Consider the following 57,671-nt stretch of genomic DNA (forward strand, 5'->3'; position numbering starts at 1 on the left):
ATGGCAATACAAAAGTATGAAGACTGTAAAATCTGGTTAAAGTGGACTGTCCCACACTTTCTCCACCTCTGAGTAGTTCAACCATGAAGTCACCAATTATTGGTATTGCAGCTGGGACACCTGAAACGATCTTAACTGCCCAATAACCTACCTGGTCCCAAGGCAGGGAGTATCCTGTCACTCCAAAAGCAACAGTTATAACTGCCATTACAACGCCTGTAACCCAAGTCAATTCTCTTGGCCTTTTAAAACCTCCTGTAAGATAAACCCTAAAGACATGAAGGATTAACATCAAAACCATCATTGATGCACTCCATCTATGCACAGATCTTATTAACCATCCAAAACTTACATCGGTCATTAAATAACTGACTGAACTATAAGCTTGTGTAACTGTTGGCTTATAGTAAAAAGTCATTGCAAAACCTGTTGCAAATTGAATTAGGAAGCATACTAAAGTTATGCCTCCTAAACAATAAAAAATATTTACGTGAGGGGGTACGTACTTGGAAGTTACGTCGTCAGTTATGTCTTGAATTTCAAGTCTTTCTTGAAACCAGTCATAAACAGATGAAGAATTCGCCATCCAAAAAAAAATTAGCTTTGATATAAAGAGCTTACTTAAAATTCTTATACTTGGTGTTAACACTTAACCCAATGAATTCATCTTTTAACAAACTTTTAACATTCAAAACTGTGATCACTGCATCAATGATCATCGTTTTTTCTATCAATATTTTATTGATGGAAAGAGTGGATGCTCTCAGTGATAGCAGGCAATTAGTACTTGACGCTTGGACCTTGGTAAACGAAGGTTTTTATGATCCAGAAAAGTTTGATGAAATCCAATGGAAAAGAATTAGACAAAAAACATTACAGAAACAAATTGAAACAAGTGAAGAGGCTTATTCTGCAATCGAAGACATGTTAAGACCTCTAGATGATCCTTACACAAGAATTTTACGCCCAAAAGATTATGAACTACTGAAGTCAAGTAATTTTGGTAGTGAAATTAATGGTGTTGGGCTTCAATTAGGCGAAGATGATGACAATAAAATTAGAGTTATATCTACTATTGGGGGTTCGCCTGCTGAAGAAGCTGGTATAGTTAGCGGGGACTTGATAGAGACAGTGGACGGGATATCATCAGAAAAATTAGGGCTTGCAAGTACTGCCTCTAAGTTAAGAGGCGAATCAGGGACAAAAGTTTTAGTAGAAATATCTACGGAATCGGGAGAAATTAGGGAAGTCGATCTAGAAAGGAGATCAGTAGATCTGAGACCAGTGAGAACAAAAAGGTTAAGAGACGATTCTCACACAATAGGATATTTAAGGATAACTCAATTCAGTGAAAGCGTACCCAAAAAAGTTGAAGAGGCACTCCAAGAGTTAAAAGAGAAAGAGGTTGAGGGCTTGATCTTGGATCTTAGAAATAATTCAGGGGGACTAGTAAGCTCAGGTATAGCAGTTGCAGATTCATTATTAAGTGAAAAACCTGTGGTCGAGACAAAAGACAGAAATGGAATTAAAGATGCAATTCTATCTCAAAAAGAGACATCTTTTGATGGACCAATGGTGACTTTAGTAAATAAAGGGACTGCAAGCGCTAGCGAAATACTTGCTGGTTCACTACAAGATAATGAAAGATCAATTCTTATGGGAGAACAAACCTATGGGAAAGGTTTAATTCAATCTCTAAAAAGTTTGGGAGAGGATAGTGGTATTGCGATAACAGTGGCTAGTTACTTAACCCCCAAAGGAAATAATATTCAAGGCCAAGGTATGACGCCTGACAAATTACTTGATCTCCCAGATGCAAGTGAATATGGAAGTGCTGAAGATAAATGGGTGAGGAATGCAGAGTTATTTCTGGGGTCGCTTCTAGAAAAAGAAAAAGTTTCAGTTCAAACTATTGAATTAAATAATGGTGAAATTCAATCTTGAAATAACAAAAGTATTTTTAATCAAAAGTTTTTAAAAATATGACTATTAAAAGAATTTTTCATGACCCAATTCATAAAGAAATAGTATTTGATGCAGGAAAGCCAGAAGAATTAATGATTATGGAATTAATTGATACAGCTGCCTTTCAAAGACTAAGAAGAATAAAACAACTAGGAGCTGCATCATTACTTTTTCATGGTGCAGAATCAAGTCGTTTTACCCACTCAATCGGCGTATTTTGTATAGCTAGAAAAATTTATAAGAGATTAATTGAAAATAAATCTTCATTTTGTGATAATAAATTTGTTCTTTATGGAGCAGCTCTACTGCATGATTTAGGTCATGGACCTTTAAGCCATACAAGTGAAACAATTTTCGAGCATGACCACGAACAATGGTCTGCAAACTTAGTGATAAATTATTCTCCAATAAATTCAATTCTCAAAAAATATGACAACGAATTACCTAGACAAATTGGAGAATTATTTCAATCAAAACAACTATTTTCAAAGCCTTTAAAAACATTGATAAGCAGTGAAATAGATTGCGATCGTCTCGATTATCTTTTACGCGATAGTTACAACACAGGTACTAATTATGGCTTAGTAGATTTAGAGAGAATAATTTCAGCTCTTACCTTTTCACCTGATGGAAATATCGGAATCAAACCAAAGGGAGTTATCGCTATTGAGCATTTCCTTGTTCTAAGAAACTTGATGTATAGAACAATCTACAATCACAGAATTAACGAAATATCAACATGGATTCTGGAAAAAATATTACACACAATAAAACATAATTTCGAAAAGAAAATTTGGTTAGATAATTCACTATATAAATGGATTTTTTCTCCTACAAAGTTAGATTTTGATGATTTCATTAGAAATGATGATATAACCTTTTATTATCATTTGATTAGGTGGAAAGATGATTCTTTCGAGCCACTTTCCACACTATGCAAAATGTTTATTGATAGAGATTTATTAAAAGCATCAGACATAAGTTTTTTAAGTAAGATTGATAGGCTAAAAATCCTTGCATTTGCAAGAAAATTGTGTGAATCAAAAGGTTATGATTCAGAATTATTTTGCGGGATTAAGGAGAGGTCTTTCAAAGGTTTTGAATCTAATAATGCACTAAAAATATGGGACGGAGCCTATCAAAGCTCATTAGAAAATAGTTCTGCATTAATAAAAACATTAATGCGATCTGAAGAAAGCTCTTTCATTATTTATCCACACATGATAAAAAATGAAATTAAAACTCAGATTTCGTTCATAAAAAATAATTCCTAAATTTTATTCAGTGGAAATCGTTTTAAATCAAATTAAAAGTAAATATTTAGAAATTTTTTCTTTATTGGATATAGATAATATCGAAAAAACTTTCCAAAAAGTTGCTTCCATAAAAGGACCTCTGGAAGCAAAAGTTTTCATAATTAATGAGTCGATAAGTTGTCATCAATTATCAAAATTAAAAAATCATTTTGACAAACTTTATATTTGTTCCTTATGCATTTACTCAAATAATAGAGAAACGATATTAAGTGGAAAGTCTTTGAAAATAGATTCAACTTTTATTAAAGGGCAAGAAATTAAAAACAAGTTACTCCTACTCAATTCAAAAAATAAAGACGATATTCTTCACAAAGGAACATTAAGATCGGGTGACAGAATATCTTCAAATGGAAACCTTTGCATTATTGGTGACGTTAATCCAGGAGCCATAGTTTCCGCTAAAAAAAATATTTACGTCTGGGGCAAATTACTGGGGATCGCATTCGCAGGGAAAAGTGGAAATATAAATGCCTCTATTACATCACTTTATTTAAATCCTTTACAATTACGAATTGCAGATGTAATAGCTATTGGACCAAAGGATAAGCCCAAAAATTGTTATCCAGAAATTGCTGTAATAGATAAACGAACGATAATCATCAGACCGCACATAATCCAAAACTAAAAATTAATCAATAATTTGCAATAAATTAATTAAAAATTGACAAATTTAAGAATTACTTAATATTTAAAATATTTAACTTTCTACAAGTGGCTTTATTATTTGAAAAATTATTAAAATCTTGGCGGAAAATACTCGCACAATTCTAATTTGTTCAGGTAAAGGTGGAGTTGGCAAAACCACTTTAACCGCAAACCTAGGCATAGCACTTGCTAACACTGGTGCAACTACTGCTGTATTAGATGCCGATTTTGGTTTAAGAAATTTAGATCTACTTCTAGGATTAGAAAATCGCATTATCTATACAGCACAAGATGTTCTAGACAAGAATTGTCGTCTCGACCAAGCATTAGTCAGGCATAAAAAGGAACCTAATCTTGCTCTTCTACCAGCTGGGGATCCTAGGATGTTGGATTGGATGAAGCCCGAAGATATGAAAAAAATTAGTGAGCTACTTAGTGAGAAATTTGATTTTGTCTTAGTAGATTGTCCTGCTGGTGTAGAAGATGGATTCAAAAATGCTCTAGCATCCTGTAAAGAAGCGATTGTTGTTACTAACCCAGAATTATCTGCAGTGCGTGATGCAGATAGAGTAATAGGGATTCTAAATTCTTCAGATATTGAGCCTATCCAACTTGTAATAAATAGAGTTCGCCCTAACATGATGGCTAGTCAAGAAATGTTATCTATAGAAGATGTTCAAGGCATCCTTTCTTTGCCTTTGCTAGGTATTGTTTTAGAAGATGAACAAGTAATAATAAGTACAAATAGAGGCGAGCCACTTACACTTTCAGATGGCAGATCTCCTGCAAAAAAATGTTATTTAAATGTTTCTCAAAGACTAACAAATAAAGACGTACCTATTATCGACCCCAAAAAAGAAGGTAAAAGTCTTAAAGATAAATTCATGAGATTAATGCAAACAAAGGTTTTTTAAAATGATGACTCTCAGAGATCTTATTAATAAATTACTAGGCAGAGAAACGTCTAGTGCAAATACAGCTAGAGAAAGATTACAACTTGTACTAGCTCATGACAGGGTTGATATGAGTTCATTAACAACTGATCTTTTGGATAAAATGAGGAAAGAGATTCTAGATGTTGTTGCCAAATATGTAGAAATTGATTTCAAAGAGGTAGCAGTAAGTTTAGAAACTGAGGATAGAATGACTGCATTAGTTGCCAATTTACCAATCAAAAGAACTATTTCAGGAGAAATAAAATTTAAGAAAACTGATAAAACTGTCAAAGCTAATAAAGATATCAAAAAATAATAAATTTAAAAAAGCTAAAACAATCCTAATAATTGACCCTCCCTAATTGTAAGATAGTAAGGTTGCCGGCTTAGCTCAGCGGTAGAGCAGCGCTTTTGTAAAGCGAAGGTCATCAGTTCAAATCTGTTAGCCGGCATTTTGTTTTATTAAATCTTATGAGTAGTTTTTACCGAAAAAAACGAAATAAAAACTATAAGAGCAATCATAGGCAATAATCTTATTTCAAAAACATATCCCAAAAAAGATGCAAGGGGTTCAAATATCCAATAGGTAAAAATTTGAATTAATAAAACAAAAAATAATAAAAAAAACATTAATGCAAATCCCTAACTATTACTTCTCCTTCTCTAATCATCCTCCAATCGCCTCTTTTTCTCCAAGATATTATGGTACTGGCTTTACCACTATTTTTTTTCCATGGAATAGGTCCTAAAATTTTTAAAGAAGGGAAGTCTGAAGCGATTCCCATAGCTGTCATTGATCCCTTAAAACCTGAAATATTTGCACTTGAAGTTAACAATGGACCTGTTTTTTTTATGAGAGCTTGAGCCATATTTGAATTTGGGATTCTTAACCCAAGAGTAGAATCTTTGCTTGTGAGAATTACTTGCCGCTTTTCTGAACAAGGAATAACAATTGTCAGAGCTCCAGGCCAATAAGTTGAAGCTATATTTTCGTAATCTTCTCTAGCTGATTCATGAACATAATCGATTAATTGTTTTTGTTCTGATCCCATAAGGATTAAGGGTTTATTTTTATCTCTTTTCTTAAACTTATAAATAACATTTGAGAATTCTGGCAAGCATCCAATTGCAGGTAAGGTATCTGTTGGGAAAATAATAGGCAAACCACTTTTTAGAGTCTCCAAAGCTGATTGGCGGTCTACTAAATTCATTTATATTTTTATTAATAATTTATTTATATCTCCCAATCGTAAACCTACCAATACCTGAAAGATCTTTAATGATTTCTATTGATGTAAATTTATTTTTTAAAAGTAGTTGTTTTACTTTTTCACCTTGATCAAAATGATTCTCTAAAATTAACCATCCCTTCTCTTTTAAAAATAATGGTGCATTTTGAATGATTTCCCTTATGTGTTTTAAACCATCTTCGCCGCCTAATAAAGCGACTTTAGGTTCGAAATTTTTAACTTCTTTAGGTAATTTTTCATAAGTATCTTTAGGAATATATGGTGGGTTTGAAATAGCGAAGTCTAATTTACCTCTTAAACTTTCAAGAGGGTCCCACCAATTACCGCAAAAGAAGTCTAAATTTGATTGTTTAGAAGCATTTCTATAATTTTCAATGGCTACTTCTAATGCATCTTGATCTATATCAGTTGCTATTCCGTTGCTCAATGGATAAGCCAATGCCAAAGCAATACTTATAGCGCCTGATCCAGTTCCTAATTCAGCAAAAAAAAATTTTTCTGACTTTTTTCCGAATTTATTAAGTACAATATCAACTATTAATTCTGTCTCTGATCTCGGGATAAGAACTTTGTTGGAAACTTTTAATTTTAAGTTTCTCCAAAAAGTAATTCCGCATAGGTATTGGATTGGTTGAGAGTCTAATAAATGATTATCCCAAATAGATCCTAAATAGTTTAAATTTTTTTTCAAATATAATTTTCCCTCAGGATTTAAACTCATAAAGTTTTGATCATTAATCGAGATGCCGCCTAAACAATCAAGTAAGACAGCAAAAGATTGTTGATCTCCTCCTTTAGAAAGTTGCTTTTTTTTCCACAATAAAAATTCTTTTATAGAAATGCAAAGCATTTATAAAAGTCTTACCTTTTTGGATCTAGCTTACCTTTACCAGAGTCTGAGTAGAAGCTTGACTTTTCACCTTCTTGAGTAGATAAAAATAAACCTATAAGGAAAATCGTTGGAACCCCTACGAATAAAAGACTTGCTACGAATCCAAAGTTAGTTGTTTCCATTTAATTAACAATTTCTAGAACACATTAAGACTATAAACGTATATCTTTAGATAAAGTGGAATAATCTACAAATTTTATCAACAGATTAACAGTCTTAAACAATTTAACGAGGTAATTTTTTGTTTTTACTAATTTGTTTAAGTTCATCTAAATTAGAAGGTGGAGATTGTGGTTTTGTTAAAATTATGGCTGAAGATCTTATTAGTGTTTGACATGCAAGTCGCCAATTTTCTGGTCTGTTTTTAAGTTTTTCTTCTTCAACAAAAGTAAGTGGGCTTAAGGAATTTTTGTTTCCGCCTTCAACTGAAACAAAACAAGTACTGCATTGTCCCGCGCCATTGCAATTTCCTAATAAACCTTTTAATCCATAAAGTTGTAATTTTTCTCTTATTACTAATTCTCTTAAATTTTCTCCAGACTTACACTGGACATCTAACCCCTCCCGGAGAAATCTGATAGTTGTCATTTTTTTAGTTATTTTTTATATTTTGGCGCTTTTCTTTGAGAATTGTGACCAAAATATTAACAATTTTTAGCTAAAAATTCCTTGTAAAGTCAGTGATACAAATTGATTTGCCCAATTTTTGCAAGAAAATAAATTTATTTACAAAAATCCCTCAAAGACAAAAAAACCCTTACTATCGTGATGTTTAGCTGTTTATCCAGCATAGTTACTAGAAATTAACCGATGGGATTGCCTTGGTATCGAGTTCACACTGTAGTTATTAATGACCCAGGTCGACTACTTGCTGTGCATCTCATGCATACTGCATTATTAGCCGGCTGGGCCGGTTCTATGGCTTTATACGAATTAGCCATTTTTGATCCTTCTGATGCTGTTCTCAATCCAATGTGGAGGCAGGGAATGTACGTTATGCCTTTCATGGCAAGACTAGGTATCACAAGTAGTTGGAACGGATGGGATATCACTGGTGCTACAGGAGTTGATCCTGGATTTTGGAGTTTTGAAGGGGTTGCAGCAGCCCACATTGTATTTAGTGGGCTTTTAATTCTTGCATCAATTTGGCATTGGACATACTGGGATCTAGATCTATGGGAAGATCCAAGGACTGGCGAACCTGCCCTTGATCTACCAAGAATATTTGGTATTCATCTACTTTTAGCAGGAATTACTTGTTTTGGATTCGGAGCTTTTCATTGCGCAAATGTAGGGATTTGGGTTTCAGATCCATATGGTTTAAATGGTCACGTAGAACCGGTCTCTCCTTCTTGGGGAGTTGATGGTTTTAACCCATTCAATCCTGGTGGAATAGTTGCAAATCATATTGCGGCTGGACTTCTAGGTATTATTGGCGGAATTTTCCATATAACCAATAGACCAGGTGAAAGGCTATACAAAGCATTAAGACTTGGAAGCTTAGAAGGGGTTTTAGCCAGTGCTCTAGCAGCTGTTCTATTTGTATCATTTGTAGTTTCAGGGACAATGTGGTACGGATCAGCAACAACTCCAATTGAATTATTTGGTCCCACCAGATATCAATGGGATTCTGGCTATTTTAAAACCGAAATTAATAGAAGGGTTCAAGCGGCTATTGATAATGGTGCTACCAGAGAAGAGGCATATGAATCTATTCCAGAGAAATTAGCCTTTTATGATTACGTTGGTAATAGTCCTGCTAAAGGAGGATTATTTAGAGTTGGAGCTCTTGTAAATGGAGATGGGTTACCAACCGGCTGGCAGGGTCATATTTCCTTCCAAGATAAAGAAGGCAACGAATTAGAAGTTAGAAGAATACCTAATTTCTTTGAGAACTTTCCTGTAATCCTTGAAGACAAAGAAGGTAATGTAAGAGCTGATATTCCATTTAGAAGAGCTGAAGCAAAGTATTCATTTGAACAAACTGGTATTACAGCAACTATCTATGGTGGAGATCTTAACGGGCAAACTTTTACTGATCCTGCTGTAGTCAAAAGATTAGCTAGAAAGGCTCAGCTTGGAGAAGCATTCAAATTCGATAGAGAAACCTATAAATCTGATGGTGTATTCCGTAGCTCACCAAGGGCATGGTTTACATATGCTCACTTATGTTTTGGTTTACTATTCTTATTTGGCCACTGGTGGCATGCTTCAAGGACTCTTTACAAAGGAAGATTTGCTGGAATTGATGCTGAGATTGGTGACCAAGTCGAATTTGGTTTATTCAAAAAGCTTGGTGATGAAACCACAAGAAGAATCCCAGGAAGGGTTTAAACTAAACTTAATTACTTAATCTTATGGAAGCTTTCGCTTACGTTCTTATTCTAACTCTCGCAGTTGTTACCTTATTCTTTGCTGTCGCTTTTAGAGACCCACCTAAATTTGATAGAAAATGAACTAAGAAAAAAAAACCTCTTTAACAAGAGGTTTTTTTTACTTTTCATAATTAAAATATTACTCTACTATTAGAGTTGAAGTACAATTTATTTCACCACATGCAGTGTCCAACCTGTCAAAATACAGATAGCAGAGTTTTGGAATCAAGATCTGCTGATAGTGGTAAAAGTGTTCGAAGAAGAAGAGAGTGCTTAAATTGCAGCTTTAGGTTCACCACTTATGAAAGAGTTGAAACAATGCCAGTTTCAGTTATTAAAAAGGATGGGGGCAGAGAATTATTTGATAAACAAAAATTATTTTCTGGCATATCAAGAGCTTGCGAAAAGACTAACTTCACGAGTGAAGCAATTATTAACTTTGTAGATGGTATTGAATCACAAATCATTCAAGACTCTAATAAAGATATTAAATCTTCACAAATTGGAGAGTTAATTCTTAAGGGTCTTAGGAAAGAAAACGAAGTCGCTTATATAAGATACGCCTCAGTATACAGAAAATTTAATGGGGTAAAAGATTTTATTTCTACTCTGGAATCTTTAAAAGGAAGTTCAAAAAACCAATTAGCTTCAATTTTATAAAATTCAGCATCTTAAAGTGTAGAATAATTAACACAAATGTTTTTGCTATTGGTTTGCAGGCTAGTAGCATTCCTTTCTAACTGCCTTAGGTAGTCTGCGATGCGAAAAATGACCGAAAATTCTTCCCAAACAATTAAAGAACTTTCTGAAGATAAAGAAATCAAAAATTCGTCTGAATTAGATAACGCTTCGACATCCCAAAATGATGAAGATTTATCATTCGAAAAGAATGATATTCCTTCAGCGGATTCTTCATCCAGTAGAACAAATGTTGATTTTGACAATGCAGGATTCACACAAGAAGAATTTGCATCACTTTTAGGGAAGTATGACTATAACTTCAAGCCTGGTGATTTAGTAAAAGGTACTGTTTTTGCTCTAGAGCCCAAAGGAGCAATGATAGATATAGGTGCCAAAACAGCGGCTTTTATGCCTGTTCAGGAAGTTTCAATAAATAGAGTTGAAGGACTTAATGACGTTTTACAACCTTCAGAAAGTAGAGAATTTTTTATAATGAGTGAAGAAAATGAAGATGGCCAACTAGCCCTCTCCATCAGAAGAATTGAATATCAAAGAGCATGGGAAAGAGTTAGACAACTCCAAAAAGAAGATGCAACTATATATTCTGAAGTTTTTGCGACAAACAGGGGAGGCGCCCTTGTGAGGGTAGAGGGTTTGAGAGGTTTTATCCCAGGCTCTCATATAAGTGCTCGAAAAATTAAAGATGACTTAGAAGGTGAATATTTACCTTTAAAATTTCTGGAAGTTGATGAAGAAAGAAATAGATTAGTTCTAAGTCATAGAAGAGCTTTAGTTGAGAAAAAAATGAATAGACTTGAAGTTGGTGAAGTAGTTGTAGGATCTGTAAAAGGTATTAAACCTTATGGAGCCTTTATTGATATTGGAGGAGTAAGTGGTTTATTACATATTTCCGAGATCAGTCATGAACATATAGAAACTCCTCACAATGTTTTAAATGTTAGTGACCAAATGAAAGTAATGATAATTGACCTTGATTCAGAAAGAGGAAGAATTTCATTATCTACAAAAGCACTTGAACCTGAACCAGGTGATATGCTGACTGACCCTCAGAAAGTTTTTAGCAAAGCTGAAGAAATGGCTGCTAAATATAAGCAAATGTTATTTGAACAAACTGACGATAACGAAGAAATCCCCGCAGCTTCTGCTGAAAAAGTTTAAATTTACTTGTTGATTTCGGGCAATAATATCGGAACAAAAAGTTTCTTCGTCAAAAAAATGTTTTTAAATTTACAATCATTGATTAGTAAATACAGTCTAATTTAGGATAGGATTGAAATTTAAAAATTATATTTTAATGAGTGATTTCATCTTCACTTCTGAATCCGTTACTGAAGGTCATCCAGACAAAATATGTGATCAAATTAGTGACGCTGTTTTAGATTCCTTGTTAACAGAAGATCCAGAAAGCAGAGTTGCATGCGAAACCGTTGTTAATACTGGTCTTTGTTTACTTACTGGAGAAATAACTTCAAAAGCAAAAGTTGATTATATAAAACTTGTCAGGAATGTAATTAAAGAAATTGGATATGAAAGCCATAAAGCTGGTGGCTTTGATGCAAATAGTTGTGCTGTTTTAGTAGCACTTGACGAGCAATCACCAGATATTGCACAAGGAGTAAACGAAGCAGATGATTTTAACGATGATTTGGGAGATAATACCGGAGCTGGCGACCAAGGCATAATGTTTGGCTATGCATGCGATGAAACTCCCGAATTGATGCCCTTACCGATTAGCTTAGCTCATAGATTAGCCATTCAACTTGCCAAAGTAAGACATGAAGAAGTCCTTAATTATCTCCTCCCTGATGGTAAAACACAAGTAAGCATTGATTACGAAAAAGGAGTGCCAGTTTCAATTAATACCATCTTAATTTCAACTCAACATAATCCTGAGATTGATGGAATCACAAATGAAGAAGAAATTCGTCAAAGAATAAAAGAAGATTTGTGGAAGAATGTTGTAATTCCTGCTACTGAAGATTTAGAAATTAAACCAAATATTCACAAAACAAGATTTCTCGTGAACCCAACGGGAAAATTTGTCGTAGGAGGGCCTCAAGGAGATGCTGGGCTTACTGGCAGAAAAATTATTGTAGATACTTACGGTGGATATGCTAGACATGGTGGAGGGGCATTCTCGGGCAAAGATCCTACAAAAGTTGATAGATCAGCTGCTTATGCAGCACGTTATGTGGCAAAAAGTATAGTTGAGGCAAAATTGGCAAAAAAAGCAGAAGTACAATTAAGTTATGCAATTGGAGTTGCAAAACCGATTTCCATTCTCGTTGAAACTTTTGATACTGGTGTTATTTCACAGGCTAATTTGACTAAACTTATTCAACAGCACTTTGATTTAAGACCTGCAGCAATTATAAAAGAATTCAACTTAAAAAATTTACCCAAAATAATGGGTGGTAAATTTTTTAGGAAGACTGCATCCTACGGACATTTTGGCAGAAGAGATCTTGAGCTTCCTTGGGAAAATGTTGAAGAAAAGGCAGCCCAATTATTAGAGGCATCCAAAGTATTTTCATAAGATATTTCCTCGATGCCTGATAATTTTTATGGAGGGTTAGATTTTGGAACCAGTGGTGCAAGAATATCTATAATTGATCTTAATAAAGAATTAGTATATTCAAATTCAGTTCCTTATCTGTACAGCTTTAAAAATCCAAATTCTTGGATCTATTCTTGTGAAAAACTCTTAGATAATATGCCTATTGAGGTAAAAAGTAACCTTAATAAATTGGCTATATCTGGAACCTCAGGAACTTTGACAGCATCCAATTTAAAGGGGGAGCCAATAGGAGAAGCCATCCCTTATGACCAAGCATGTCATAAACATAAGACCCTTCTTGAATCATTAACTTTTGGAGAAGAGCATTTACGAACTCCATATAGTAGTCTTGCAAAAGCATTATTTCTAATAGATAAATACGGAACAAATATACTTTTAAGACATCAATCGGATTGGATAACTGGTTGGTTTTTAAAAGATTGGACTCATGGAGAAGAAGGAAATAATCTCAAACTTGGTTGGGATCTTATAAAAGAATCGTGGCCAAAAAGCTATCTCAATACTTCATGGCAAAAATGCTTACCGCAAATAATAAAAAGTGGAAAAATTATTGGACAAGTAAATTTTGATTTAGCAAAAAGATTTAACTTGAATAAAAAATTAATATTAATCTCAGGCACCACTGATTCTAATGCAAGTTTAATCGCTGCAAGTTTACGGAGAGAAGATGGTCTAACAGTTTTGGGGACAACTATTGTAGTTAAAAAAATTATTGATAAGCCAATAAAAGAACAAGGAATTACAACCCATAGAGTCAGTGGGGATTGGATCTGTGGTGGAGCATCAAATGCAGGATGCGGAATCTTATCTAAATTCTTTTCTGATTCAGAACTCAAGGAACTCAGTCGACAAATAAATCCATCGAAAAACACTTCTTTAAATCTGTTACCTCTAAATAGCAAGGGAGAGAGATTTCCTGTAAATAATTCTAATTTAGAGCCGATTCTTGACCCTAGACCAGTAAGCGATTCCCTTTATTTGCATGCATTATTCGAGGGACTGGCAAAAATTGAATTGAAAGGATGGAAAAAACTAGGTGAACTAACAGGTTCACTTCCAAATAAAATTATCACGATTGGTGGAGGTTCAAAAAACCCTCAGTGGAGGAAAATAAGAGAAAAAATTATAAATATACCAATAGTTTCATGTAATAAAACTACTTCATTTGGTACTGCCTTATTAGCGTTTAATTCAAAATAATATTTTTGGGGATATTTGATTAAGATATAAAATTTTAAAAAAAAGGGTTTCACAAACTACACATCTTAATTTAGAGTAGATAGGTTAGAGCCGGGATAGCTCAGTTGGTAGAGCAGGCGACTGAAAATCGCCGTGTCCCCAGTTCAAATCTGGGTCCTGGCACCTTTAAAACCCTGTATTTGTCAGGGTTTTATACTTTTTAAGTATAAAAATTACAATTCTTTTTATTTTATTTTTTTAATTAAAAATTCTTAGTTTTCCACTCTGCAGACTTGAGTAATAATCCCCAAAATCAGTTTATCTTCATTTGGATCTTGCCAATCAGCTAAATCATTGAAATTACTATTTACCTCATCTATAGAAACATCAACATCTCTAAATGATTTTTCAAAACAATTTATATCCATTGTATAGAGAATATCATTGGTAATTTCACTTTTTGTTTTGGGAATAAATTTACTCAATACTCTCACAGAACCATCTTCATTTCTCCTGATACTTTGCCTATCCCATAACTGTTCTCCATATTCACTTTTAGGGACTCCAACCCATTCATGAGACAAAGCAGTTGCTTGTTTTATCGAAATACAAATGAAAACTATTATCGAAAGGAATAAACTAATGCTATTTCTAATAAATATTGAATTAACTTTTTTATTAGAATCAACCATTAATACTTTTGAAAAAATTTTTTACCAGGAGTAAATATAAGATTAAAAATTTGTAAAAATTTTTATTGATTAGTATTTCTATTATAGATACAATCAAATATTAAATTAAGAATTTACTTCCAATAAATTTACTAGAAAATAATGAATAAAATACAAAAATTTCTCTCATTAGTTTTTTTTATTGCAATATTTGTTGTATTGATTTATGTAATCCAAAATTATGGGATTGAACCTCTCAGGAACAAAATAGAAAGTATGGGAATTTGGGCTCCTTTTGGAATTTTTATACTTAGAGGAGTAAGTATTATCTTACCAGCTCTTCCAAGTTCAGCTTATTCTCTACTAGCAGGTTCATTACTAGGATTTCAAAAAGGTTACATGACTATAATTTTTTCTGATATCGTTTTTTGCCAAGCTGCTTTCTTTATTGCAAGAAATTATGGTCGGGTTCCTGTACGTAATTTAGTAGGCCCAAAAGCAATGCAAAAGATTGAAAGTTTTAATCAAAACCAGTTAGAAGAAAATTTCTTTCTTATGACAGGACTGCTAATGACTGGCCTTTTTGATTTTCTAAGCTATGCAATTGGTATTGGAGGAACTCGCTGGAAAATATTTACTCCAGCATTATTAATAAGTCTTCTAATCAGTGACTCTATATTAGTAGCAGTGGGAGCTGGAGTTAGCCAGGGAGCAGGATTATTTCTAGGGATTTCCCTATTGGGAATGTTTGCTTTAGCGACTATTTCAGGATTGGCAAAAAATAAAATGCCTAAATAACAAGAAAATTGATAATTCTGTAATCAAAGAAGAAAGATATGACATTTTTGCAAACAATAACTTTAATAATAAGAATTCATGTAAGAATAGATATCGATTAATTTTAAAATTTAATAGATGACTCCATTTAGACCAACTTCATATGATCGCCCTGGAGAACAACTATCAACCACCCCTTCTGGATTAAAAGTAACCTCTGCAAAGAGATTAATGGTGGATTCAATGGTAAGAATGATACAAAAAGCAGAAAATCATTCCGTAGAAGATAAACTTGACGAAGAATCTAACAACAATTAATCAATTCATTGATAAAAGTATTGGAGAGTGGAAATCTATTAGAAGTACCCACACTTTAGCTTTTCAAGAATTTGAAAACTCAACTAGTAAAATATATATAAAACATATCAACTCAAAAAATAAAAAAGTCGTTGAAATTTTTAAAAACTATAAATTAAGTTTAAACCTTGAAAGCATAGCCATATCTATTAAATGGCAAGCTATTAGCGATTGGGAAGATGATGATATAAGTGAGCGACATGAAACTATTTTAATTTTTATACCCAAAGATGAGAATTCAGGTATTGTCTTAAGAAATAAAGGTTACACCGAATCAGTTATTTCATCATCCAATTATTTTGTTGATGAACAAAATAATTTACATATTAAAACCTTTTATAAATCAACAGTTTCCGAAGAAAGAATTTCCTTTTTATCCACTCATATAAGATCAAGATTTTCTACTATTAGGAATCAAGAGACCAAATCAGTATTGCAGACTTCCCATACTTCAGAAATAAGGAATTTAGCTAGTTTAAAAGATTAATTATCCTTTCAAATTGAAACTCTGTTTCAGAAATTAAATCAGGAAGAAAACTTTTATTTCCCTGAATACTATCAACTGTTGATCTTAAATCAGAGATAGTTGCATCTTGCATTAATTTAATAACCCTTCTTGCATTTCTTAAAGGTACCCCAAGAGCAAGATAAGTATTTTTAAGATCCTTCAAACAACTTTTTTCTAAAACTGATTCATCTTTAGTAATCAAAAGATAGGCAACAATCCTTAGTATTATTTCTCCATCTCTTAAACAAACGGACATCTTATTAGTAGTATTTAAAGCTATTTTTGAATTAATTGAATCTTGATTTTCGCAAATCATTGCTGTTACTGCATCTGCTGCAATTGCATGTGAATTTTTAGTTATTGAGGATATTGCATCTAATCTCGAGTTTGCACTATTAATAAATTCTTTTATATTGCTTAAATCATTTAATTTCTTATCAGCGGAAAATAGTTGGTTATTCTTTAAAACTGACATTCTTAAATTAAAAAAATTAAAGCTCGAATCTAAGAATAGTACAAAGCTAGTAAAAACAATACAATTTAAAAATTAACGCAATGCTTCTTAATTAATAACTTCATTCCAAAGTGATAGTTGAAATAATTCAAATAAAAAAGTTTTTTCCGCTAATATATGAATACGTTTTTAATAAAGTTTTGGATCAGCAAGATTTGAAATTATCAAAAAAACTTATCACCTCTTATAAAAAGAGATTGGAAAAAGAAATTCTTGACAGAAGTATGAAATTAAGAATGCCACAAAATAAATTTGCAGAAATAATTGACAACAATAATGAACTTATTAATTTAAAACAAGCGTTGAAAAAGCTAGAAGCAGAAACTGAACCTCATAGTTAAGTCTGACTCTTTAAAAAACCTTACAAAAGTGTCTCAAACTAACAATTTCCTTTTTAAGTCTTTAAACAATGAACAACTTCAAGCAGTAAAGCATGTTTATGGACCACTTTTAGTTGTTGCAGGTGCAGGTAGCGGAAAAACAAAAGCTCTCACCCACAGAATTGCTAATCTTATTGAAAACAACTCTATAGATCCTTACAACATTCTTGCGGTTACTTTTACAAACAAAGCTGCTAAAGAAATGAAAGCAAGATTAGAGGTTCTTCTAGCCCAAGAATTAGCTTTTAATCAATTTGGTCAGCCTTGGACAACTCTCGAAGAAATTGATCAAAATCAATTAAGAACAAACGTTCACCAAGAGAGGCTTCAGAACCTTTGGATCGGTACTTTCCATTCCTTATTTTCAAGACTTCTTAGATACGATATTGAAAAATACACTGATCCAGAAGGCCTAAAATGGACAAGACAATTTTCAATTTATGATGAAACAGATTCTCAAACATTAGTAAAAGAAATTATCAGTCAAGATATGAATCTTGACCCAAAAAGATATGATCCCAAAAAGATTAAAAGATTAATAAGTAATGCTAAAAATCAATGCTTAACTTCTAATGATCTTTCAGAAAAAGCAGATAATAATTTTGATAAAACAGTCGCAGAAGCCTACAAGAGATATAGGATTTCGCTCTCAAAAAATAATTCTTTAGACTTTGATGATCTTCTGCTTTTGCCAGTCTTCTTATTGAGGCAAAATGATATAGTCAGAGATTACTGGCATAAGAGATTTAAACATATTTTAGTTGACGAATATCAAGATACAAATAGAACACAATATGAACTTATAAAATTAATTACGGCTGGAAATACTGAACCAAAAAAATTCTTCAATTGGGAAGATCGGTCAATTTTTGTAGTTGGGGATGCTGATCAAAGTATTTATAGTTTTAGAGCGGCTGACTTCAGAATTTTAATTGGTTTTCAAGAAGATTTTAAAACTTCAATCAACGACGGTACAAAATCATCTTTAATTAAATTAGAAGAAAATTATAGGTCATCTTCCAATATCCTTGATGCTGCAAACTCACTAATTGAAAACAACTCTGAAAGAATTGACAAAGTTTTAAAGGCTACTAAAGAAAAAGGGGAACTTTTAACGTTACTTAGCTGTGATGATGAAATTTCCGAGGCAGAAGCAATTACCAATAAAATAAAATCACTAAATAACTATAATCAAAACCCAATTTGGAAAAATTTTGCAATTTTATATCGAACCAGAGCTCAGTCGAGAGTATTAGAAGAATCTCTTGTAAGGTGGCGCATTCCTTATACAATTTTTGGAGGATTACGTTTTTATGATAGAAGAGAAATTAAAGATGCAATAGCATATTTGAAAGTTCTGGTTAATTCTTCAGATAACGTTAGTCTTTTACGAATCATAAATGTTCCTAGAAGAGGGATTGGTAAGACTACTATTCAAAAACTTAATGAACTATCTAATAGGTTAAATATCCCATTATGGGAGGTTCTTAATGATAAGCAAAGTCTTGAAGAAACAATCGGCAGATCATCAAAAGGAATTAATAAATTTACTGAAATCATGAATGATCTACTTTGTTATCTAGAAAATTCAGGTCCCGCTCAACTACTACAACTTATATTAGAAAAAAGTGGTTATTTAAGTGACTTGCTCTCTAGTGGAACTGAAGAATCTGAAGATAGAAGAAATAACTTACAAGAACTAATTAATGCAGCTACTCAATATGAAGAAGAAACAGAAAGTGGAGATGTAGAGGGTTTTCTTTCTACAGCAGCCTTAACAACTGATAATGATACGAAGAAAAATAATCCTAACTCTGTAACTCTCATGACTCTGCACAATAGTAAAGGTTTAGAATTTCAAAATGTTTTTATCACTGGGCTAGAACAAGGTCTCTTCCCTAGCCATAGGTCAATAGATACTCCCTCACTTCTTGAAGAGGAAAGAAGATTATGCTATGTAGGTATTACTAGAGCGAAAGAAAGAGTTTTCTTAAGTCATGCCAGAGAAAGAAGATTATGGGGTGGAATGCGTGAAGCAACAATTCCTTCAATATTTCTTTCGGAAATACCTGAAGATTTAATGTATGGCGAATTACCACAAACTGGTGGTGCTTCAATTAGAAGAGATTGGCATCTTGATCGTTTAACTAGAGTTGATCGAAACAATACAAATGAATTTGTTAACAAACCAATAAATGCAGTAAGGAAATTATATTCAGGTCCCAGTAAAGGGAAAAGCTGGATAGTTGGAGATATGCTAATTCACTCAAAGTTTGGGAAAGGTGAAATCATACATATTTTTGGGAGTGGGGAAAAAATATCTTTAGCAGTGAAATTTGGTGATAAAGGAAGTAAAATTCTAGATCCCAGATTAGCTCCAATTCGTTATGTAAGTTAAAACTCATGAGAGATATATCTGATTACATCCAAGGGGAATTAATTAAAACTCCATTTAATCTATATAACCTAATTGCTAAATACATAGAATCTAATAACAATACTAAAGTAGCTTTTGTTGGCGGTTATTTAAGAGATTTATTAATTAGTAAATTCCACAAAAAATCGTTTTCTAAACCTGTAGATATTGATCTTGTTATTGAAGGATCCTCTATTTCTCTTGCAAAATTTATAAAAAAAAATATTGTGAATGTAGATTTATGTTTAATCAAGGAATTTAATTTATACAATACTGTAGAAATAAATATTAATGACTATAAAATTGATATTGCTTCTGCAAGAAAAGAAATTTATTCTGCTCCAGGCTTAAATCCCACAGTAAATAAAAGTACTATTGAGGATGATCTTAAGAGAAGAGATTTCACTATAAATTCAATAGCCTTCGAGGTCTCGACAAGGAAAATCTATGATCTTTATGGAGGCATTTCTGATATAAAAAGTAAAAGATTGAACTTGCTTCACAGTGATAGTATTTCAGATGATCCAAGTAGATTAATTAGATGTGCAAAATATGCTTCAAGGTTAAATTTCAATATTTCAAATAATTCCCTCAAACAATCTCAAGAAACAGTTAAACAATGGCCATGGAAAAGTTCAGAAACTTATCAGAAAATGATTTACCCTCCAGCACTAGGCATAAGAATAAGGATGGAACTAGCCGAAATATGGAAAAACGATAATTTGACAAATGTGATTTCGATAATTCACAAATGGGAAATTATCTCAATCTTAAATAAAAATATTAAAGTCGATAAAAGATTTTTAAGAGGACTAAATTGGCTTAAGAAGTTAAAAGGGAATCATATGCTTTACTTATTAAAAGATTCAGAAGATTTAGAAAAAGAATGTCAAAGATTTTTGGTAAATAATAGTGAGATAAAAATATTAGAAGACTATATAAATATCAAAAAGATATTAAATACAAACAAAAAAAATTTCAATCATTTTTCTCCATCAAGTTGGACAGAATTTATTGAGGACAGAAACCTTAATGATGAGACAGTCAAATTATTAATTTGTGATGGAGGACCATACTGGCGTAAATTGTTTAAGTGGTTATTTATTTACAAATTCATAAAATCAAAAAAAGATGGAGAAACATTAAAAAAAGAAGGATGGGACCCAGGGAAGGAGATGGGAAAGGAAATCAAAAGATTAAGATATTTGGAAATTGACAAATTAAATAGAAACTAATTACATTTTTACAACCTCTCCAACCTTGTACCATTTATCCTTTAGAACATTTTCATATTTAGGATTGCAACTAATCAACAAGGGGCCACATGTTTGAGGATCTAATAGTAATGATATTCTCTCGATAAAAGCCTCTTGATCGAATGAATTTTCGTTTGAAAAATTAATTATTCTTTTTTGCTTATTTACTTTATAAATTTTGTCAAAAATTTCTTTATTAGATTCAAAAAAAGTACTTTTAACATCTTTTTTTATTAAATCAAATACTCCAGGATAAGCTTTAAATGCAAATAGATCTAATAAAACTTTTAGTGGTTCAAGATTATTGCTTTGCCTATATAAATTAGATGATTCAACCATTTCTTTAAGATGTCCAATAAATCCATATCCAGTAATGTCAGTCGCAGCATTGACTAATGATTCTTTAAATTGATTTTGAAAAAGATAAATTTCATCAATCAAATATTGCTGACTCTTTACTAAATTATTAATTACTTCAGAAGAACTACCTAGCATATTAATATTTTGCATTTGACCGGCAAAGTAAATCCCAACGCCCAGAGGTCTAGACATCATGAGAATATCTCCAATATTCATGCCAGATTTAAGCCATGGTTTTGCTCCATTTTTTAAAATACCTTGAACTGTTAAAGAAATATCTATTCCTAATGAATAAGGCTTATTTACTAAACTTCTTGCCTCAAAAGTATGGCCTCCAAGTAATTCACCTCCATGATCCTCAACTGTTGCTTTAATACCTTGAAGTGATTGGGAAAAGAGGTAACTCTGAAATTCCCTTTCAACTTTTGGTAATGAAATTAAAGCCTGCGCGGATGAAAGTTTTGCTCCGCATGCCCACAAATCTGAAAATGCATGCAAAGTAGTAATCTTTGCATTAAGCCAAGGATCACTTACCAAAGCAGGAAATCCATCTATACTTTGCAAGATAATATCTTGACCATTTTGATATATCTCAACTGAATCTTCAGGTGATGAGGCAAAGGAATTTAAATTAGAATTTATTAATGATTTATTCAAAACAAGCTGAGGAATTTTAGCTGCACATCCTCTGCAATCATTCAATGAAATATTTTTTTCACTACTTTTCATAATTAGCCTTTTTGATCTGAACTTTTTAATAAAGTTGAGATCAATTTTATGTTTTAAAATCCAAAAAATAAAAGAAGGGCCGAAAACAAAATTGCGATAAATAGCAAAAGCCTTTGGATGATGGCTTGGAAATATATTTACTATTTGCAATCCGATCTTTTGTGGAAACCACTTTTTTAATGATCTCCCTTCTATATCTTTTTTTAGATTTTGTACTAATGTATTCACAACTTTTACTGCAAAAACGCCCGATGCTGGTCTTTTTGCTGAACCTACAACTGCGCAATCACCCGTAGCAAAAATTCCGGGAAAACTTTTCAACTGCAAATTCCGATTTGTTATTATTCTGCCACGAGAATCGGAATCTAATAATTTTTTTTGTGCCCATAAAGGAGATGAATTCCCAGTACATAAAAGAATCTTTCCATAATTAAAATTAAGGGTTTCAACTAAATCAATATTAGAATTCCGTAAACTTTTTAGAATTTTATTATTAATTTTTCTTGAATCACATAATAGTTTTAAAGGTCTATCTCTCCATCTTTTTCTCAAAGCATATGATAATTCAATTGCAGCAAGGCCGCTCCCAACAATTACAAATGGAAGTTCATTAACTGAATCAAAGATATCCTCTTTTTTTATTAATTCATAAGCCCTTAAAAAAGGTTTAATTGAAAAAGCATTTCGATTTTTAACTAGAGACTCAAATTCTTTTGGAATTATTGTTTGACTTCCATAATTAAGCACCAATTTCGAATAATTAACTGAAGGTCTATTACTTAAAACAATTTTCTTTAAATTAAAATCAATGTCCTTTACTTCTTCTTCTATAAAAGATACTTTTACATTTTTTGCTAAAGATTTTATATCAATTAAACTCTCCTCTAGAGTGATTGATTTTGAAATCACCGATGGGAATATCGCGGAATAAACCAAATGAGAATCTCTAGATATAATTGAAACAGGAATTTTTGGCATTAATTTCGGACACATTAACCATTTCTTCAATAAAAGAACATTTGTATGTCCTCCTCCAATTAGTACCAGATGATTAAAAGTCATTTACATCACTATGAATAAAGAACATTTATTACCAATTGAAAAATCAAAATTAGGAGTGATCGGTGGGAGCGGATTTTATTCAATGGATCAAATAGAGTACTTAAAAGAAGTAGAAATCAATACTCCCTATGGTAAACCTTCTGATTCAATAAAAGTATATAATCTTGGAAATCTAGAGATAGCATTCATTCCTAGACATGGCAGAACACATAGATTAAATCCTTCTGAAATCCCTTACAAAGCTAATATTTGGGCTCTAAGATCAATAGGAGTAAGATGGATTATTGCTCCATCAGCAGTGGGTTCATTACAAGAACAGATAAGACCATTAGACATAGTGGTTCCAGATCAATTTATAGACCGGACAAAAAATAGACCTTCAACCTTTTTTAACGAGGGGGCGGTGGCACACGTAACTATGGGAGATCCCTTCTGCACAAATTTATCACGTATATTGAGTGAAGTCGGAGAAAAAAATATTCCTGGCGGTAGACAATTGCATAGAGGGGGTACCTATCTAGCGATGGAAGGTCCCGCTTTCTCAACTAGAGCAGAATCTAATTTGTATAGAAGTTGGGGATGTGCAGTAATTGGAATGACGAACCACACAGAAGCAAGATTAGCTAAAGAAGCTGAAATAGCTTACTCCTCATTATCTATGGTTACTGATTATGATTGCTGGCATCAAACTCATCAAGAAGTTTCTGTAGAGATGGTTATGGACAATCTTAGATCAAATACTGAAGTGGCTAATAAAATAATATTTGAGGTAGCTAAATTAATTGAAAAAGAAAGACCAAAAAGTAAGTCTCATTTTTCATTAAAAGATGGATTGATAACCCAAAAAGAGAATATCCCAAGTTTTACAAAAGAGAAACTTAGGATATTTACTGATTCTTATTAGAATTATTAGATATAAGTGATTTACAGGTCAATCTTAGGATTTTTAACCTCCAGCTCCAACACCTTGGTACGAGCCATAGAAGAAAATTCCTAGAACGAAGATAACTGCAATTCCACCTGCTGTAGCAATAAGCCATAGAGGAAGAGTTCCTTCGGTCCATCTTCTTTCCCATGCCACTGCTGGTCTACCGTCGGGAAGTCTATCTGGAATTCTTCCATCAGGTCCTTTTAATTTACTCATAATTTTAATTTAATTGAAAAAGTAACTGGAAAATAAAATTCCCAATACAAAAACTGATAATAAGCCTAAATAAAGACTTGTACGATTAAGTTCAACTGGAACTTTGTTAGGATTTTCGTTAACTTGCATAATAGTTAAATTTATCGGGCTACGAATTGCATAGCAGCAATAGAACCTAAAAAGAATACTGATGGAATAGCTAGAGCATGAACCGCTAGCCAACGAACAGTAAATATAGGATAAACGCGGACTTCCGCAGCCTGCATTGGAGCTTGAGAATTAGACATTGTTATTTTGTTCTTAAATCTAGTTGAGATTTAGCTTCATATCTTTGTGTGACAACAGGTGCTTTAGATTCAGATGATTGGAAATAACTATCCGGACGAGGAGTTCCGAAAGCATCGTAGGCTAAGCCTGTATATACGAATAAGAAGCCTGCTATAAAAATAGCTGGTAATGTTACTGCATGAATAATCCAGTACCTAATACTGGTGATTATTTCAAAGAATGGGCGTTCACCCGTTGAACCTGCGGCCATAATCTCAAATGTTTACCTTATGATCTTACAGTGTAAAATCATAAGTTCGCGAAGAAATTAACAGGTTGGTTACAGACAGTTGCTAAATCTGTCAAAAATTAATTTTTTTTTTACTATTAACTAAAGTTTTTTCAAAGTTAGCTATTCCATTTAAGGATATAACCACGCTCGCCAAGTACAAATCCTTTTTGATTATCTAAAACATCCTTGTCAAGAAAAACTATTTTTATGTAATTTGTTGGCAATTCAGAAGCAATAGGATCTTTATTCCAAGTTTTACCTTGATCTTTACTTACTATTAGAGTTCCATTACCCCCTCCAGCCCATATATCACCGTTTGGATCCCATCCCATATCTAGATAATTGTATCCATTAAGAATAGGAATAATAGGCTTAGACCAATCTTCTAAGTCATTAGTATCTTCATTAAATCTAATTTCTGCTCCTCTAGAAAGCATCCATAAACTTCCTTCTGGATTAAAACCAATACTTTGGACTCTTTTGCTACTTGCTCTCTGATGAGCTATCCATGCATCACTATCTTTTTCCAAAGTAGAGAAGAAATTACCCAAACTACTTACACTGACATAATCTCCTTTTTTAGTTCTTCTTAAATCTCTTACACCCCCTGAACCAGAAGCGTCTACAACTTTTGCACTCCATGATTCACCACTATCTAATGTTTCATAAATAGCACCTGCAGTTGTAGCTAATTCTGCAACACCATCATCGACAGTAGTAATTAGAAAAGGTTGGCCTGGTAATTTATTACCTAGCGATAAACGTGTCCAATTCTTTCCCGCATCAATTGTATGCATAACTAATGAAGGCTGACCTATTAGCCATCCCTCTTGACCTTTAAAGTCAATATCTAGGAGACGAAAGTTCTCTTCACTAGGTAAATCTAAATTTCTTTTCTCCCAAGTTTCTCCTCCATCATTAGATTCCATAATAAGTCTATTAGAACCTACTAAAAATCCATTTTTATTATCTATAAAATCAACATCTAAAGCATTAGCCTGGTCCTCAAACTGAATTGTTTTCCATGGGCTACTATCATTCATCGTTACCCCTGTAGATGAACAACTGCTCAATACAAAACAAAGAAGAATAGATAAAAGAAGATTGGGGATGCTGGTAATAATTTTTTTCATTTATATATATTAATGCAAAGAGTACAATGAAAGGAACATAGCAGCAGCAAAAGCCAGCCCTCCAAAAATTAATATATTTTTTTGTCCAGGCGGTAAGCTATTAAAACCAAAACCATAAACTAGATTTTCTTCAAAACCACTGGGTTTAGATTTAGGACCTATATCCTTGTAAAAATTTTTACCAGCTCGACAAACAGGGCAAGCAAATGTGTTTCCATCTAACTCTGAGAAAGACGTATTTTTAGGTATGTTTAATTTTTTATTTCCTTCAGAAGGGTCATAAATATATCCACAACTTCTACATTCGAATCTATTTTGTTCTAGATTAGTGGTATGTTGTACAACATTTACTCCTAAGGAGTTTTCAGAAAGTTTTTCTTTCTTAGATTCTTTATCTATTTTGTTTTCCTCAGAGGCTGGTTGAATGTTTTCACTCACGGCTTATTATTGTTCTTTAAGAACTTTAAAAGATTTTGCTTAATTAAGCGACTTTTATTCAAAATTAATTTTTAAAATGTTTTTATTAACTGGCTACGAATACTTTTTAGGTTTCCTTCTAATTGCTGCAGCTGTACCAGTATTAGCTTTAGTTACTAATCTGATCGTAGCCCCAAAAGGCAGAACAGGGGAAAGAAAACTTACATATGAATCTGGAATGGAGCCTATAGGAGGAGCATGGATTCAATTTAATATTCGTTATTACATGTTTGCCTTGGTTTTCGTTATATTTGATGTTGAGACAGTATTCCTTTATCCTTGGGCTGTTGCCTTCAATAGATTAGGCTTATTGGCTTTTATTGAGGCTCTAATTTTCATTGCAATACTTGTTATTGCTCTGGCATACGCATGGAGAAAAGGTGCTTTAGAATGGAGTTAAAAAATTGAATCCACAATTATCCCCAAAAGCAATAAGAGAAATTCGAGAAGGAACTTGCAATCCTCTTGGTGCACCCCAAGTTACTACAGATTTAAGCGAAAATATCATATTGACAAGTCTAGACGATCTTCATAATTGGGCTAGACTAAGCAGTCTTTGGCCTCTCTTGTATGGAACAGCTTGTTGTTTTATAGAATTTGCTGCCTTAATCGGATCTAGATTTGATTTTGATAGATTTGGATTAGTGCCTAGAAGCTCGCCAAGGCAAGCAGATTTGTTAATAGTTGCAGGAACTGTAACTATGAAGATGGCTCCTGCCCTCGTAAGACTTTATGAACAAATGCCTGAACCAAAATACGTGATTGCCATGGGTGCTTGCACAATCACAGGGGGAATGTTTAGCGCAGATTCTACAACTGCTGTAAGAGGCGTTGATAAATTAATACCAGTTGATTTATACCTTCCAGGGTGCCCACCAAGACCAGAAGCAATTTTTGATGCTGTAATTAAATTAAGAAAAAAAGTTGGTAATGAATCAATTTTAGAGCGCACGAAATCAGAGCAAACTCACAGATACATCACATATGATCACAAAATGAATCTCGTATTCTCAGAAAATACAGGTGAATATCTAAACAAAACTTCAGCTAAGGTCATTCCCTCCTCAAATAAAGAAAAAATAACTGAATTACCTGAAAACGCCGAAAAAACTGAACTTATTAATACTGAAGAAGATTAATGGAAAAAGACGGTTTAGCCAAAATCTCAGATACTTCAATAGAAAAAGAAGGGTTTATAAGCCAATCTTTGTCTAAAGATGGAATTCCAAATCAATCTTTATCTGATGATCATATAGGAATTGAAAACATTGCTGTGGAACCTAACAAATTATATGAGGCAGCATCTGCCTTGAGAAATTACGGTTTCAACTATCTGCAATGTCAAGGAGGATATGATGAGGGACCAGGAAAAAATCTTGTTAGTTTTTACCATTTTATAACTGTTGATGATTTACAAAAAATTGAAAAAATTAAGGAAGTCAGGTTAAAAGTTTTTTTAAAAAGAGATTCTGATTTATCAATCCCCAGTTTGTATAAAATTTTTAAAGGAAGTGATTGGCAAGAAAGAGAAACTTTTGATATGTATGGAATAAATTTTGTTGATCATCCCAATCCAAAGAGACTATTAATGCCTGAAGATTGGAGAGGATGGCCATTACGAAAAGATTATATTCAGCCAGACTTTTATGAACTTCAAGATGCGTATTAATTTATCAATTTAATTTCTTTAATTTTCGGAATATAAACATCACTGCTCTTGCTAATCTCCTTGGATCATGTCTAAGTGTTGGAGTTATTCTTCTTGAGTATAATGGTGCTTGTAAAACATAGTAGCCTTCAGATAAGAGTTGTTCTTTATCACATTTGACAGGTTCTGCACCTCTACTTTCGTAATAGTCTACTAACGGAGACTTTTCAAATTCAATCTGAGATAATATTGCGTTAAAAATCCGAGTATTAACTCCAAAATTTGATAATTGTTTTTCTATTGATTTAATATGTTGATAAACATCAAGTCCATCTGTTTCTCCAGGCTGAGTCATCAAATTACTTATATAAATTTTAGGAACATCGGTTTTTAATAAAGCATCTACTATTTCTGGGACTAATAAGTTCGGCAATAAAGAAGTGTACAAACTACCTGGTCCAAGAATAATTAAGTCGGCTTCTTTTATAGATTCGAGAGCACTCGGAAGAGCAGAAGGATTTTCCGGTAAATAACCAATCCTTGAAATTAGTTTTTTAGATTTACTGATATTACTTTCGCCAAAAATTTTTTCACCATCCTCTAATTCGGCCCACAACCTAACATCAATATTTGTTGCCGGCAGAACCTGTCCCTGCACCGCTAAAACCTTACTCGAGGCTTGTACTGCTTTTTCTAAACTACCAGTAATTGTTGTTAAAGCTGACAAGAATAGATTTCCAAAACTATGTCCCTCTAAACCACTTCCTTCTGAAAATCTATATTGAAATAATCTAGTTAAAATTGGTTCTTCGTTTGATAGGGCAGCTAAACAGTTTCTAATATCTCCTGGTGGTTGAACACCTAATTGTTTTCTAAGAATTCCGCTACTTCCCCCATCGTCTGATACTGTTACTATCGCTGTTATGTTGCTGCTGTAATTTTTTAAACCTTTTAATAAAGTAGATAAGCCGGTGCCTCCTCCGATTGCAACAATGTTTGGACCTCTATTTAATTTACTCTTTACTCTTAATGCATCAACTAAAAAAGTACTTTTTTCTGGAACAAGAGCTTTTTGAATTGAATTAATACTTCTATTTTGTCCAATCCCGATTAATAAAAGTCCAATAACAAAAATTAATGGCCCAAGTAATGAAATGGGTAAGATTTTGGTTAAACCTGTCAATAGACCAAAAAATATCTCAGTAAACCAATAAAGGGGGCTTAAATTAGTCCAAATCGTCAGGCCTAGTAATGAAGTAAGAAATCCTATTGCAGATGTAAGCATCCACCTTTTTATTACCAGTCCAGGTAAAAGCCAACTCAAAATTCTTATGATTTTATTAATAAAAACGAAGTTAGACTTTTTGTAATTCTTATAAAACCTTCTTACTCTTTTTTTTCGCTTATTCATTAAAAACCTCTTAAATTATTATTTTCTCATTTAAAAATTACACATTTATTATAAGTCAAATTCATACAACCTTTTTTATTTCCTAAAAATAGGCAAAATATAATATGAGATGACTTTTTTTCTTTATATTTGTTTTGAAAAGATCAAACTATGCAGTTGAAACAAAAAACCTCTCAATAAGCTGGGGAGAAATTAATGTACTTAATAAATTGAATTTTGAACTTAGTCATGGTGAGAAATTAGCTATTGTTGGGCCCTCAGGTTCAGGTAAATCAACAATTTTAAAAATACTAGCCGGCCTCATTTTACCTACAAGAGGAGAATTAAAAATTTTCGGTGAAAAACAGACATATTTGAGACTAGATCAAAATAATCCTCCTGACGTAAGACTAGTGTTTCAAAACCCCGCATTACTAGGCTCTTTAACTATTGAAGAAAACGTTGGTTTTCTCCTAAAAAGAAATAAAAACCTATCAAAAAAGTCAGTTCATGAAATCGTATGCGAATGTTTGGAAGAGGTAGGATTATTTAATGTTGAAAATAAACTTCCCAATGAACTAAGTGGAGGTATGCAAAAAAGGGTAAGTTTTGCTAGAGCTTTAATCACAGATCAAACTCTTAATTCAAAAACTAAACCTTTATTACTTTTTGATGAACCGACTGCAGGTCTTGATCCAATTGCCTCATCAAGAATTGAAGATTTAATTAACAAGACAAATGATAAAGCCAGCGGATCATCTATTGTGGTTAGCCATGTTCTTAGTACTATAGAAAGGACCTCTGATAAAGTTTTAATGCTTTACGGAGGTAAATTTAGATGGGCAGGTTCTATTGATGAATTTAAAGAAAGTAATGATCCCTATGTATTTCAATTTAGGAATGGAAAACTTGATGGTCCAATGCAACCCAAAGACATTTAGAAATTATGCGTAGAAGTTTACGAGATTCAATTGTTGGATTTTCCTTATTGGGAGGAATTTTAGTATTTACATTTTTTTCTTTTTGGCTAAGAGGAGTAAGATTATCTTCAAAAAATTGGCATCTCTTTGCTGAATTCAATAACGCAAGCGGTTTATCAAAAAAATCTCCAGTTACTTACAGAGGGATTTTAGTAGGATCTATTGAAGATATCTTGTTTACTAATGAATCAATTAAAGCAAAAATAGTTTTAAATAATCCTGAAATCATTCTTCCTAAGCCTGCATTTGCAAGAGTAGTAACAAATTCATTCCTTGGAGGAGATGTACAAGTGGCTCTAGAAACTAGTGAAAAATCACTTCCTAAAAACATCTCAAAACCTTTATCAGAAAAATGCAATAAAAAATTAATTATTTGTGAAGGAGATACTATAACGGGGAAACAACTATCAAGTCTTTCAAATATAACTAATAAAATAAATCAACTTTTGAAAGAATCAAATCAAGAAAACTTAATTGAGAACATCGTCAAATCAATTGACCAATTTGATAGAACACAAGAAAATCTTGATGAATTAATCTTTTTATCGAAACAAGAAATACTAAGAGTTGAACCTTTAATAAAAGAAATCACAATTGCTGCCAATCATTTGAATAACATTTTGTCTACTATCGATAACAAAGAAACCCTGGATGATATTAAGCTAACAATTAATAGTGCAAGATCTATCTCCAGCAAAATAAATGATATGAGCGATGATTTCGAAAAATTAACTAAAGACAAAGAATTAACCAAATCAATAAGAGATTTAACTATTGGCCTTTCAAAATTTCTTAATGAAATTTATCCATAAGTAATATCTAAAATTCATTTATGGCATTTAAAGCCATAGCCGCGATTGCTTTATCTGTGGCTTTTGGCAGTTGGACATATTTCCCTTGAGCTGCGTCTGCTAATTCCTTACCAAATCCACTCGCTATAAATTTTCTCTCTGTATCAATTATTAGGAGTTTTATCCCAAGCATGGGGTATTTTGCAGCGATATCAAGAACCTCTTGTTTTAGATTAGCATTATCAATTTCTTTTTCCTCAACTTCAGTTTGTCCTAGAGATAATCCTAATGGAACATTTCCTCTGCCATCAGTAATCCCCACAACAATAACTTGACCTATATCTCCTGTTGAAAGAGCATTTTTTGCTACTTTTGCTGATTGTGTCAGTCCGTGTGCCAAAGGGGATCCACCACCACAAGGCATTGTTTCCAATCTTCTTTTTGCCGCAGTTATTGATCTTGTTGGAGGTAAAAGCACTTCGGCCTGATTACCCCTAAAAGGAATAAGAGCAACTTCATCTCTATTCTCATATGCTTCAGTTAAAAGTCTGATAACTGCACCTTTAGCACTTTGCATTCTATTAAGAGCCATAGATCCACTAGCATCAACAAGAAAAATGACTAAAGCACCCGCCTTTTTTTGAAGAAGCTTAGCTCTAAAATCATTTTCTTCTATAACTATTGATTTATTAGGATGCCTTAATCTTCTAGATTTTTGATAAGGAGCTGCTGCTCGCAAAGTCGCATCTACAGCTATTCTTTTTACTTTACCTCTTGGAATTATAGGTTTCACATACCTTCCTCTACTATCACTAAATATCACTGATCTACTTCCACTATTTCCTGATTTTGCTTTAGCTGATGAAAAAAGTAATAAATCTGGATCGACCATACATGCCTCAGGATCTAATATAAATTCTTCAGGTATTTCGGGAGTAGATTCTTCTTCTCCATCAAAATTATCTTCTTCTTGTTCTTGGTCTTGCTCATTATCATTTTCACTAGTCTCAGGTTCAGATTCTTCATTGTTTGATTGAGGTGGGGGTGGGGGGCTCTGATCCTCTGGAGGGGGTGGTTGAATATCATCATCGTCTGGAGGTATTTGCATTGCTCGTGGAAGAATAACTAACCTTACTGCGACTTTTAGGTCTTCAGAATTAACATTCTCATCGCCTCGAAGAGCTGCATTAGCTTTTGCTACTTTTACTGCAAATAATTCTGACCTATGCCCTTCTACTCCTCCCCTAAGAGCTTCATTCACTAAATAGGTTATTTGCTCTTTTGTTATCTTGACATCCTTTAGCCATTGCCTTGCCAAAATTAATTGAGTAGATAAATTATCGGATTCTTCCGACCATTTTTCTGAAAATTTAATATTATTTTCTGCGTGTGATAAAACAGATTTTGTAATCTCAACTCTTTGCGCATTATCAATAGATTGATCTGCGGAAAGAACAATCGCAAAACGATCTAAAACATGATCTCTTAAAGCACCTTCTTCAGGATTATAAGTTGCTATTAAAAGGGACTTACAAGGATGAGAAAGGCTCAAACCATCTCTTTCAATATTATTTTGCTCTCTTCCTATAGCTTCAAGAACTAAATTTACAATACCATCATCCAATAAATTTATATCGTCTATATACAGAACACCTCTATGAGCTTCTGCTAAAATTCCAGGCTGAAACACTTGTTCTCCAGTACTTAATGAGGCAGCGACATCAATTGATCCAACAAGTCTATCTTCAGTTATACCAATGGGAACTTGAATAAATGGAGCCTCTTTTACTTTTTTTGGAATTTCATCAATTTGATTCAAATAATCACTTCCAATTGCTTCCTCTAACAATTTATTAGTACTAATATCCCATTCCTCTGGTTTATCTGGATCAAGGTTCCTACCAATAGGTCTTAATGAAGTATTACTATTTCTCTTAGATAGAGTTTCCAGTATTGATTCATTATCTAATACCTCTATAGGAGGGAGTAAAGTATGTAAACCCCTTGCTAATACTGACTTACCAGTGCCTCTTCCGCCAGCGATAATCACTCCTCCTAAACTCGGATCAACTGCTGCCAAAAGCAAAGATAATTTCAATAAGCTATGGCCTGTAATTGCCGCCAAAGGAAAAGCTCGAAAAGAATCCTTTGAGTTCATTAAATCTTTTATTTTTCCTTTTTCTTTTAACTCGGTGTTCAAAATCACTTTAAAAATGCCTGATATAGAATTTATCCAATAACTTTGTTTTTTGTAGTGGAATTATCAAATCTTAATATCAAAAATGGACTATGTATATCCCTCGGAGCAAATATTGATAGTAAATTCGGAAGCCCTCTTGAGTCACTATTAATTTGCAAACCAAAAATAGAGGAAATAGTCAATGAATGGGGAGATAGTTCCAACACAAAAAAAGTACAGAAAAGCAAATTTCATGCAAACTTTTTTTGGTCTTCAATCTATGAGACATTACCCCATGGTGTTGAAAATGAGCAGCCAAACTATTTAAATACTCTATTACTTATAAAAAGTAATTCTTTTCCTAAACCATCAAATAAAAAAGCGAAATTACTTTTAAAAAAGCTAAAAAAGTTAGAGAGATTTTTCGGGCGAGAAGAGACGCCAAAGGGTAAGAAATGGCTATCAAGATGTCTCGATTTAGATATTCTTTGGTGGGAAGATTTTCATACGTTTGACGAGGAATTAACATTACCTCACCCTAGATTCATGAATCGGAATTTTGTTATTACGCCACTATCTGAAATCTTAAGTAGAAGCCAAAAAATAACAAAGTTTGATAGCCCAAAATGGTCTATATAAATAATTTACAAAACCAAAAAATAACTGTTAGGCTGTTTTTATTTAAAAATTATGGGCAACAAAAACCTTTTAAAAAAATCCATTTTTAAAGAAAAAATATCTGAGTTAAAATCTAAAAAATTTAGTTTCGAAATAAATAGAATTGAGCTTCCAAATGGACATGAAGGTGAATATGGATACATTAAGCATCCTGGGGCTGCATTAGCCGTACCTATTACAAAAGACAATAAAGTTATCATTCTTCGGCAATATAGATTTGCTGTTTCAAGGTATTTATTAGAATTTCCAGCAGGTACATTAGAAATAGGTGAAACACCTATTAATTCAATTCAAAGAGAAATACAAGAAGAGACTGGATTTAGTGCAAACAAATGGGATGAACTTGGAACTCTTGTCCCTGCTCCTGGTTATGCAGATGAAGAAATTTATTTATTTTTAGCTCGTGATTTAAACAAACTCAATTCAAAGGTTAAAGGAGATTTAGATGAAGATATAGAAGTATTAATTTTTGATCCCGACGAACTAGATAATCTTATTTCTAGTGGGGATGAAATTCTTGACGCAAAAACCGTGACGGCTTGGTTTAGAGCTAAACAATTTTTAGATAAATTATGAATAAACCTAGGATACTTTTTTGGCATAGAAAGGATTTAAGAATATTTGATAATCAAGCTTTAATCAAAGCATTTTCATTATCAAATGCTATTACTTCCACTTATATATTTGATAAAAATTACCCAAACGATTTTAATGCAAGTTCTAGAGCTTGGTTTCTAGGAAATTCACTTCAAGAATTAGGTAATAATTGGAAAAAAATGGGTAGTAGATTAGTTATTAAAGAAGGAGATCCGGTATTAATAATTCCTCAATTAGCAAAGAAAATAAATGCTAAATTTGTTTTTTGGAATAGATCAATTGAACCTTATGAAATTAATCGAGATTTACAAATAAAAAAAAATCTAAAAAAACAAAATATTCAAGTTTTTGAAACTTGGGATCACTTATTAGTAGAACCTTTAAAAATATTTTCAGGGAATAACAGTCCTTATTCAGTTTATGGTCCTTTCTATAAAAACCTTAAATCAAAAATGAATTTATTAGGTTTATATGACCAAGATAAAGTTGTTTTCCAGTTTAAAGATATAGATAATAAACTCAAAGAAAATAAGACAATAAATTCATCTAATTCGGTTCTAGAGAAATTTATCAAAAATATCAAATTTCCTGGTTCATATATTTGTCCATGTAGACCTGGAGAGAATGCCGCAGAAAAATTATTAAAAAACTTCATTAATGAAAAAAAAATATATTCTTATAATTCTGCAAGAGACTTTCCTTCCCATAATGGAACATCATTTCTAAGTGCATCTCTAAGATTCGGCACCATCAGTATAAGAAAAGTATGGAACGCCACATTAAATTTGAATTCAGATTTTGCAAATCAAGAAAATTACTTATCAATTGAAACTTGGCAAAAAGAACTTGTTTGGCGTGAATTTTATCAACATTGCTTATTCCATTTCCCAGAGCTAGAGAAAGGTCCATATAGAAAAAAATGGGATCACTTTCCATGGCAAAACAATAATGAATGGTTTCAACATTGGAGCAACGGAGAGACCGGAGTACCTATAGTTGATGCTGCAATGCGTCAACTAAATAATACTGGCTGGATGCACAACAGATGTAGAATGATAGTCGCTTCATTTCTGGTAAAAGATCTAATATGCAGTTGGCAAATGGGCGAGAAAAAATTTATGGAGACGTTGGTTGATGGAGACTTAGCTGCAAATAATGGGGGATGGCAGTGGAGCGCCAGTAGCGGTATGGATCCAAAACCACTTAGAATTTTTAATCCATATACCCAATCAAAAAAATTTGATCCTATTTGTGAATATATAAAATATTGGATTCCTGAATTATCTAAAGTTTCAAATTCAGAATTGTTAAATGGGGAGATATCTAATTTAGAAAAAAATAATTATTCAAGCCCTATTGTCAATCACAACATACAACAAAGATTATTTAAATCACTTTATGCTGAAATTTGAATTTCCTTTATACAATTCTTTAAAACTTGATTTAAATTTTCTGATACATAAACTTGCTCTTCATAAGAAATTTCAGGAAACATTGGAAGGCTAAGAACTTCCGTACAAATTCTCTCTGTATTTATGAGTTTTGTTCTAGAAAAATTTTTATTTTTGTAAGCTATTTGTGCGTGTATTGGAATTGGATAATAAATAATTGAATTAATACCTTTTTCAAAAAGTTGTTGTTTTACCAAATTCCTTAAGGAATAGTATTTTTTACAATCAGTATCAAATAAATTTGAAAAATCTTCATTTAAAAAATATTTATCGTTTCTTAATTTAATGACAAATTGATTCCAAGAATGAGAAATTGAATTAGAGCTAATTTTTGGAAAACTAATAAATGGATTTTTTTCCAATAAATCAAGGTAATTTTTAGCAATTTTTTGGCGATTATTAATCCACTTAGAAATATATTTAATCTTGATGTTTAATATTGCAGCTTGAATAGTATCAAGTCTACTATTATATCCAATTTGGGTATGGTGATATCTTATTGGGCTGCCATGAACAGCCAGTTCTCTAATTCTTTTGGCAATCTTCTTATCTGAAGTTGTTACTGCTCCACCATCTCCAGCAGCTCCTAAATTTTTTGTAGGGAAAAAACTAAAACAACCTATATCACCGATACTACCAACTTTGGAATTTTCCCACATTGTGCATGTTGCCTGAGCACAATCTTCGATTACTTTTAAGTCATATTTGCTGGCCAAAGATTTTATTAAGGTCATATTCACTGCATTTCCAAATAGATGAACTGGCATAATTGCCTTGGTATTAGAATTTATTTCTTGTTCTATTAGTTCAGTATTAATGAGATAAGTTTCTGGATCTATATCTACCAAAATAGGATTAGCACCAACTGCACTAATAGCCTCTGCAGTCGCAAAAAAGCTAAAAGATGAGGTAATAACTTCATCACCCACACCAATATCTAATGCGCGCAAAGCTAATACTAAAGCATCAGTTCCACTATTACATCCAATAGTATTTTCAACACCAATCAGATTAGAGAAACTCTCTTCAAATTTGGCAATTTCTTGTCCTCCAATATATTGGCCCCCTTTTAAAACTTTAGAAACCTCACTATCAATTTCTGAGCCAATTTCTTGGTACTGCCTATTTAAAGTAAATGGGGGTATCTGCATAGTGAATATATTACTCCTAAACCATATTTGTATGGGTAAAAAAAATTTTAATTCATCTAAACCAACTTGGTTCTTTACCAGGAGTCCATTTAATATTGCAACCTAAAGAAGGTATCTGATTTGAAGGATAAGAATTATCTTGATTCAAATCTTTTACAGCAGAGCGCAAATCTTTTCCAGACAGAGGGATATTATTACCTGGTCTACTATCGTCTAATTGACCATGATAAAACAATAAAAAATCACCATCTCCTTCATTTGAAAAAAGATAAAAATCTGGGGTGCAAGCCGCTTTTAACTCCTTAGCTAAATTTTGATTTTCATCATATAAGTAAGGAAAACTCCATCCCCGTGATTGTGCTTGCAATCTCAAATTTTTAGGAGAATCTGAAGGATGAGTAACAATATCATTACTAGAGATTGCCACTGTTTGAACTGTATTTTCAATTTCTTTACTTAAAGTCGAAATTTGATTCTCAATATGTTTAACAAATGGGCAATGGGCACAAATAAACATTAAAAGTAAATGCCGATTATCTAGATTATGAGAATTGAAATATTCATTTTTTGAAGAATTAGCATTTAACATTTGGAAATTAGGTAATTCAAAACCTAATTCCAAATCCATAGAATTTGTTCTGACCATTTTCAAATTAAAAATTCTTTGATATTTGAAAATTATTGTACATTTTGCAGTAATCCGCAAAGATAGGTCCTTTTATATAGGAGAATAATAGAAATAATAAACAAAATGCTTCTAAATCTAACTGGCAAAAAAATTCTTGTTACAGGAATTGCCAACAATCGTTCAATAGCATGGGGTATCGCTCAACAACTTTCAAAAGCTGGCGCAGAACTTGGAATCACATATTTGCCTGATGATAAGGGAAGATTCGAATCTAAAGTTAGAGAACTAACTGAACCTTTAAACCCATCGTTATTTTTGCCTCTTGATGTTCAAAATCCAGCTCAAATTGCAGATCTCTTTAAAAATATAAAAAACAATTGGGGGCAAATTGATGGATTAGTTCACTGCCTAGCATTTGCAGGACGCGATGAATTGATTGGAGATTATAGTGCTACCACTTCAGAGGGTTTTGATAGAGCTCTTAATATAAGTGCTTATTCGTTAGCACCTTTATGCAAAGCAGCAAAACCACTTTTTAGTAATGGTGCTGGAGTCGTCTCATTAACTTATTTAGGATCAGAAAGGGCGATTCCTAACTATAACGTGATGGGAGTTGCCAAAGCAGCTTTAGAAGCTTCAGTAAGATATCTTTCTGCAGAACTTGGTCCTGAAAAACAAGTCAGAATTAACGCAATAAGTGCTGGGCCTATAAGAACACTTGCGAGTTCTGCTATAGGTGGCATTTTAGATATGATTCACAATGTTGAAGAAAAGGCTCCTTTACGCAGAACAGTCACTCAAACAGAAGTAGGTAATACTGCTGCTTTTTTATTGAGTGATCTCTCTAGCGGCATTTCAGGCCAAACAATTTATGTTGATGCGGGTTACTGCATTAATGGAATGTAAACTAAGTTTTTTGCATAAAAATGTCATCTCTAAGGCAATCTGAAATAAAAAGAAAAACGAATGAAACAGATATTTCTGTATTTATAAACTTAGATGGAAATGGGATTTCCGAGATTGATACAGGGGTACCATTCTTAGATCATATGCTCCATCAAATATCCAGTCATGGTTTGTTCGATTTAAAAATAAAAGCAATTGGAGATACCCATATTGATGATCATCATACAAATGAAGATGTAGGAATCGCATTAGGCAAAGCATTTTCAAAAGCCCTGGGAGAAAGAAAAGGAATAAGCAGATTTGGACATTTCTTTGCCCCATTAGATGAAGCATTAGTACAAGTCACTCTAGACTGCTCTGGCAGACCACATCTATCTTATGATCTTCAATTAAAAGCCCCTAGAATAGGAAATTATGATACTGAACTAGTAAGAGAGTTTTTTATTGCTTTTGTAAATAACAGCGGTATTACTCTGCATATTAATCAAATACAAGGTAGTAATTCACATCATATAGTTGAGGCGTGCTTTAAAGCTTTTTCAAGAGCAATGAGAATGGCTACCGAAATAGATCTAAGAAGATCTGATTCAATCCCAAGCAGTAAAGGAATGTTAGAAAATCAATAAAATAGGAATTTTTTCGAATCAGCCACAATTCAGTTGATTTTTGGCGAAGATAGATTAAGTAATTTCTTAGTTGTGACTAATTTACAAAATAAAAAAATTGATAAAATTAAAAGTTTTAACAAAGAAGATTGGTCCAGTGCGTATCAAAACGTAGAAAAAGAGCTAACTAAAGAGCCTCTAAAAATTAGCAAAGGAACGCATATTAAAAATCTAAATGGAACATTATTAAGAAATGGACCAGGAATATTAAAGAGAGGTGGACAGTGGGTTCATCATCCATTTGATGGTGATGGTATGATTACATCCATAAAATTCAAAAATGGTCAGCCATACCTAACGAATAGATTTGTTAAAACTAAAGGTTATCTGGAAGAAGAAAAAATAAACAAATTTATTTATAGAGGTGTTTTTGGGACCCAAAAAAATGGAGGAATTTTAAATAATGCATTAGATCTAAAATTTAAGAACATAGCTAATACTCATGTCGTTAAATTAGGAGATGAAATTCTCGCATTATGGGAAGCAGCTGGGCCACATGCAATGGATCCTGATAGTCTTGAGACTATTGGTTTATCAACATTAAAAGGGGTACTCAAGCCTAACGAAGCATTCAGTGCGCATCCAAAAATAGACCTTAATTCAAATTTATCTTCAGAACTTTTAGTAACTTTTGGAGTGCAAACCGGGCCAAAAAGTACCATTAGATTAATGGAATTCAATAATGCTGGTGAAAATCCTGGAGAGCTAATTTTCGACAGAAAAGATACCTTTAATGGCTTTGCATTCCTTCATGATTTCGCAATTACAACTAATTGGGCAATATTCTTGCAGAATGCTATCGATTTCAATCCTCTTCCATTTGTAATGGGCCAAAGAGGGGCAGCACAATGTTTAAAGTCTAATCCAAATAAAAAGGCAAAGTTTTTTATCATCCCCAGAGAAAGCGGATTATTTAGAGGGCAGCCCCCGTTAACAATCGATGCTCCAGAAGGATTCGTTTTTCATCATGTAAATGCATTTGAAAAAGATTCCAAAATCGTATTAGATAGTATTTTTTATGATGATTTCCCATCAGTTGGTCCAGACGAGAATTTTAGGGATATTGACTTTGATAAATATCCAGAAGGAAAACTGAAAAGATCAATTATCGATCTAAAGAATAAAACTAGTGAACTAAAAACTATAAGTGAACAATGTTGTGAATTTGCTGTTACAAACCCTAAAAATTTAGGATTAACAGCAACTTTTAGTTGGATGGCAAGCACATCTCAAATGCTAGGTAACGCCCCTCTTCAAACAATAAAAAAAATAAATTTAATTTCGAAGGAAGAAATTTTTTGGTCAGCGGGTCCAAGTGGATTTGTTAGTGAACCAATTATGGTTCCATCAGAAAACTCTTCTAAAGAAGATGAAGGGTTTTTATTTATACTTATATGGAATGGAGAACGAAGAGGAAGTGATTTAGTGATTTTAGATGCGAAAGACTTAAGTGAATTAGCTGTTTATGAATTACCCATTTCAATTCCCCATGGCCTTCATGGATCTTGGGTTAATTGAATTTAAGAAAAAATTTCAATTAAATCTGGAATAATTTTTTTTAAAGCTTTACCTCTATGACTACAAGACTCTTTGATTTCATTATTCATTTCTGCAAAAGTTAATCCGGTAGAACTCTCCTCAAAAATTGGGTCATACCCAAAACCCCCTTTTCCTCTCGGATTGAAAATAATGTTGCCAAAACATTTAGCTTCAGATTCTATAATCACTTCACCATTAGGGGAACAAACACAAATATTTGCAATAAAGAAAGCACTTCTATTTTGAACTCCATCAAGTTCTTTTAAAACTCGTTCAATTCTCTTTTGATCATTTTCTGCATATCTTGATGAATAAATGCCTGGTTTCCAATCTAATGCTTCAATACAAATTCCAGAATCATCTGCTATTGAGAAATTATTTGTTTTTCTCGAAACTTCACTCGCTTTTTTAATTGCATTATCTCTAAATGTTTGTCCATCCTCTTCAACTTCTAATGATTCTGGCTGAAGTAATAATTGACAATTAACTCCAGCCAGCAATTTCTTATATTCTGAAATTTTCCCTTTGTTCTTACTGGCCAAATATAAATTTTTCATCTTTATTTACCTGCTAAATTTATAAATTCTTGACCCCACTCTAATACCTCATTTAGATAAGATTTTTTTGGTGCTTCACAATACAACCTTAAAAGAGGTTCGGTTCCTGAAAACCTAAAAAGAAGCCAGAAATTTTTATTAATTCTCAACTTTATTCCATCGATCTTTGAAATACTTTTTAACTTGTGATTATTAATATTCTCAGGAAGATTATGTATTATAAATTCTTCTACAGAATTTTTTTCTGACTGATTTGGAAATTTAATATCAATTCTTTTATAGAAACTTGGCCCAAAATCTTTTTGTATTTCATCTAAGGTTTCAAATAAATATTGAGATTTTTCAGCAATTCCATTTAATAAAACCATTGCGGCATACAGAGCATCTCTTTCGGGCATAAATTCACCAAAACCAACCCCTCCAGATTCCTCTCCTCCAATAAATATTTTCTCTTTGATCATTTTTTCAGCAATATATTTAAAGCCAACTGGAAGTTCAAGAACTTCTCTATTTTGACTCTCTGATATATTTTTAATAATATCTGAACCACTAACAGTCTTTAAAACTGGATAAGAATTATTTTTAATTTCGCCCAAATAGTGAATAAAGTATGGCAGTAAATCTTGTGTACTAGAGTATCTTCCCTTTTCATCAATTACTGCAATTCTGTCACCATCTCCATCAAATATAATTCCTAGAGTTTTCACTTCATTTGTTGAATTGTTGATTAGTGTTTGATTTAATTTATCTACATAATTCAAAAGAGGTTCAGGAGGTTTTCCACCAAAAAAAGGATCACTATCTTTTCTGATTTCTGAAATAACTTCTGAATCATTAGAAGCAAAAATATCAGACATACAATTTGCAGCCGAACCATGCATAGAATCTACAAAAATTCTTAATTTCATTTTTCTCAATCTATTTGAAATAAAGTCAATATCAAAAAGGGATTTGATTTTATCCAAATGAAAATTCCTAATATCTACCAATTGATTGGCATCCTCTATTTTTTCAATTGTATTTCCCAGCATTAATCTTTTTTCAATTTCACTTGTAAAAGATTCGTCAACAGAACATCCATTAAAGCTTTTTATTTTCAGGCCCAACCAATTATATGGATTATGACTTGCTGTAATTACTAACGCTCCTAAAAAACCCATTTCTCTGGCATATAAACTACAAGAGGGAGTTGTAACAAAGCTATTAGATAACATCGGTTCAAAACCACATCCTCTTACAAAAGGGACTACATGCTTGGCAAATTCACTTGCCATAAATCTACGATCATATCCAATTAAAATTTTCTTTGAATTAACTTTTTTATAGTATTGATAATGCAACTCCTGACAGGCAGCCACAACAACCCTTGAAAGATTGGACAGGTTAAAATCAAATCCAATTATTCCTCTCCAGCCATCAGTTCCAAATTTTATATTTTCTATTGTATTATCTTGCAAAATGAAGACTTCCTTGATTTCTTTTAATTATCTATATTAATTTATATTAGTGATATTTAAAACTGCCCATAAAATAATTTGAATACTATTTACTTAAAAAGTTTTATAAGATGCAAGAGAAAAGCGTGGCTTGATTTCAAAGGTGATAAATCTTATGAAGTTTGGTCTCCGCATAAAGCGATAGATAAAGTTAATCAATATCAAATTTTTTCTAAATTATGTAATGGTGAAATATATACAGGATTAAAAGCTTGTGAAAAGGGTTATCAAGGGGTAATTGGATTAAAAATTAATGGAAAATTTTTCCAAAATGTTAAAGCAGAGATTCATCCCCAATTACTTTTGAGGACAAAAGGTATTAGTAAATGGGGATCATATAAATATCTACCTGCTGTTTATAAATTAGGCTACAAGACTACAAAAGAACATTTATTTGACTTGGCTTTTAGTTCTATTCTTTTGGACTCTTTTCAAGAATCTAAAATAGAGAAAGGGTTAGTAATTTCAAGTTTTAATAAAAAAATTAATGTTGAAGAAATTTATTTAAATAAAAAATTAAGAAAAAAAGTTTTGAATGTTTTATTAAATTTGAATGATTGCTTGGAGGGATTTTTGCCAGAAATAACTCAAGATAGAAAAAAATGTACTATTTGTTCATGGCAAAAATTTTGTGACAAAGAAGCAAAAGAAAATGGATATCTTACAGATATAGATGGGATAGGATCCAAAACTGACTCATTACTGAAAACAAACGGAATAACTAATACCCAAAAATTAGCTTCATATAGCGCAAAAAAACTTGGAGAGAAATTATCTAAATTCAAAGATCAAAAGTATGAAAAAGCCTCAATATTTGTAATGCAGGCAAAAGCATATATTTCTGGAGAAGCGTACTTCATTTCCAATAAAAATGATAAGGACGATCTATTAAAAAAAATATATTCTGGATTTTATATTTTTGATATTGAGTCAAATCCAGATGAAAAGCATGATTTTTTATATGGTTTTTTAAAAATAAATAATTTGTTTATAAAAAAAGAAGATCTGATTTATGAGCCAATCTTAAATCTTAAAAACAATAAAGAGGAATCTTACAGGAAAATTATTGCAATACTTTTTGCACACAAGGAATGGCCAGTTTTACATTATGGAGAAACTGAAAAAATAGCAATAATTAATATTGCTAAAGAACTAAATCTTAGTTTTGAAGAAATTGATTCAATTACCTCAAGATTTATAGATTTACATACCTTAATAAGAAAGTATTGGATATTACCACTAAAAAACTATGGTTTAAAAACCGTTGCCAATTGGCTTGGATTTGAATGGGTACAGAAAAATGTAAATGGCTCGAAAGCCTTATATTGGTGGATTCAATATCAAATTACAAAAAACGAAATATTTTTAAAAAAAATTATCCAATATAACAAAGATGATTGTTTGGCCACCCTACAAATCGCAGAATATTTAATCAAAAATCAATTAAAGAAAAATTGAACCTACAGATTTATTTATAATTATTTTCCCAAAAATTTCTGAAAACAAACAACTTCCTTCTTCTAAATATTTTCTTTTTATCATTGCTAGGCCTTTTATTTGAGAATCTGATTTAAAAATACTAGTAATTTTACCAACAGAAATATCTTTAGCAGAATTTATATATAAATTTTTATCTTCAGCGTCTAAATAAAAATTAGAATCTATGGATTTCCAAATTCTAATTTCCTGTTTTAAAGAAGAAACATTATTTATTTTTGATATTGTTTCTTGTCCTAAATAACAACCTTTATTAAAATCTATAAGATCTTTTAATCCGAGCTCAAGAGGATTATTTTTTCCGTTTATTTCCATTTCAAAGGTAGGTATAGCCTGATTAATTTTCCAAAGTTTTAAATCATTGGGATTCAGTAAATTGAGTTTATTTTTGTAGATTTCAAATTCTTTATCTTCTTTTTTGAAGAAAATAGGCAGGTAAGTTCTCCATGAACTAGATTCATCAATTTCCTGAATTCTATTTATCAAGAAAGGTTCACTTAAAAGGACATCATCCGCTGGAAAAATAATTTGATTAAAGTAATCAATTATTTCATCAGTTTTACCCGCCAAGATAATTACTTCTAAGTTTCTTTCTAAATCAATAATTTCAATTAATGCCCTTAGAACTCCATTTGGAGTTAGCCAACAAGTTTTGATAACTTTATTTTCTGAATTAAGAATATTACTCGTTGTTATTCCATTCAAAAATTTCCTGGCATCTTTCCCAGTAATAGAAAAACAATCAAATTTTTCAAGCCAAAAAAATTTTTTTATATCTTGCATTTTGAGATAATTATAAAAAGTCTTTTATTGTAAAAAGACTTTTTAATTTAACATTTGCATCGCTAAGGGCTTCATATCCACCTTCTTGCCTATCAACTATAGATAATACCTCCTCAACAACATAATTATTTTCTCGTAGCTTATTTATAGCTTTTATTACTGAACCAGCAGTTGTTACCACATCCTCCAAGACAGTTACCAAGGTGCCTTTTTCTAAGATAGGGCCCTCTATTCCAGCTTTGGTACCGTATTTTTTAATTTCTTTGCGAATTATCAGACCATTAAGGTACAAGCCTTGCGAAGCTGCTTTGACAATTAATCCACTTACTAAAGGATCTGCGCCTAATGTCAATCCTGCTACAGTTTTTGAACTTGAGTCTTTTAACTCTAAAAATAAATCACTTATTAAGTTTAGGCCTTCGCCATTTAATGAAACCGGTTTACAGTTCAAATAATGACTGCTTTTTTTCCCTGAAGATAAAGTGAAGTTTCCTCTCTTGTAAGATTTTTCAATTAACTGTTTTAATAATTTTACTTTATTTAAGTCATACTTTTCAGAAAAATTACCCATTAGTAAAAGTTAAATTTATATTTAAAGATTAGAAGAAAAAAAAGAAATCTCACAAAAACTTCCTAATGAGGTGTTTTTTGAAATATTATTTTTATATTGTATATTGAAATTCAATGTAATTAAAATTACATAAATTCCCTTGGGGGTGTAGCAATCTGGTGAATGCACCAAACTCATAATTTGGCTAAGGCGAGTTCGATCCTCGCCACCCCCATTATTCATTTGTCATTGAATGAAAATAACTCTACTTTTATTTCTTTTATTTTTCCCGGCTTTTTTCGCAGCGAGTGAACTCTCTTTTTTATTAATAAGGCCAAGTAAAGTTTTAAGGTTAATAGAAGAAAAAAAGAAAGGAGCATTTTCAATTTTAAAAATTCAAAAACGCTTTAGATCTTCATTAATTGCCTCTCAATTTGGAGTAACAATTTCATTAGTTGCAATTGGATGGCTCAGTAATAACCTCGCTAATGATTATTGGAAAAGCAATATTTTGTCAAATAGATTTTATGATCTTATATTGTTTTTATTTGTTGTTTTAGTTGTTACTCTCGTTTCTGGACTAATTCCTAAAGCGCTAGTAATTAATAATCCAGAATCTGCTGCATTAAGGCTTACAACAATATTCGATGCAGTTAGAAAAGCTATGAATCCTATTGTGAAGACGATAGAATTCTTTGCTAGCGCCTGTTTAGGCTTGTTCAATTTAAATAACAAATGGGATTCTTTAAACTCAGGTTTATCTGCAGGAGAATTAGAAACTCTTATAGAGACCGATAATGTAACAGGTTTAAAACCAGATGAGAAAAATATTCTTGAAGGAGTTTTTGCTTTAAAAGATACTCAAGTTAAAGAAGTAATGATTCCAAGATTTGAAATGGTAACTTTGCCAAAAAATATAACCTTTTCAGAACTTATGAAACAAGTTGATAAAACTCGGCATGCTCGCTTTTTTGTTATTGGTGAGTCTTTAGATGATGTATTAGGTGTATTAGATTTACGTTATCTAGCTAAGCCAATTTCAAAAGGTGAAATGGAAGCCAATACACTATTAGAGCCGTTCCTTTTACCAGTTACAAAAATTATAGAAACATGTTCATTAGCAGAAATTTTGCCAATAGTAAGAGACTACAATCCCTTCTTGCTAGTAGTTGATGAACACGGTGGCACAGAGGGGCTCATAACTGCGGCTGATCTAAACGGCGAAATAGTTGGAGAGGAAATGCTCAACAATAGAATTTATTCAGACATGAGAATGTTAGATAATTTCTCTAGAAAATGGTCAATAGCTGGAAAATCAGAAATTATTGATATCAACAAGAAGTTAAGATGTTCCATTCCAGAAGGTACAGATTATCATACGCTTGCTGGATTTTTGCTAGAAAAATTTCAAATGGTTCCAAAAATTGGGGACGTTTTAGATTTTAATAACATTAAATTTGAAGTTATTTCTATGTCAGGTCCAAAAATTGATCGTGTTAAAATAATCCTTCCCAAAAGCTAAATGTGGCTTCCCATGGAGGATAATATTAATAAATACAAGGATTTGAAATTATGCAACCAACCTCATCACCAGTAAAGGTTGGAGTAATAGGTATAGGGAATATGGGCTGGCATCATGCTCGAGTACTAAGTTTACTCAAAGATGCAAATCTCATTGGAGTAGCAGATCCAAATGAAGAGAGGGGTAAATTAGCTATTGAGCAATTTCAATGTGAATGGTTCAAAAATTATAAAGACTTAATTCCAAAAGTTGATGCAATTTGTATCGCTGTCCCGACATTACTTCATCATAGGGTAGGACTAGATTGTCTAAATGGAGGTACTAACGTTCTCATTGAAAAACCAATTGCAGCAAATGAGTTGGAGGCAAAATCATTAATAGAGGCCGCTAATGCAAGTAAATGTCTATTACAAGTTGGGCATATTGAGAGATTTAATCCTGCTTTCAGAGAATTAAATAAAATAGTAAATAATGAAGAAATTGTTGTTTTAGAAGCAAGAAGGCACAGTCCTCATGCGGACAGAGCAAATGATGTATCTGTAGTAATGGACTTAATGATTCATGACATTGATCTTATATTAGAGCTTGTAAACTCAAAAATACAAAAATTAGCAGCTGTTGGAGGAAGAAATAGCGAAGGATTAATAGATTATGTTAATGCTACTTTAGTTTTTAAAAATAATGTTATTGCAAGCTTAACTGCCAGCAAAATGAGTCATAAAAAAATTAGAAATTTAAGTGCTCACTGCCAAAATAGCCTAGTAGAAACTGATTTCTTAAATCACTCTTTACAAATCCATCGAAAGTCTCATGAATCATACTCAGCAGAGCACGGAGAATTAGTCTATAGAAATGATGGATATGTTGAAGAAGTTAGCACGACTTCCATTGAACCTCTTTATGCAGAACTGGAACATTTTCTTAAATGCGTTCAGGGTGAAGAAAAACCTGAGGTAGATGGTGAGCAAGCCTCAAGAGCATTAAAAATTGCTGATTTTATAGAGAGTGCTGTAGATAATTCTGGAGATGCGATTTTACTTGAAAATCCCTTTTAGTACTAATAAACTAAACTAAAAGAATTTTATTTAAATCCTACTGCAGCTTGCCAAACAAATACCAATAAAAAGAAAAATAAAGGAATAAGTGGAAGAACGTCAACAGTTGGAGCAAAGGCCTTGTAAGCCTCTGGCAATTCAGCGAATGTATTAAATAGAATGAGCACCTTTTTAATAATTTAATTAATTATGATAAGACGTTACCACGTATGGTGAGCAATAGAGGATGTTTTCCAAGGAGCGAAATCATTTGTAAAACAATTATCTATAATTGCAGTAGAAATTGCTTTGGTAAATCTTATTAGGTGAGCAATATTATGCAAACTTATGAGGGTTAGGCCTAATATTTCGTCATTTCTAATTAGATGATGCAAATATGCTCGAGAATAGGATTTACAAGTCTCGCATTTACAAGTTTTGTCAATTGGAGAAAAGTCATTTTTAAATCGAGCATTTCGCAAATTCAATCTTTCATCATTAAAAAATGCAGTCCCATGCCTTCCTAGCCTTGTAGGCAGAACACAGTCAAATATATCGAATCCATTAGCAACAGCCAAAGTAATTTCTCTTAAAGAGCCAATTCCCATTAAATATCTTGGCTTATTTACTGGTAAGAATTTCGGGACGTAATTAATTACACTATGTATGTCTTCGACTGCCTCGCCAACACTTACACCTCCCACTGCTATACCAGGCAGATCAAAAGAACTTGTATATTTTGCGCTATATTCTCTCAATTTCGGATACTTACCACCTTGAACTATGCCAAATAATGCTTGATTGGATTTCTGATGAGTCTCAACACATTTTTGCAACCATGAATGAGTTCTTTTTAAAGAGTCCTCAATTTCATTTTCGTTAGCAGTATGCGGAGGACAATGATCAAAAGCCATCGCAACATCCGATCCAAGATCCATTTGAATTTGTATTACTTTTTCAGGTGATAAAAATACATGACTACCATCTCTTGGATTTTTAAATTCCACACCTTTATCAGAAATATTGTTTAATTTTGCCAAACTAAAAACTTGATATCCTCCTGAATCAGTAAGAATAGGTTTAGGCCAATTCATGAACTTGTGAATTCCGCCAGATTCTTTAACTAATTTCTCTCCAGGTTGCAAATGAAGATGAAAAGTATTTGAGAGAATCATTTCTGATCCTATAGAGGTTAACTGCTTAGATGAAATTCCTTTAACCGTTGCCAAAGTTCCCACAGGCATAAATTTTGGTGTATTTACCTCACCATTTGGTGTATGAAATATACCAGTCCTTGCACCTGTATTACTGCAATTCGATGTTATTTGAAATTCAAACACGATAATTTATAAAATTTTTTTATCCTTTTTCATTAATCTAACCTATTATTTAGTTTTAAATCCATTTTTATATCATCAAAAAATATTTAATAAAAAATTTGGTAGGCTCTTGGATTTTCTATACGACATTTCCAAAGATACCTTTAATTAAACCCGAATTTAAAAATATTGCGCAATTTGCCCCGCCTTTGGGATTTTTTATTGGAACAATACAGAGTTATGTTTTTCTTTTTTTAACAACAAACTCTTGGTCAATTTATGCGTCTGCATTAATTTGTTTGGCTTCGGGATATTTAATTACAGGTGGTCTACACCTCGATGGTTTGATGGATACTTTCGATGGTATTTTTGCAGGTAAAAAGAGACGTTTAAAAGCCATGAAAGATAGTAAAGTTGGTTCCTTTGGCGTTCAAGCTTTAGTTTTTACAACTTTAATTCAAATTGCTTGCATACTGAAAATTCAAAACCTAATAATTTTTGTTTTACCTATATGTTTATTTTGGGGAAGATTTTCAAATTTATTTTTTATAGAAAAGTTTCAATATAAGAGTTATAAGAAAAAATCTATTAGTCACAAAAAGTTTTGGAATGGATTTAAAAAAGAATCTTTGATCTCTATTATTTTTCTTGTAATTTTTATTGCATACCAATTTGTTTCAATTACATCCCATGCAATATTAATTAAATTTTTAATTCTTATTTTGATTGGTATTTTTATAAGCTATTCTATCCCAAACATACTGGGTAATAAAATTGGAGGCTTCAATGGAGATGCCTGCGGTGCAAGTGTTGTACTAGTTGAAACTGCAATGTTGTTTATGCATGCAATTCTTTTATAGGTAGTTCTAAATAGAAAATATTTTTCTTCTTAAAATTTTTTGATTTCTCAGTATTACCAATCGAGTCATTTTCCAGCAATCTCAAATCTCCTCCAATTTGTTTTGCTAATTTCCTCGCTAAAAAAAGTCCCACACCAGTGCCGTCCTTCTTTTTAGCGGCAGATCCTCTAAAACCTTTTTCAAAAATTTTTTCGTTTTCATTTTTGGTTATTTTTTTACCATCATCAAATATACAAAGTCCATTACTTGTAATTTCGATTCCAATTTCAGCATCTTTTTTGGCATATTTAAAAGCATTTTCTAACAAATTGGCCACAATTTCAGCAATTACAGCATATTTTGCCTTTAATGGCGAAATGGTCCAATCTGGCCAAAGAGAAGGTTCCGTCCAATCTCTATTCTCTAAGTTCGCATTAGCCTTACCCCTTTCTAATATTGGCCTCAATAAACTCTGAACAGTAATTACCTTTTTATTATCTAAATTTGGTGGTAGTAATAATCTTTCCTCTCCAATTTCCAGAGGAAGTTGAATTGGTGAATTTAATTGCGCAAAAGAATCCATATATTGATTAATTTGTTTTTGCTCTATTATCATGCGTTCGACTATTTCAATAGAATCATCATCTGAGCCAAGTCTTTTTATTAATAATTTTGCATATGTCCTAATAGCAGCTAATGGATTCCTTAATTGATGAATTATGACACTTACCTGATTTTTTAAATAATTGACTTCTTCATTTTTATTTTGGCGTTCTAATTCGATAGAGACGCATTTAGCTAAAGAGATTGAGAGCGCTTTTAATCTAGAATCGAGCGATACTGGCCAATTCCCCCCTTTCAAATCAGTTTCTACCCTAAGGACACCAAGTAGAATATCGTTTTCTTGTAGCGGGTACCATCTTCTATTAGGGGATGAAACCTTTAGTGAAGGATCATCTTCTATTGAAGTCAGTAACCTATCAATTTGAGGCCATTGACCAATCATTTCAAAAGATGCTTTAGTTCCTTGCTTAGCTGAAGCAATATACATAACTAAATTAGTTACGCCCATTGAGCAACCAAAACTCTCTAGCTGTTTTAGAATTAATTCTTCAAATTTTTTTGAAAGATTCATGATTAATGAAATTTGAGAAATTTTTAAAAAAAACTTGAAAAAGGGCTTGTAAAATATGAAAAAAGTATTAAGATATATAAAGAGGTCTGACTTTAGCCAGCCTTAAATATGAATATTTAATCATATTTTAAGCTACATCAGGGGTTGATGGGTCCTCTATGTAATTTGAAGTGAATTTAAAATCACATATATAAGATTAGTAAAAATAAAGTAAGACTAATCTCATTAATAATTTCAGGAGTACCAATCAATGTCAAAAAAAAGAAAAAGAATCAGCAGAAGAAGATTGGCCGGCCAAAGAGTAATGGCACATGTACCTATTTATCATATCGAAACTGGCAAACATAAACCAGTTACAGCAGCAAGAAGATTCATTGCTGAAAATGGTCTCTCTGCGCCTTCAGTTTTTAATGTCAGGAGAAATGAGCACACCACCGATAGATTTTTTTGGGGCGAAAAAGGGTTATTTAGCGCTCAATATGCTGAAGAAAATCATTTTCTATTTCCATCACTAAAAGTTGTAGTAGAGGGAATTGGTGAAGAAAAAATATTTGAGGGTCTAGAACTTACTGCAGATGATTGGGAAGAGATTGAAGAATATGAATATGCTTTTGTTTAAAATATATTTCTAATATTTGAACTTATAAAATTAATTAAATTTGAATCAATTTGATGAAATCCATCGAATTCTAATAGTTCACAAAATTTAGAAGACTTACTCTTTACCTTTTCATAAATATTCCTAGAGGCATCTATAGGCACAACGTCATCAAATAAACCATGACTAATAATCAATGGTGAGAATTTTTCTCCTGGAGCCCATTTAGGGTGAGGATAACCACTACAAGCAACAATTAATCCGAAATTTAACTTTAATCCCGCATCAATTGCCATTGCCGCCCCTTGAGAGAACCCCAACAAAATTGTTTTTCTTAGTGGAATCTGATCAGTATCAAATTTTTTTAATGAATCTAAAAGTTTATTTACTTCAATCTCAGCTCCATTCCAATCATGTGGGTATAATCCATACCACTGTCTTCCCTGACCGCTTGGGTGTAATCCAGGAGCCCTCAAAGAAATTACCTCAAAATCAAGATTTATTTTTTCAGTCATCTCCTTTCCAAATGTTAAAAGGTCATCTGAATCAGCTCCCCAACCATGCATCAAGATAATTCTATGAGTTGCAGTTTGAGAGCTAATCGAGACAAATTCATGATTGATAGCATATTTCATGTTTATATTCTTAAGTAAGTAAACTTTCCCATAATGTCTCCATTAGCTTTAGTAAGTGTCTCTGATAAAAAAAATATAATCCCATTTTGTAAAGAATTGGTAGAGCAATTTAATTATAAAATTCTATCAAGTGGAGGAACTGCCAAACATCTTATAGAGGCTAAAATTCCAGTTATTAAAGTTGCTGATTTTACTAATTCTCCAGAAATTCTTGGAGGAAGAGTTAAAACTTTACATCCAAAAATACATGGGGGAATATTAGCTAAAAGAACTGATGAGGAACATAAAAAAGATATAGAGGCTAACAATCTTGAGTTAATTAACTTAGTAGTTGTAAATTTATATCCTTTTAAAAAAACTGTAGATCAGGGAGCTAAATGGGAAGACGCTATTGAAAATATCGATATCGGAGGGCCATCTATGATTCGTTCTGCAGCTAAAAATCATAAAGATGTTTCCGTTTTAGTAGATCCTAGTCAGTATCAAAATTTTCTTGAAGAAAGGAAAAAAGGTGAATTGAAAGACTCATATAAAGCAAAATTAGCCCTTGAAGCTTTTCAACACACAGCAGACTATGACACTGCAATATCTAATTGGATAAGAAAAGAAAGAGATTTACAATCTTCCAAATATATTGAATCTTATCCACTAATCAAAACCTTAAGATATGGGGAAAATCCACATCAAAAAGCCTTCTGGTATGGTTTAAGTAACATTGGATGGAACTCAGCAGAACAATTACAAGGAAAAGACTTAAGTTATAACAATCTATTAGATCTAGAGTCGGCACTTTCAACAGTTTTAGAATTTGGCTACACAGAAAAAGATGAACTTACAACCGACATGTTTGCATCTGTTATTTTAAAACACAATAATCCTTGTGGTGCCTCTATTAGTAATTCGGCTTCTAAAGCATTTTTGAATGCCTTGGAATGCGACTCTGTTAGTGCATTTGGAGGAATAGTTGCTTTTAATTCAAATGTTGATAGCGAGACCGCAATTCACCTCAAAGATATTTTCTTGGAGTGCGTCGTCGCTCCATCTTTTGATAAGGAAGCTTTAGAAATTTTAAAAGTTAAAAAGAATTTAAGAATTTTAAAGTTTTCAAAAGATCAACTTCCAAAAAAGAATCAAAATTCTACTAAATCAATAATGGGAGGATTACTAGTTCAAGATACTAACGATAGTGAAGAAAAAACTGAAAATTGGATTTCAGTAACTAATAATAATCCGAGTAATCAAATTAACTTAGATCTAAATTTTGCATGGAAAATTTGTAAACACGTGAAATCTAATGCCATTGTTATTGCAAAAGACCAGAAAACTGTTGGAATTGGAGCTGGACAAATGAATAGAGTTGGAGCAGCAAAAATTGCATTAAAAGCCGCTGGAAGGTTATGTTCTGATGCTGTCTTGGCCAGCGATGGGTTTTTCCCATTCGCAGATACTGTAGAACTAGCAAATGAATATGGAATAAAAGCTATTATTCAACCTGGAGGAAGTCTAAGGGACCAAGAAAGTATTGATATGTGTAATTTAAAAGGAATCTCAATGGTCTTTACGCAAAAAAGGCACTTTTTACATTAGTTAAGTTGATTTTGGATAATATGTAATCTTGTTGGTTTTTCTAAATAAAGATAGCCTGCCTGGACCTGCGCATAGAAAGTAGAGAGAAATAGCCCCATATATAAAAGACAACTCGAAAGCATAATTGTGTCCTTCAACCACTGCCAGAGGAAAACCTTCTAGTCCAGTATCAAGGAGATGGAAATAAACTGCAAATGCCATGGTGGAGAATAGACCAAGAGAACAAAGCCTCGCAAAAATCCCTAAAGCCAATCCTGCTGGGCATACCAATTGGGTAATAGCTGCTCCAAACGTCCAAATAACAGGATCACCTGGCAAAAATGGGAAGTACTTGCCAACCACAAACTCTGCAAAACCTTGAGGATCCTGAAGTTTCTCTAAGCCATGATGAATCATCAAAGCACTAAATCCGATGCGTAAAACGAAAATTGAAAGTTCTCCAAGGATATTAACTTCCGAACCAGAGGATGAATTAGCAACTACAACTTCAACTTTTTGAGGGGCTTTAGTTCTATTAATACTGGCTGCCTGAACCTGATTAGTCTGAGTGTTGTCTTCCATACTTCATAAATTTTTCATTATTCTAGTTAATAAAGTGGATCTTTAGGAAATATCTGAGTAATAAATTTAAAAAACTAATCAAAGCTTTAAATAATATTCAAAATTTATGCAGCTATTTCAATTAATTTTTCAATAACATCCGCAACAACTTTATCGGGAGTAGATGCGCCGGAGGTAATTCCTACATTAATATCGCCATCAGGGAGAAAATTCTTTTTTAAGACAAGATCAGATTCAAGGGGTTTATGGAGAATAGAATTATCTTCAACAGAAATCTTATCTGAAACATCTATGTGAAAAGATTCTATTTTATTAGTAATAGCAATTTCTTGTAAGTGGGTGGTATTTGAAGAATTAAAACCTCCTATTACAACAAGGACATCTAAATCCTCATCTACTAAAGAAAACATCGCATCTTGTCTCTCTTCTGTCGCATCGCAAATAGTATTAAATGCTAGAAAATGATCGTTAATATTGGCCGGTCCATACTTTCTTAACATAGTATTTTCAAAGAGCTTTCCGATTTCCTCTGTTTCACTTTTTAGCATCGTTGTTTGATTAGCGACTCCAATTCTCTCAAGATGAATATCAGGGTCAAATCCATTGGAACATGCTTTAGAAAATTTTTTCATAAACTCTTTCTTATCACCTTTTCCTTCAATATAATTTGAAACATATTGCGCTTCAGCTAAGTCAAAAACAACTAAATAATTTCCAGCAAAGGATCTAGTAGCTAGTGTTTCTTCATGTTTATATTTGCCGTGAATGATAGAGGTAAAAATATGCTTTTTGTGTTTTTCAACTGTATGCCAAACTTTAGAAACCCAAGGGCAAGTGGTATCAATTATGTGACACTCTTTTTCATGTAATAATTGCATTTCTTGAACAGTAGCTCCAAAAGCAGGAAGAATAACAACATCTCCTAAAGAAACTGGGGAAAAATCCTTAACACCGTTTTTGGCAGAAATTATTTTTACATTCATCTTACTTAGATGATTATTAACTGAAGGATTATGAATAATTTCATTTGTCATCCAAATTGTTTCGTTAGGATAATGCCTTCTAGTTTCGTAAGCCATTGCTACTGCTCTCTCAACACCCCAACAAAATCCAAAAGATTTTGCAAGCTTAATTTTTAATCTCCCTTTTTTAAAGCTAAAATTATTTTCTCTAATTGATGCTATTAAATCACTCTGATAAGATTCTCCCAAAGCTTTTGCTCTTTTAGTTGGCGACTCAAAACCCCTGCGGTTGTATCTGCCAGAATGTTGAATTGCGTGTTTTACAGCTTGAGTATCCATGTCTCTGATATTACAACATTTTGAATAATTAATTGTAAAAAAAAAGAAACCTGACATAAGTCAGGTTTCTTAAATCAATTTTTGGTTAGATTATTTAGCAGATGCAAAGTCTGGATATGCCTCCATTCCATGCTCTCCTATGTCTAAGCCTTGAGTCTCTTCCTCTTCAGATACTCGGATTCCACCGAATAATCCTCCAATTACAGACCAAGCTATCCAGCAAGTAACTAGTGTCCAGATAGCATAAGCTGCAGCACCAAGGGCTTGAACTAGAAGAAGGTTAATACCTCCACCATTAAACAATCCCATACCAGCGCCATCACCTTGTACAGCTGTACCCCATAGACCGATTACTACAGTACCCCATACACCACAAACTCCGTGAACAGAGAATGCACCAACAGGATCATCGATCTCAGCAGCATCAAGAGCTGCAACAGAGAACACAACGATAATTCCACCAACTAGTCCTGCAAACCAGGCTCCAGCAAGTGTCATATCGCCACAACCAGCAGTGATACTAACTAATCCTGCAAGGATTCCGTTAATAATCATTGTAAGGTCAGGCTTACCAGAGGTTAATGTTGAAACAATAGTTGCTCCAATAGCACCAGCTGCTGCTGCCAAAGTAGTTGTTACAGCAACATATGGAACCCATTGGTCCATAGCAAGTTGAGAACCAGGATTAAATCCATACCAACCTATCCATAGAACTAATGCACCCAAAGTAGCTATAGCCATATTATGTCCTGGCATAGCCTGAGGTTTTCCATCAGAGTATTTGCCAATTCTTGGTCCAAGAAGCATTGCCCCTACAAGACCTGCCCATGCTCCAACAGAGTGAACAATTGAAGAACCAGCAAAATCAACAAAACCTAAAGAATCAAGCCAGCCACCATTCCATTTCCAGCTACCAGCAATTGGATAAATAAATGCAGTTAGTACAATCGCAAAAACAACAAATTCTCCAAATTTAACTCTTTCAGCAACAAGACCGGAAACGATAGTTGCCGCAGTTCCTGCAAAAGCAGACTGGAACAAGAAATCAACAGTTGGGACTAATCCAGCATCAGTTACCATATCTGCAGTAACTGTTGGATCAAAAAATAAGCCGCCAAAATAAAGCCAACCGTCGGCAACACTTCCTCCGTACATTAATGAATAGCCGATAAACCAATAAGAAGTTACAGCTAGAGCAAATACAAAGAGGTTTTTAGCAAGAATGTTAACAGCGTTCTTAGAACGGCACATACCTGCCTCAACCATAGCGAAACCGGCGTTCATAAAGATCACTAAAATAGTAGCGATCAAAAGCCATAAATTGTTAGCAAGAAAAGCTGCATTCAACTCAGGTAAATCAGCTGCGTGAGCTGAAAGATTAAAAATACCTAAACCAAACAAAGCTAGGGGAACAGTTGCAAGCCACAACATTGAGCGGTTTGAACTAAATCCTCGAATACTCCTCAAAAGGAGC

At 32.6% G+C, this 57,671-nt stretch carries 64 protein-coding genes and 3 tRNA genes (1 of these 67 running past the window's edge); 38 read left to right on the top strand and 29 right to left on the bottom strand.

Annotated features, from left to right (window positions below):
- On the bottom strand, positions 1-586 hold a 586-nt coding region (petB, locus tag EU95_RS0109155), incomplete at its 3' end, for a cytochrome b6 (RefSeq protein WP_032523069.1).
- Between the two features lie 71 nt (positions 587-657).
- On the opposite strand from petB, the gene ctpZ reads away from it, so the two are divergent.
- From ctpZ to EU95_RS01570, 6 genes are all read left to right on the top strand, one after another.
- A complete protein-coding gene (ctpZ, locus tag EU95_RS01595) occupies positions 658-1,944 on the top strand; it encodes a carboxyl-terminal processing protease CtpZ (RefSeq protein ID WP_032523070.1) in 1,287 nt (428 codons plus the stop codon).
- A gap of 38 nt (positions 1,945-1,982) precedes the next feature.
- Positions 1,983-3,239 (top strand): HD domain-containing protein, encoded by a 1,257-nt coding sequence (locus EU95_RS01590; protein ID WP_032522772.1) that lies wholly within the window; start codon positions 1,983-1,985, stop codon positions 3,237-3,239.
- A gap of 10 nt (positions 3,240-3,249) precedes the next feature.
- Positions 3,250-3,906: a septum site-determining protein MinC gene (locus tag EU95_RS01585; protein WP_032522773.1), complete on the top strand. Its 657-nt coding sequence runs from the start codon at positions 3,250-3,252 to the stop codon at positions 3,904-3,906.
- A 118-nt stretch (positions 3,907-4,024) separates the two neighbouring features.
- Complete coding sequence (gene minD / locus EU95_RS01580) at positions 4,025-4,840, top strand: septum site-determining protein MinD (RefSeq protein WP_032522774.1); 816 nt, start codon at positions 4,025-4,027, stop codon at positions 4,838-4,840.
- A gap of 1 nt (position 4,841) precedes the next feature.
- Positions 4,842-5,177 carry a cell division topological specificity factor MinE gene (minE, locus tag EU95_RS01575; RefSeq protein ID WP_032522775.1) on the top strand — a complete coding sequence of 112 codons (336 nt, stop codon included), beginning with the start codon at positions 4,842-4,844 and terminating at the stop codon, positions 5,175-5,177.
- A gap of 64 nt (positions 5,178-5,241) precedes the next feature.
- Positions 5,242-5,313: transfer RNA gene (locus tag EU95_RS01570), tRNA-Thr, on the top strand.
- Positions 5,314-5,490: 177 nt separating this feature from the next.
- Here EU95_RS01570 and EU95_RS01565 read toward each other — a convergent pair.
- The 4 genes from EU95_RS01565 to EU95_RS01550 form a co-directional block, all read right to left on the bottom strand.
- On the bottom strand, positions 5,491-6,072 hold the full coding sequence (locus tag EU95_RS01565; protein ID WP_032522776.1) for an L-threonylcarbamoyladenylate synthase: 582 nt from the start codon (positions 6,070-6,072) through the stop codon (positions 5,491-5,493).
- 19 nt (positions 6,073-6,091) lie between these two features.
- Positions 6,092-6,961, bottom strand: coding sequence for a peptide chain release factor N(5)-glutamine methyltransferase (gene prmC, locus EU95_RS01560; RefSeq protein WP_032522777.1), 870 nt, complete (start codon positions 6,959-6,961; stop codon positions 6,092-6,094).
- 11 nt (positions 6,962-6,972) lie between these two features.
- Positions 6,973-7,125: a photosystem II reaction center protein PsbM gene (gene psbM / locus EU95_RS01555; protein ID WP_002807437.1), complete on the bottom strand. Its 153-nt coding sequence runs from the start codon at positions 7,123-7,125 to the stop codon at positions 6,973-6,975.
- Positions 7,126-7,228: 103 nt separating this feature from the next.
- Entirely contained in the window at positions 7,229-7,591 is a 363-nt protein-coding gene (locus EU95_RS01550) for a 2Fe-2S iron-sulfur cluster-binding protein (protein ID WP_032522778.1), read from the bottom strand.
- 222 nt (positions 7,592-7,813) lie between these two features.
- Here EU95_RS01550 and psbB point away from each other — a divergent pair, with 222 nt between their 5' ends.
- The 7 genes from psbB (at position 7,814) to EU95_RS01520 (ending at position 14,020) form a co-directional block, all read left to right on the top strand.
- Positions 7,814-9,337, top strand: a complete 1,524-nt coding sequence (psbB, locus tag EU95_RS01545) for a photosystem II chlorophyll-binding protein CP47 (RefSeq protein ID WP_032522779.1) — start codon at positions 7,814-7,816, stop codon at positions 9,335-9,337.
- A 23-nt stretch (positions 9,338-9,360) separates the two neighbouring features.
- Complete coding sequence (locus EU95_RS09485; RefSeq protein ID WP_011131951.1) at positions 9,361-9,459, top strand: photosystem II reaction center protein T; 99 nt, start codon at positions 9,361-9,363, stop codon at positions 9,457-9,459.
- Between the two features lie 99 nt (positions 9,460-9,558).
- Positions 9,559-10,038: a transcriptional regulator NrdR gene (nrdR, locus tag EU95_RS01540; RefSeq protein WP_032522780.1), complete on the top strand. Its 480-nt coding sequence runs from the start codon at positions 9,559-9,561 to the stop codon at positions 10,036-10,038.
- Positions 10,039-10,146: 108 nt separating this feature from the next.
- Complete coding sequence (locus tag EU95_RS01535) at positions 10,147-11,238, top strand: 30S ribosomal protein S1 (RefSeq protein ID WP_032522781.1); 1,092 nt, start codon at positions 10,147-10,149, stop codon at positions 11,236-11,238.
- Positions 11,239-11,374: 136 nt separating this feature from the next.
- Positions 11,375-12,616 (top strand): methionine adenosyltransferase, encoded by a 1,242-nt coding sequence (gene metK, locus EU95_RS01530; RefSeq protein WP_032522782.1) that lies wholly within the window; start codon positions 11,375-11,377, stop codon positions 12,614-12,616.
- 12 nt (positions 12,617-12,628) lie between these two features.
- Entirely contained in the window at positions 12,629-13,858 is a 1,230-nt protein-coding gene (locus tag EU95_RS01525) for an FGGY-family carbohydrate kinase (RefSeq protein WP_032522783.1), read from the top strand.
- Between the two features lie 89 nt (positions 13,859-13,947).
- A tRNA-Phe gene (locus EU95_RS01520) sits at positions 13,948-14,020 on the top strand.
- Between the two features lie 89 nt (positions 14,021-14,109).
- On the opposite strand, the gene EU95_RS01515 is transcribed toward EU95_RS01520, so the two are convergent.
- The gene (locus EU95_RS01515) at positions 14,110-14,529 is read right to left on the bottom strand and encodes a hypothetical protein (RefSeq protein ID WP_032522784.1); all 420 of its coding nucleotides are present in this window, start codon (positions 14,527-14,529) and stop codon (positions 14,110-14,112) included.
- Between the two features lie 141 nt (positions 14,530-14,670).
- On the opposite strand from EU95_RS01515, the gene EU95_RS01510 reads away from it, so the two are divergent.
- The 3 genes from EU95_RS01510 (at position 14,671) to EU95_RS01500 (ending at position 16,129) form a co-directional block, all read left to right on the top strand.
- Positions 14,671-15,306 carry a TVP38/TMEM64 family protein gene (locus EU95_RS01510; protein ID WP_032522785.1) on the top strand — a complete coding sequence of 212 codons (636 nt, stop codon included), beginning with the start codon at positions 14,671-14,673 and terminating at the stop codon, positions 15,304-15,306.
- Between the two features lie 117 nt (positions 15,307-15,423).
- Positions 15,424-15,603, top strand: coding sequence for a hypothetical protein (locus EU95_RS01505; RefSeq protein ID WP_032522786.1), 180 nt, complete (start codon positions 15,424-15,426; stop codon positions 15,601-15,603).
- Entirely contained in the window at positions 15,578-16,129 is a 552-nt protein-coding gene (locus EU95_RS01500; RefSeq protein ID WP_032522787.1) for a phycobiliprotein lyase, read from the top strand. Before EU95_RS01505 ends, EU95_RS01500 begins: the two co-directional genes overlap by 26 nt.
- Here the strand turns inward: EU95_RS01500 and EU95_RS01495 are convergent.
- The gene (locus EU95_RS01495; RefSeq protein ID WP_032522788.1) at positions 16,113-16,625 is read right to left on the bottom strand and encodes an R-phycoerythrin subunit beta; all 513 of its coding nucleotides are present in this window, start codon (positions 16,623-16,625) and stop codon (positions 16,113-16,115) included. The genes EU95_RS01500 and EU95_RS01495 overlap by 17 nt on opposite strands.
- Positions 16,626-16,735: 110 nt before the next feature.
- On the opposite strand from EU95_RS01495, the gene EU95_RS01490 reads away from it, so the two are divergent.
- The 3 genes from EU95_RS01490 to EU95_RS01480 are packed head-to-tail and all read left to right on the top strand — an operon-like array spanning position 16,736 to position 20,695.
- Positions 16,736-17,005, top strand: coding sequence for a hypothetical protein (locus tag EU95_RS01490; RefSeq protein ID WP_241466742.1), 270 nt, complete (start codon positions 16,736-16,738; stop codon positions 17,003-17,005).
- 28 nt (positions 17,006-17,033) lie between these two features.
- The gene (locus EU95_RS01485) at positions 17,034-19,442 is read left to right on the top strand and encodes a UvrD-helicase domain-containing protein (protein ID WP_032522789.1); all 2,409 of its coding nucleotides are present in this window, start codon (positions 17,034-17,036) and stop codon (positions 19,440-19,442) included.
- A gap of 5 nt (positions 19,443-19,447) precedes the next feature.
- Complete coding sequence (locus tag EU95_RS01480; RefSeq protein WP_032522790.1) at positions 19,448-20,695, top strand: CCA tRNA nucleotidyltransferase; 1,248 nt, start codon at positions 19,448-19,450, stop codon at positions 20,693-20,695.
- Here EU95_RS01480 and selD read toward each other — a convergent pair whose 3' ends face one another.
- Entirely contained in the window at positions 20,696-22,867 is a 2,172-nt protein-coding gene (selD, locus tag EU95_RS01475; protein WP_032522791.1) for a selenide, water dikinase SelD, read from the bottom strand. It lies immediately after the preceding gene.
- Between the two features lie 10 nt (positions 22,868-22,877).
- Here selD and mtnP point away from each other — a divergent pair, with 10 nt between their 5' ends.
- A complete protein-coding gene (mtnP, locus tag EU95_RS01470; RefSeq protein WP_032522792.1) occupies positions 22,878-23,771 on the top strand; it encodes an S-methyl-5'-thioadenosine phosphorylase in 894 nt (297 codons plus the stop codon).
- A 42-nt stretch (positions 23,772-23,813) separates the two neighbouring features.
- Here the strand turns inward: mtnP and EU95_RS01465 are convergent, their stop codons facing one another.
- The 6 genes from EU95_RS01465 to EU95_RS01445 form a co-directional block, all read right to left on the bottom strand.
- On the bottom strand, positions 23,814-24,011 hold the full coding sequence (locus tag EU95_RS01465) for a photosystem II reaction center protein J (protein WP_032522793.1): 198 nt from the start codon (positions 24,009-24,011) through the stop codon (positions 23,814-23,816).
- 9 nt (positions 24,012-24,020) lie between these two features.
- Positions 24,021-24,140: a photosystem II reaction center protein L gene (locus EU95_RS09490; RefSeq protein ID WP_002806119.1), complete on the bottom strand. Its 120-nt coding sequence runs from the start codon at positions 24,138-24,140 to the stop codon at positions 24,021-24,023.
- A gap of 11 nt (positions 24,141-24,151) precedes the next feature.
- On the bottom strand, positions 24,152-24,298 hold the full coding sequence (psbF, locus tag EU95_RS01460) for a cytochrome b559 subunit beta (protein WP_025880394.1): 147 nt from the start codon (positions 24,296-24,298) through the stop codon (positions 24,152-24,154).
- A 2-nt stretch (positions 24,299-24,300) separates the two neighbouring features.
- Positions 24,301-24,549 (bottom strand): cytochrome b559 subunit alpha, encoded by a 249-nt coding sequence (gene psbE, locus EU95_RS01455; protein ID WP_002806020.1) that lies wholly within the window; start codon positions 24,547-24,549, stop codon positions 24,301-24,303.
- A gap of 137 nt (positions 24,550-24,686) precedes the next feature.
- Entirely contained in the window at positions 24,687-25,703 is a 1,017-nt protein-coding gene (locus tag EU95_RS01450; RefSeq protein WP_032522794.1) for a photosynthesis system II assembly factor Ycf48, read from the bottom strand.
- A gap of 9 nt (positions 25,704-25,712) precedes the next feature.
- A complete protein-coding gene (locus EU95_RS01445) occupies positions 25,713-26,141 on the bottom strand; it encodes a rubredoxin (protein WP_032522795.1) in 429 nt (142 codons plus the stop codon).
- 76 nt (positions 26,142-26,217) lie between these two features.
- On the opposite strand from EU95_RS01445, the gene EU95_RS01440 reads away from it, so the two are divergent.
- Genes EU95_RS01440 through EU95_RS01430 form a run of 3 tightly spaced genes read left to right on the top strand, consistent with a single transcriptional unit; the run spans position 26,218 to position 27,849 of the window.
- A complete protein-coding gene (locus tag EU95_RS01440; RefSeq protein ID WP_011817786.1) occupies positions 26,218-26,580 on the top strand; it encodes an NAD(P)H-quinone oxidoreductase subunit 3 in 363 nt (120 codons plus the stop codon).
- 4 nt (positions 26,581-26,584) lie between these two features.
- Positions 26,585-27,319 (top strand): NADH dehydrogenase subunit K, encoded by a 735-nt coding sequence (locus EU95_RS01435; RefSeq protein ID WP_032522796.1) that lies wholly within the window; start codon positions 26,585-26,587, stop codon positions 27,317-27,319.
- The gene (locus EU95_RS01430) at positions 27,319-27,849 is read left to right on the top strand and encodes an NAD(P)H-quinone oxidoreductase subunit J (protein WP_032522797.1); all 531 of its coding nucleotides are present in this window, start codon (positions 27,319-27,321) and stop codon (positions 27,847-27,849) included. Before EU95_RS01435 ends, EU95_RS01430 begins: the two co-directional genes overlap by 1 nt.
- 4 nt (positions 27,850-27,853) lie before the next feature.
- On the opposite strand, the gene EU95_RS01425 is transcribed toward EU95_RS01430, so the two are convergent.
- Positions 27,854-29,239, bottom strand: coding sequence for a gluconeogenesis factor YvcK family protein (locus tag EU95_RS01425; RefSeq protein WP_032522798.1), 1,386 nt, complete (start codon positions 29,237-29,239; stop codon positions 27,854-27,856).
- A 134-nt stretch (positions 29,240-29,373) separates the two neighbouring features.
- Here EU95_RS01425 and EU95_RS01420 point away from each other — a divergent pair, with 134 nt between their 5' ends.
- Both EU95_RS01420 and EU95_RS01415 read left to right on the top strand, forming a co-directional pair.
- Complete coding sequence (locus EU95_RS01420) at positions 29,374-30,159, top strand: ABC transporter ATP-binding protein (RefSeq protein ID WP_032522799.1); 786 nt, start codon at positions 29,374-29,376, stop codon at positions 30,157-30,159.
- A gap of 5 nt (positions 30,160-30,164) precedes the next feature.
- Positions 30,165-31,010 carry an MlaD family protein gene (locus EU95_RS01415; RefSeq protein WP_032522800.1) on the top strand — a complete coding sequence of 282 codons (846 nt, stop codon included), beginning with the start codon at positions 30,165-30,167 and terminating at the stop codon, positions 31,008-31,010.
- A 7-nt stretch (positions 31,011-31,017) separates the two neighbouring features.
- On the opposite strand, the gene bchD is transcribed toward EU95_RS01415, so the two are convergent.
- Positions 31,018-33,147, bottom strand: a complete 2,130-nt coding sequence (gene bchD / locus EU95_RS01410; protein ID WP_052046869.1) for a magnesium chelatase ATPase subunit D — start codon at positions 33,145-33,147, stop codon at positions 31,018-31,020.
- A gap of 96 nt (positions 33,148-33,243) precedes the next feature.
- Between bchD and folK the strand changes: the two genes are divergently transcribed.
- From folK to EU95_RS01395, 3 genes are read left to right on the top strand one after another with little or no spacing between them, the layout of a single operon-like run.
- Entirely contained in the window at positions 33,244-33,807 is a 564-nt protein-coding gene (gene folK / locus EU95_RS01405) for a 2-amino-4-hydroxy-6-hydroxymethyldihydropteridine diphosphokinase (protein ID WP_032523072.1), read from the top strand.
- Positions 33,808-33,858: 51 nt separating this feature from the next.
- A complete protein-coding gene (locus EU95_RS01400) occupies positions 33,859-34,422 on the top strand; it encodes an NUDIX hydrolase (protein WP_032522802.1) in 564 nt (187 codons plus the stop codon).
- Positions 34,419-35,855, top strand: coding sequence for a cryptochrome/photolyase family protein (locus EU95_RS01395; RefSeq protein WP_032522803.1), 1,437 nt, complete (start codon positions 34,419-34,421; stop codon positions 35,853-35,855). Before EU95_RS01400 ends, EU95_RS01395 begins: the two co-directional genes overlap by 4 nt.
- Here the strand turns inward: EU95_RS01395 and EU95_RS01390 are convergent.
- Both EU95_RS01390 and EU95_RS01385 read right to left on the bottom strand, forming a co-directional pair.
- Entirely contained in the window at positions 35,840-37,045 is a 1,206-nt protein-coding gene (locus EU95_RS01390) for a DegT/DnrJ/EryC1/StrS family aminotransferase (protein WP_032522804.1), read from the bottom strand. The genes EU95_RS01395 and EU95_RS01390 overlap by 16 nt on opposite strands.
- Before the next feature lie 52 nt (positions 37,046-37,097).
- Positions 37,098-37,691 (bottom strand): thioredoxin family protein, encoded by a 594-nt coding sequence (locus tag EU95_RS01385; protein WP_032522805.1) that lies wholly within the window; start codon positions 37,689-37,691, stop codon positions 37,098-37,100.
- A 105-nt stretch (positions 37,692-37,796) separates the two neighbouring features.
- Between EU95_RS01385 and fabI the strand changes: the two genes are divergently transcribed.
- The 3 genes from fabI to EU95_RS01370 all read left to right on the top strand — a co-directional run bounded on the left by fabI (position 37,797) and on the right by EU95_RS01370 (position 40,762).
- Entirely contained in the window at positions 37,797-38,579 is a 783-nt protein-coding gene (gene fabI / locus EU95_RS01380; protein ID WP_032522806.1) for an enoyl-ACP reductase FabI, read from the top strand.
- 20 nt (positions 38,580-38,599) lie between these two features.
- On the top strand, positions 38,600-39,205 hold the full coding sequence (hisB, locus tag EU95_RS01375; RefSeq protein WP_032522807.1) for an imidazoleglycerol-phosphate dehydratase HisB: 606 nt from the start codon (positions 38,600-38,602) through the stop codon (positions 39,203-39,205).
- 72 nt (positions 39,206-39,277) lie between these two features.
- Positions 39,278-40,762, top strand: coding sequence for a carotenoid oxygenase family protein (locus EU95_RS01370; protein ID WP_032523073.1), 1,485 nt, complete (start codon positions 39,278-39,280; stop codon positions 40,760-40,762).
- 2 nt (positions 40,763-40,764) lie between these two features.
- Here EU95_RS01370 and rdgB read toward each other — a convergent pair whose 3' ends face one another.
- Positions 40,765-41,340, bottom strand: coding sequence for an RdgB/HAM1 family non-canonical purine NTP pyrophosphatase (rdgB, locus tag EU95_RS01365; RefSeq protein WP_032522808.1), 576 nt, complete (start codon positions 41,338-41,340; stop codon positions 40,765-40,767).
- Between the two features lie 2 nt (positions 41,341-41,342).
- Positions 41,343-42,797 carry a phosphoglucomutase/phosphomannomutase family protein gene (locus tag EU95_RS01360; protein WP_032522809.1) on the bottom strand — a complete coding sequence of 485 codons (1,455 nt, stop codon included), beginning with the start codon at positions 42,795-42,797 and terminating at the stop codon, positions 41,343-41,345.
- 78 nt (positions 42,798-42,875) lie between these two features.
- Here EU95_RS01360 and EU95_RS01355 point away from each other — a divergent pair, with 78 nt between their 5' ends.
- Positions 42,876-44,294, top strand: a complete 1,419-nt coding sequence (locus EU95_RS01355; RefSeq protein ID WP_032522810.1) for a TM0106 family RecB-like putative nuclease — start codon at positions 42,876-42,878, stop codon at positions 44,292-44,294.
- Here the strand turns inward: EU95_RS01355 and EU95_RS01350 are convergent.
- Entirely contained in the window at positions 44,280-45,116 is an 837-nt protein-coding gene (locus EU95_RS01350) for a folate-binding protein YgfZ (RefSeq protein WP_032522811.1), read from the bottom strand. The genes EU95_RS01355 and EU95_RS01350 overlap by 15 nt on opposite strands.
- Before the next feature lie 10 nt (positions 45,117-45,126).
- Entirely contained in the window at positions 45,127-45,687 is a 561-nt protein-coding gene (gene pyrE, locus EU95_RS01345) for an orotate phosphoribosyltransferase (RefSeq protein WP_032522812.1), read from the bottom strand.
- A 141-nt stretch (positions 45,688-45,828) separates the two neighbouring features.
- Here pyrE and EU95_RS0109160 point away from each other — a divergent pair.
- The 3 genes from EU95_RS0109160 to EU95_RS01335 all read left to right on the top strand — a co-directional run bounded on the left by EU95_RS0109160 (position 45,829) and on the right by EU95_RS01335 (position 48,243).
- Positions 45,829-45,901 (top strand) — tRNA-Ile (locus EU95_RS0109160).
- Positions 45,902-45,919: 18 nt separating this feature from the next.
- Positions 45,920-47,188 (top strand): hemolysin family protein, encoded by a 1,269-nt coding sequence (locus EU95_RS01340; RefSeq protein WP_032522813.1) that lies wholly within the window; start codon positions 45,920-45,922, stop codon positions 47,186-47,188.
- A 50-nt stretch (positions 47,189-47,238) separates the two neighbouring features.
- The gene (locus EU95_RS01335) at positions 47,239-48,243 is read left to right on the top strand and encodes a Gfo/Idh/MocA family protein (protein WP_032522814.1); all 1,005 of its coding nucleotides are present in this window, start codon (positions 47,239-47,241) and stop codon (positions 48,241-48,243) included.
- A gap of 26 nt (positions 48,244-48,269) precedes the next feature.
- Here the strand turns inward: EU95_RS01335 and EU95_RS01330 are convergent, their stop codons facing one another.
- Both EU95_RS01330 and tgt read right to left on the bottom strand, forming a co-directional pair.
- The gene (locus EU95_RS01330; RefSeq protein WP_011375837.1) at positions 48,270-48,410 is read right to left on the bottom strand and encodes a photosystem II reaction center protein K; all 141 of its coding nucleotides are present in this window, start codon (positions 48,408-48,410) and stop codon (positions 48,270-48,272) included.
- Positions 48,411-48,443: 33 nt separating this feature from the next.
- Positions 48,444-49,562 (bottom strand): tRNA guanosine(34) transglycosylase Tgt, encoded by a 1,119-nt coding sequence (gene tgt, locus EU95_RS01325; protein ID WP_032522815.1) that lies wholly within the window; start codon positions 49,560-49,562, stop codon positions 48,444-48,446.
- A gap of 98 nt (positions 49,563-49,660) precedes the next feature.
- Between tgt and EU95_RS01320 the strand changes: the two genes are divergently transcribed.
- Complete coding sequence (locus EU95_RS01320) at positions 49,661-50,401, top strand: adenosylcobinamide-GDP ribazoletransferase (protein ID WP_032522816.1); 741 nt, start codon at positions 49,661-49,663, stop codon at positions 50,399-50,401.
- Here the strand turns inward: EU95_RS01320 and EU95_RS01315 are convergent.
- On the bottom strand, positions 50,379-51,515 hold the full coding sequence (locus EU95_RS01315; RefSeq protein WP_032522817.1) for a sensor histidine kinase: 1,137 nt from the start codon (positions 51,513-51,515) through the stop codon (positions 50,379-50,381). The genes EU95_RS01320 and EU95_RS01315 overlap by 23 nt on opposite strands.
- A 250-nt stretch (positions 51,516-51,765) precedes the next feature.
- Between EU95_RS01315 and EU95_RS01310 the strand changes: the two genes are divergently transcribed.
- Positions 51,766-52,134 (top strand): DUF3155 domain-containing protein, encoded by a 369-nt coding sequence (locus EU95_RS01310; protein WP_011817760.1) that lies wholly within the window; start codon positions 51,766-51,768, stop codon positions 52,132-52,134.
- Here the strand turns inward: EU95_RS01310 and EU95_RS01305 are convergent.
- A complete protein-coding gene (locus EU95_RS01305; protein ID WP_032522818.1) occupies positions 52,131-52,748 on the bottom strand; it encodes an alpha/beta hydrolase in 618 nt (205 codons plus the stop codon). The genes EU95_RS01310 and EU95_RS01305 overlap by 4 nt on opposite strands.
- Positions 52,749-52,781: 33 nt before the next feature.
- Here EU95_RS01305 and purH point away from each other — a divergent pair, with 33 nt between their 5' ends.
- Positions 52,782-54,335: a bifunctional phosphoribosylaminoimidazolecarboxamide formyltransferase/IMP cyclohydrolase gene (purH, locus tag EU95_RS01300; protein ID WP_032522819.1), complete on the top strand. Its 1,554-nt coding sequence runs from the start codon at positions 52,782-52,784 to the stop codon at positions 54,333-54,335.
- Here the strand turns inward: purH and EU95_RS01295 are convergent, their stop codons facing one another.
- From EU95_RS01295 to EU95_RS01285, 3 genes are all read right to left on the bottom strand, one after another.
- The gene (locus tag EU95_RS01295; RefSeq protein ID WP_032522820.1) at positions 54,336-54,896 is read right to left on the bottom strand and encodes a DoxX family protein; all 561 of its coding nucleotides are present in this window, start codon (positions 54,894-54,896) and stop codon (positions 54,336-54,338) included.
- Positions 54,897-55,000: 104 nt separating this feature from the next.
- Positions 55,001-56,197, bottom strand: coding sequence for a 4-hydroxy-3-methylbut-2-enyl diphosphate reductase (locus EU95_RS01290; protein ID WP_032522821.1), 1,197 nt, complete (start codon positions 56,195-56,197; stop codon positions 55,001-55,003).
- A 90-nt stretch (positions 56,198-56,287) separates the two neighbouring features.
- On the bottom strand, positions 56,288-57,671 hold the 3' portion of the coding sequence (locus EU95_RS01285) for an ammonium transporter (RefSeq protein ID WP_032522822.1). 77 nt of this gene lie beyond the right edge of the window; the window shows 1,384 of its 1,461 coding nt (coding positions 78-1,461); its start codon lies beyond the right edge, outside the window; it ends in the stop codon at positions 56,288-56,290.

It is taken from the genome of Prochlorococcus marinus str. MIT 9201, assembly GCF_000759955.1.
GTDB lineage: Bacteria > Cyanobacteriota > Cyanobacteriia > PCC-6307 > Cyanobiaceae > Prochlorococcus_A > Prochlorococcus_A marinus_G.

Bases quoted from the DNA above. Each gene is read 5' to 3' on its own strand.
- ctpZ (WP_032523070.1), top strand. From the start codon at position 658: ATGAATTCATCTTTTAACAAACTTTTAACATTCAAAACTGTGATCACT.
- EU95_RS01590 (WP_032522772.1), top strand. From the start codon at position 1,983: ATGACTATTAAAAGAATTTTTCATGACCCAATTCATAAAGAAATAGTA.
- minE (WP_032522775.1), top strand. From the start codon at position 4,842: ATGATGACTCTCAGAGATCTTATTAATAAATTACTAGGCAGAGAAACG.
- EU95_RS01565 (WP_032522776.1), bottom strand. From the start codon at position 6,072: ATGAATTTAGTAGACCGCCAATCAGCTTTGGAGACTCTAAAAAGTGGT.
- prmC (WP_032522777.1), bottom strand. From the start codon at position 6,961: ATGCTTTGCATTTCTATAAAAGAATTTTTATTGTGGAAAAAAAAGCAA.
- psbM (WP_002807437.1), bottom strand. From the start codon at position 7,125: ATGGAAACAACTAACTTTGGATTCGTAGCAAGTCTTTTATTCGTAGGG.
- EU95_RS01550 (WP_032522778.1), bottom strand. From the start codon at position 7,591: ATGACAACTATCAGATTTCTCCGGGAGGGGTTAGATGTCCAGTGTAAG.
- psbB (WP_032522779.1), top strand. From the start codon at position 7,814: ATGGGATTGCCTTGGTATCGAGTTCACACTGTAGTTATTAATGACCCA.
- EU95_RS09485 (WP_011131951.1), top strand. From the start codon at position 9,361: ATGGAAGCTTTCGCTTACGTTCTTATTCTAACTCTCGCAGTTGTTACC.
- nrdR (WP_032522780.1), top strand. From the start codon at position 9,559: ATGCAGTGTCCAACCTGTCAAAATACAGATAGCAGAGTTTTGGAATCA.
- EU95_RS01535 (WP_032522781.1), top strand. From the start codon at position 10,147: ATGACCGAAAATTCTTCCCAAACAATTAAAGAACTTTCTGAAGATAAA.
- metK (WP_032522782.1), top strand. From the start codon at position 11,375: ATGAGTGATTTCATCTTCACTTCTGAATCCGTTACTGAAGGTCATCCA.
- EU95_RS01525 (WP_032522783.1), top strand. From the start codon at position 12,629: ATGCCTGATAATTTTTATGGAGGGTTAGATTTTGGAACCAGTGGTGCA.
- EU95_RS01515 (WP_032522784.1), bottom strand. From the start codon at position 14,529: ATGGTTGATTCTAATAAAAAAGTTAATTCAATATTTATTAGAAATAGC.
- EU95_RS01510 (WP_032522785.1), top strand. From the start codon at position 14,671: ATGAATAAAATACAAAAATTTCTCTCATTAGTTTTTTTTATTGCAATA.
- EU95_RS01505 (WP_032522786.1), top strand. From the start codon at position 15,424: ATGACTCCATTTAGACCAACTTCATATGATCGCCCTGGAGAACAACTA.
- EU95_RS01495 (WP_032522788.1), bottom strand. From the start codon at position 16,625: ATGTCAGTTTTAAAGAATAACCAACTATTTTCCGCTGATAAGAAATTA.
- EU95_RS01480 (WP_032522790.1), top strand. From the start codon at position 19,448: ATGAGAGATATATCTGATTACATCCAAGGGGAATTAATTAAAACTCCA.
- selD (WP_032522791.1), bottom strand. From the start codon at position 22,867: ATGACTTTTAATCATCTGGTACTAATTGGAGGAGGACATACAAATGTT.
- mtnP (WP_032522792.1), top strand. From the start codon at position 22,878: ATGAATAAAGAACATTTATTACCAATTGAAAAATCAAAATTAGGAGTG.
- EU95_RS01465 (WP_032522793.1), bottom strand. From the start codon at position 24,011: ATGAGTAAATTAAAAGGACCTGATGGAAGAATTCCAGATAGACTTCCC.
- EU95_RS09490 (WP_002806119.1), bottom strand. From the start codon at position 24,140: ATGCAAGTTAACGAAAATCCTAACAAAGTTCCAGTTGAACTTAATCGT.
- psbF (WP_025880394.1), bottom strand. From the start codon at position 24,298: ATGTCTAATTCTCAAGCTCCAATGCAGGCTGCGGAAGTCCGCGTTTAT.
- psbE (WP_002806020.1), bottom strand. From the start codon at position 24,549: ATGGCCGCAGGTTCAACGGGTGAACGCCCATTCTTTGAAATAATCACC.
- EU95_RS01450 (WP_032522794.1), bottom strand. From the start codon at position 25,703: ATGAAAAAAATTATTACCAGCATCCCCAATCTTCTTTTATCTATTCTT.
- EU95_RS01440 (WP_011817786.1), top strand. From the start codon at position 26,218: ATGTTTTTATTAACTGGCTACGAATACTTTTTAGGTTTCCTTCTAATT.
- EU95_RS01430 (WP_032522797.1), top strand. From the start codon at position 27,319: ATGGAAAAAGACGGTTTAGCCAAAATCTCAGATACTTCAATAGAAAAA.
- EU95_RS01425 (WP_032522798.1), bottom strand. From the start codon at position 29,239: ATGAATAAGCGAAAAAAAAGAGTAAGAAGGTTTTATAAGAATTACAAA.
- EU95_RS01415 (WP_032522800.1), top strand. From the start codon at position 30,165: ATGCGTAGAAGTTTACGAGATTCAATTGTTGGATTTTCCTTATTGGGA.
- bchD (WP_052046869.1), bottom strand. From the start codon at position 33,147: ATGAACTCAAAGGATTCTTTTCGAGCTTTTCCTTTGGCGGCAATTACA.
- EU95_RS01400 (WP_032522802.1), top strand. From the start codon at position 33,859: ATGGGCAACAAAAACCTTTTAAAAAAATCCATTTTTAAAGAAAAAATA.
- EU95_RS01395 (WP_032522803.1), top strand. From the start codon at position 34,419: ATGAATAAACCTAGGATACTTTTTTGGCATAGAAAGGATTTAAGAATA.
- EU95_RS01390 (WP_032522804.1), bottom strand. From the start codon at position 37,045: ATGCAGATACCCCCATTTACTTTAAATAGGCAGTACCAAGAAATTGGC.
- EU95_RS01385 (WP_032522805.1), bottom strand. From the start codon at position 37,691: ATGGTCAGAACAAATTCTATGGATTTGGAATTAGGTTTTGAATTACCT.
- fabI (WP_032522806.1), top strand. From the start codon at position 37,797: ATGCTTCTAAATCTAACTGGCAAAAAAATTCTTGTTACAGGAATTGCC.
- hisB (WP_032522807.1), top strand. From the start codon at position 38,600: ATGTCATCTCTAAGGCAATCTGAAATAAAAAGAAAAACGAATGAAACA.
- rdgB (WP_032522808.1), bottom strand. From the start codon at position 41,340: ATGAAAAATTTATATTTGGCCAGTAAGAACAAAGGGAAAATTTCAGAA.
- EU95_RS01350 (WP_032522811.1), bottom strand. From the start codon at position 45,116: ATGCAAGATATAAAAAAATTTTTTTGGCTTGAAAAATTTGATTGTTTT.
- pyrE (WP_032522812.1), bottom strand. From the start codon at position 45,687: ATGGGTAATTTTTCTGAAAAGTATGACTTAAATAAAGTAAAATTATTA.
- EU95_RS01340 (WP_032522813.1), top strand. From the start codon at position 45,920: ATGAAAATAACTCTACTTTTATTTCTTTTATTTTTCCCGGCTTTTTTC.
- EU95_RS01335 (WP_032522814.1), top strand. From the start codon at position 47,239: ATGCAACCAACCTCATCACCAGTAAAGGTTGGAGTAATAGGTATAGGG.
- EU95_RS01315 (WP_032522817.1), bottom strand. From the start codon at position 51,515: ATGAATCTTTCAAAAAAATTTGAAGAATTAATTCTAAAACAGCTAGAG.
- EU95_RS01310 (WP_011817760.1), top strand. From the start codon at position 51,766: ATGTCAAAAAAAAGAAAAAGAATCAGCAGAAGAAGATTGGCCGGCCAA.
- EU95_RS01305 (WP_032522818.1), bottom strand. From the start codon at position 52,748: ATGAAATATGCTATCAATCATGAATTTGTCTCGATTAGCTCTCAAACT.
- purH (WP_032522819.1), top strand. From the start codon at position 52,782: ATGTCTCCATTAGCTTTAGTAAGTGTCTCTGATAAAAAAAATATAATC.
- EU95_RS01295 (WP_032522820.1), bottom strand. From the start codon at position 54,896: ATGGAAGACAACACTCAGACTAATCAGGTTCAGGCAGCCAGTATTAAT.
- EU95_RS01290 (WP_032522821.1), bottom strand. From the start codon at position 56,197: ATGGATACTCAAGCTGTAAAACACGCAATTCAACATTCTGGCAGATAC.